Below are 57,334 nucleotides of genomic sequence, written 5' to 3' on the forward strand. Positions count from 1 at the left end.
CCGTGGTCACCGTGGTCACCGTGGTCACCGTGGTCATGATGGTCGTGATCCATCTCGGACGGGTCATGCTCGAGCGCGTCGGTTTCGAGATAGCCCTCGTCACCCGGCGCCCCGCCCGGCAGCTCGCCGGCCACCGTAAAGGCCAGATCCACCCGGGCCCGCCAGTAGTCACCCAGCGCGGCCACGGCTCGCTGCCAGTCGGCCAGCTCTTCCTGCTTGGTCACCAGCAGGTCGAAGACATCGTCGAACATGAAGTTGACGCGTTCCTGCATGCGCTCCAGCTCGATTTCGCGGGCCGGGAGCAGTTCGTAGCGCTTGGTGCTGAACTTGTCCCGGTTATGGGCCAGCCGGACGAAGTGCTGGTGGACATCGGCGGTCACCGCCTGTTCCAGTTTGGCCTTCCGGGCCTCGCCGTCCTCCAGCCGCGCCTCGGCCCGGGCGATGCCGGCCTGGTTCTGGTTGAAGATCGGCAGGGTGAAGGAGATGCCACCACCCCAAAGGCGGGTGCCATCGGTCTCGCGCTCGAACTCGATACCGGGCTCGATGTCACCCAGCCACCGATAGCGCCGCACCAGGGCCACGCCCTCGGTGAGCCCCTCCAGGGCGTGATCCAGGGCCCGCAGGTCCAGCCGCTGTTCCAGGGCCTGTTCGACCAGGGCGTCGCGGTCATCCACAGCGGCCAGCGGCAGCGGCAGCTTGCCGGGAACCTCCCAGTCATCGACCTCGCCGGGCAGCCCCATCAGGTGGGCCAGTCGCAGACGTGTCTCGCGTTCACGCTGACGCGCATCCTCGAGCTTCAGTCGGGCCTCTGCCGCGCGGATGCGCAGCTGTGCCCGCTTCAGGTCGGTGATATTGCCGGCGTCATAAAAGCGCTCGCCCAGCAGCGAACCGAGATCCGCTGCACGGGTCTCCAGTGCCTGCACCTGAGCCCGCTGGCGCGCAGCCACCGCGTCATACCAGGCACGTTCAGTGTCCGAGGCCAGGGCCACCATCCCCTCGGCCAACTGCAGACGGGTGGACTCCCAGTGGGATTCGGCTATGTCCTGTCGCGCACTGCGCATCAGCAGGCCGGAAATGCCCCAGGCCAGGCCAACCCCGACTTCGTTGCCGCCACCGCCCTCGGGGCGCATCACCGACAGTGACAGGGTGGGATTGGAAAACTGGGAGGCCTCGACCACGTCGGCGGCGGTAAGATCCAGTTTGGCGTAGGCCTGCTGCATGCGCGGGTTGCGCCACAGGGCCTGATGAATGGCCTCTTCGAGCGTCAGCTCGCCGGAGGGTCGGGGCATCTCCGACTCGGGCAGGTCGATCCCCTGTACCGAGATGTCCTCCGCCAGCTCGGAGCGGTCCAGCTCGGGCGCGGTGACCGCGCAACCGGCGAGGAACAGCACCGATACAACGGGGAGCAGCAATCGGGTTGCTCTCATCGTGAAAATCTCCTTGATCGGACTTCGACTCCGCATCCCGCGCGAACGCGCGACACGGCCTTGCCATCCGCCAAACCCGGGTGGAACCGGACGTGCGGACAGCCCCGGCGCTCGGGCCGGTACAGTCAGATCAGGAGAGGATCGGGGGTCGGTATAACGCGGCCGCGGGCGGACCGCTCTGGAAGGAATACAGGCTCAGGGCCTGCGTGACCGGGGCCAGCAGATGCATGCCGGTGATGGACGGCATGCCCTGGCAGTGGCTACAGGCCGAGCAACTCGCCATACAGGCGGCGTCCACGCAATCCACGTGCACGATCACCCCGCTGGCGTCAGAGGAATCCGAAGTCTCGTGGGCGTGGTCGCCGCCATATCGGGTATCGGCATGATCGTCATGCGCATGGTGATCATGGTCGTCGCCGTGCGCATGATCATGTGAGTGGTCATGGGCCGCGTGTTCCGCAGGCTTGTCGCCCTTCGATTGGGCCCCGTGCATCGCATGCTCGGCGTGACCGCCTTCCACGCTCGCGACGGCCGCGAGCGCCGGCAGGCCGGCAATCGCCAGCACCAGCATCCAACACAGCAGTCGATGGAAGACCCTTTTCACGTCGGCCAAATCTCGTTTGGGGGCATCTTGGCCCAGCAATCGGCGGTCAACATACCACACCCCACACCCTTGGGCGCCATCCCTGCAGGAGGCCAGCCCTCTGGCCGATTACGACCCGACCAGCACCCCATCGGCCAGAGGGCTGGCCTCCTACGCGAGCGCGCGCTCGATCACGTCGCGCAGGTCGCGTGACAGTTCGAGCGCGGCGAGGCGCTCGAGTTCCGCCCGCATCTGTTCGCCGCGGGCGCTGTCCACCTTTTGCCAGCGGGTCAGCGGCTGGGCCAGGCGGGCGGCTGTCTGCGGGTTCATCGCGTCCAGCTTCTCGACGAAGCCGCCCATACGGCGGTAGCCCGCGCCGTCCTCCTGGTGGAAGTGGCGTTCGTTGCGCGCCATGAACGGCCCGAGCACCGCACGCACCCGGTTCGGGTTGGTCCAGCGAAAGCCTGGATGCTCCAGCAGCGCCTCCAGGCGCTCGAAGCCGCCCGGGACCTGACTGCCAGCCTGCAGGCCGAAGTACTTGTCCAGCACCAGCGGGTCGTCCCGGTAGCGCTGCTCGAAGTCCGTCAGCAGCACCTCGCGGGCCTCGTGATCGAGCTCGTTCACCGCGTTCAGCGCGCCCATGCGCATGGTCATGCTGCGCGCCTTCTGGTACTGCGCCAGGGCCTCGGGCACCGCGGCCTGGTCGCCAGCGGCCACACGCAGCGCCAGCAGGCGGTTGCGTAGCTGGCGTAGACCCATTGCCTCGGCGGTGAAGGCGCCGTTGTCGACGTCGTCCAGCTTCGGCTGGATCTGCTGCATCGCACCCGCCAGCGGGGCATAGAGACGCTTCTCCAGGTCGTCGCGCTCCATGCGCAGCCGCACCGGGTCGACGCGCTCGAACAGCTCGGCCAGCTCGCGCGTGGGCGGCAGCTGCAGGATGGTCGCCAGCAGCACCGGCTCGATCGCCGGGTCCTCGATCAGGGCATGCAGGGCGCGCTCAGTGGCAGCCTCCAGCGCGGAGTCGGCAGCGTCATGTTCGATACGGGCGCGGATCGCGCGGCGGAACAGGGTCTGCGCGGCCTCCCAGCGGGAGAAGGCATCGTCGTCATGCGCGAGCAGGTGGGCCAGTTCATCCACGCCCTGGTTAGCGTTCAGGATCACCGGCGCTGAGAAGCCGCGCAGCCAGGAGATCGCGACCGGCTCGGCGGACAGATTCTCAAAGCAGAAGGTGTGCTCGGCGGCATCCAGCTCCAGCACCCATTCGTCGCACTCGGCGGCGTCGCCCTCGCGGAGGGCCTGGATCCGCCGCCCCTGGGCATCGAGAAAGGCCATGCGCACCGGGATCACGAGCGGATCCTTGTGGTCCTGCCCGGGCGTTGGCGGGGTCTCCTGCGCGAGCGTGATGCGGGCCGGGCCACCGGGGCCGTCAAAGGCGGTACTCGCAGTCACGTGCGGGGTGCCCGCCTGGGTGTACCAGCGCTTGAAGCGGGAGAGATCGCGCCCGCTGGCCTCGGCCATTACCGCGACAAAGTCGTCCGTCGTCACGGCCTGGCCGTCGAAGCGCTCGAAGTAGAGATCCAGCCCCCGGCGGAAGGTCTCGCGACCGATCAGGGTGCGCAGCATGCGGATCAGCTCCGCGCCCTTCTCGTACACCGTCAGCGTGTAGAAGTTGTTGATCTCGGCATAGTGATCCGGGCGCACCGGGTGCGCGAGCGGCCCCGCGTCCTCCGGGAACTGGAAGGCGCGCAGCATGGCGACATCGTCGATGCGCTTGACGCCGAACAGGGTGCAGTCGGTAGTGAACTCCTGGTCGCGGAAGACCGTGAGCCCTTCCTTGAGTGACAGCTGGAACCAGTCGCGACAGGTCACGCGGTTGCCGGACCAGTTGTGGAAATACTCGTGGGCGATCACCGACTCGATGGCGACAAAGTCGCTGTCGGTGGCGGTGTCGGGGCTGGCCAGCACGTACTTGGCGTTGAACAGGTTCAGCCCCTTGTTCTCCATCGCCCCCATGTTGAAGTCGTCCACCGCGACGATCATGTACACGTCCAGATCGTATTCGCGGCCGAAGGCCTCCTCGTCATAGCGCATCGCGCGCTTCAGCGAGGCCAGCGCGTGGTCGCAGCGATCCGCGTTGTGCGCCTCCACAAACAGCTCCAGCGCGACCTCGCGCCCGGATATTGTGGTGAAGGTATCGCGCTGGCAGGCCAGATCTCCGGCAACCAGCGCAAACAGGTACGACGGCTTGGGGAACGGATCCTCCCACACCGCATAGTGGCGCCCGCCATCCAGCTCGCCGGCCTCCACGCGATTGCCATTGGCCAGCAGCACCGGGTACTGCGCCCGGTCCGCCTCCAGCCGCACGCGATAGGTGGTCAGCACATCCGGGCGGTCGGGGAAGAAGGTGATGCGGCGAAAGCCCTCCGGCTCGCACTGCGTGCACAGATTGCCGCTGGAGGCATACAGGCCTTCCAGCGCGGTGTTCTGCTCCGGGTGGCAGCGACTGACGATCTCCAGCCGCGCCAACTCCGGCAGGCCGTGCAGCAGCAGGCCCTCGTCGTCCTGCTCTAGCATGCCCTCGCCCGGCTCCGCGCCATCCACGGCCAGCGACACCAGCTCCACGCCATCGCCGTAGAGCCGCAGCGCCCCGTTCGGCTCCGCCGCCTGCAGATTGCGCCGCACCGCCATGCGCGTGGTCACCTCGGTGGTCGCCGCCGCCAGGTCAAAGTCCAGCTCCAGGCTCTCCACCACAAACGCCGGCGGCTGGTAATCGCTCAGATAAACCGCCTGGGGACTCGCATCACGCATTCCGAACTCCAAATCAAAGGCACTGCAAAAGGTTTAACACGCTGCCGCGGTGCCGACGTCAAACCCGGACCATGGCCCTGTCATTGCCACCGCAGCTCCGGCCCCTCGCCGTGATGACGGCCCGGGAACTGGCACCACACCAACAATCCGTTAGCATACCGCGCATGGAATGGATCGATATCTGCTTCAACCTCACCCACGAATCCTTCAACAAGGAACGCGCCGAGGTCCTCGAGCGCGCCCGCGAGGCCGGCGTCTCCTGGATGCTGATCACCGGCGCCGACGCCCACCAGAGCGAGAAGTGCCTGGAGATCGCCGACCAGTACCCGGACTGCTGCCGCGCGACCCTGGGCGTGCACCCGCACCTGGCCAGACAGTGGACCGATGCGATCGCCGCGCGGTTCAGTGACCTCGCCCGCGCGGACGAAAACGTCGTCGCCATGGGCGAGATGGGGCTGGACTACAACCGCGACCACTCGCCGCGCCCGCAGCAGCGCATCGCCTTCGAGGCCCAGCTGGAGCTGGCAGCCGATCTCGGCCTGCCGGTGTTCCTGCACGAGCGCGACGCCCACCACGACTTCGCCCAGATCCTGCGCCGCTGGCGTGACAAGCTGCCGGCCGCCGTGGTGCATTGCTTTACCGGCGAGGCCGATGCCCTGGCCGAATACCTCGACCTCGACTGCCACATCGGCATCACCGGCTGGGTCTGCGACGAGCGCCGCGGCAAGCACCTGCACCCGCTGGTGCCGACCATCCCCCGCGGGCGTCTAATGATCGAGACCGACGCCCCGTACCTGCTGCCGCGCACCCTGCCCAAGGGGAGTGGCAAGAAAATCGGCAATGGCCGGCGCAATGAACCCGCGTTCCTCCCCCACATCGGCGAGTACCTGGCCCAACTGCGTGACGAGACCCCCGAAGACCTCGCCGCCCACACCACCGCCACCGCCCGCGCCTTCTACAACCTGCCCGAAACCGCCGACGCCTGAGGCCCCCGCCAGCACCCCCGGCCAACAACCAAGGGGTCTGGCCTTGCGTCTTGTCTCCTCAGCCAGGAAGGGCAAAGGCAAGGCCTGACCCCATGCCACGCCCCGGCTCCGAGCCCGACGCCTGAGAACGGCTGCGTCGTGAGCAAAATCCAGCGCATTGTCATGGCCTGCAAGGGCGCGCAGGATGGTTGACCCGATAGCGGCTCGCGTGAGGAAGTGCGTATGAAGACTTCGTTGATTCTGACACTGGTGGGGCCGGACCGGCCGGGGCTGGTGAGCGCGGTGGCGGCGCGGGCTCGGTCGGCGGGCGGCAACTGGCTGGAAAGCCGGATGACGCAGCTGGCCGGGCAGTTTGCCGGGGTGGTACTGCTGGAGGTGGATGCCGAGAACGCCGACGCGCTGGAGGCCGCGCTGCGCGAGCTGGCAGGCGACGGGCTGCAGGTGCATATCCAGCGTGGCAGCGAGCTGCCCCCGGCGGCGCGGCATCCGGTGGTGCTGGACCTGATCGGACACGACCGGCCGGGGATCGTGCAGGATATTACCGCCGTGCTCTCGCGCCACGGCGTGAGCGTCGAGACGCTGGAGACCGCCTGCGAACCGGGCTCGATGACCGGCGAGCCGATGTTCCGCGCAATGGCCCGCCTGGGCGTGCCGGAAGGCCTGGACCTGCACACCCTGCAGGACGACCTGGAGGCTCTGGCCAACGAACTGATGGTCGACCTCGAACTCCACGACCCGCTGCAGGAACCACCCGAGGCCGTGGCCTGACCGCCTGCCGACACAGGCAGGCAACATCCTGATTCTACAACCTTAGGGTGCCGTTGAGCGCAGCGAAACGCACCACTCCCCGCTCGGTGCGGCCCCCGATGCGATTCGCTTCGCTCATCACATCCTACGACGCGGCGACTGGTGGACTCTCGTTGCCAATCAGGGCGCGGCTCGGTGGCGGCGGGCGGCGTCGAGGCGGCGGACGAAGTCCTGCATCAGGGTGGTGTAGAGCGTTTCACCGAGGACCTTGTCCTCGATGCCGGCGTCGAGGTTGGGGTTGTCGTTGACCTCGATGACCATCACGCCGCGCGGGGTCTGTTTGAGATCGACGCCGTAGAGGCCATTGCCGATCAGGTTGGCGGCCTTGACGGCCGTCTTGACCACGGCGGCGGGCACGTCCGCCAGTGTCAGTGTGCGGAAGCCGCCCTCGCGCGGGCCACCCTTGGCGTCGTGGTTGACGATCTGCCAGTGCTTGCGCGACATCAGGTACTGCGAGGCGTACAGCGGCTGGCGGTTGAGCACGCCGATGCGCCAGTCGAACTCGGTGTAGACGAACTCCTGGGCGAGGATCAGATCGCTCTCCTTCAGCAGACGCCGGGCGATGGATTCCAGCTCGGCGCGGTCGTTCGCCTTGAATACCCCGCGCGAGAAGCTGCCATCCGGGATCTTGAGCACCACGGGATAGCCGATCTGTTCCTCCGCACGCAGGATGGTCTCGCGGTTGAGGATCACGGTCATTGGCGTCGGCACACGATGGGCGGCCAGGCGCTCAGCCAGATAGACCTTGTTGGTGCAGCGCAGGATGGAGTCGGCGTCGTCGATCACCACCATGCCCTCGGCCTCGGCCTTGCGCGCGAAGCGATAGGTGTAGTGGTCGATGGCGGTGGTCTCGCGGATGAACAGGGCGTCGAACTCCGCCAGCCGTGGCAGATCGCGTGCCTGGATCAGCTCGACATCCATCCCCTGCTCCTGCCCGGCGCGGGCGAAGCGCTTGAGCGTGGCCGGCGTGGACGGGGCCATCGCCTCGTCCGGGTTGTGCAGGATGGCCAACTCGTAGCGCGCGCTACGCGCCCCGCGGCGGCGGCGCCAGGGCTTGGAGAGGTAGCGCTCCAGCGCGGCGAAGAAGGCTGGTTCCTGCTCGGGTTCCAGCGTGTTCAGCGCGAACGGGCGCAGGGCGTGAATCTGCCAGCGCCCCTGCAACCGGAACTCCACCCGGAACATCGGCGCGGGGAACAGGGCAAACAGCTGCGCGGCAATCTCCTGCAGCGCCGGCTCGTCGCACTGGCCGAACAGCACGGTCAGCTCCAGGCGCTCGGGCTGCGCGCCCTGGCGACTGCGGCCCAGAACGCGCGCCACGCGCTCGTCCAGCTCCTCGGTATCCAGGCTGTAGATGGACTTGCGCGACAGGTCCTGCAGGGTGCGCACGCTGGGGATCACCCGGTGCCCACGCGCCTCCGCCAGTAGCGAGCCATAGTAGCCGGCGGACAGGTAGCGCTGGCTGCGGCACAGGTTGATCACACGCAGGGTAGCCGGGTCGTCGGCGGCCGGTCCGCGCAGGTAGTCGTCGATGGCTATCACCGGCAGGTCGGGGAAGTGCGGCTTCCAGTCCGCCCGCCGCTCGACCAGGATGCGGTGCTCAGGCATGCGCACCCTCCGCCAGACGGCGCGGGCCGACGATCACCGCCGCCTGCAACCCGGCGCGACCGTAGCGCGCCATGCGCTCGAAATCGGCACGCGCGATCGGCATGTTCACCGAGTCCACCGCGCGCTCGCCTTGCTCCACATCCACGAACGGGTCGTGCACGTAGACAAAGCGTTCGTCGAAACCGGTCACCGTGACCCAGTGCGGGAAGCGCTCGGCATATAGCCGCACGCTGCTGATCAGCACCACCGGCACCCCGCCCTCGGCAAAGCGCGCCTCCAGCTGGGACGCGTTCACCGGGCCGTGCACCACCGGCACCCCGAGCTGTTTCAGTTCCTCGATCATGTCCTCCTGCACCAGCTGCATGACCTCCTTCTTCTCCGCACTGCGTACCGAGTCGGCAAACGCCACACCGCGATCGCGCACCAGAAGCTCCACCTCGAACCCGCGATGAGCGGCCGCCAGCGCGAGCCCGTACGGCCCGCAGCCGCCGTGGCCCGAGGTCATGAAGATCGTGGTGGCGTCGCGCCACAGGCGCAGTTCGAGGCGCCGGTCCAGCTTCAGCGCCGGGTCCACCGCGCGCATCGCCATCATCAGCGCGGCCGGGCCGCAGGTGAACTCCAGCGTCTGCGCGTAGTAGGGCGCGCGCACCAGCGCCGGATCGGGCCCGGGCGCCAGCGACTTCTGCAGCCGCAGGGCATCCATGTGGTCCTCGTAGTAGTCGTCGATGGTGCCAAAGTCGCGATACCCGAGCCTGCGGAACAGGGCCAGGCTGGCGGCGTTGTCGCGCCGCACCTCCAGGCGCAGATCGGTCCGCCCGTGCTGGCGCGCCGCGTCCTCCGCCGCCTCGACCAGGTGCCGCCCCAGCCCCTGGCCGCGCGCCCGCGCGCTGACCGCAATCGAGTACAGCCGCGCCAGCGACGTACCGCGGCTGAACAACAGCATCACGTAGCCGAGCAGGCCCTCCCCGCCGGGATCTTCCGCGACCAGCGTGGCCGCATGCCCGCGCGTCAGCAGGTAGCGAAACTGCCGCCGCGAGATCCGATCGATCTCGAACGCCGCATCCTCCAGCGCCACCAGCGCCTCCAGATCCTCCAGCGCGGCCGGACGGATCAAGGGCGATTGTGCGGCGGGCGCAACCCGCTGCTTGACCTGCTGGCTCACGCTCCTCTCCTGGCGGCTGCCCGGTCTCCATCGTAGCGCAACCACCGGGCACCCATGGCCCGTTCCAGCAGGAATATTTGCCGGGGGCGAGACCCCAACTAACGCAGTGCCCCGGCCAGTTCGTCCAGGCCGCCGATGGTGGCCGTGGGCTTCCCGCCCCAAGGGTCGAAAAGGCCCTCCCCTGCCCGGTCGAGCCAGGCCGTGTTGATGCCCGCAGCCTGCGCGCCGATCACGTCGAAGGCGTTGCCTGAAACCAGCCACGCCTGCTGGGGCAGCACATTCGCCCGCTGCAGAAAATGCCGGTACACCCGCGGGTCCGGCTTGAAGCAGCCGATCTCGTCCACGCTGACAAGATCCTCGAAGCGATCCTCCAGCCCGGCGTTCCGCAGCAGCCCACTGACCGTCTCGGCCGTCCCGTTGGAGAACGCAAATAGGCGGTGCCCGTCCGCGCGCAGTCCGTCCAGCGCCGGCCCCGCATCAGCGAAGGCCGGGAGCTCTCGATAGCGCCGCAACAGCTCCGCCTTCTGCTCCGATTCGAGCACGATACCCAGCGCCTCGCAACAGTACTGAAACGCTTGCTCGGTGCAGGCATCGAAGTCCGCGTACGCCCCCATCAGCCCGCGCCGAAAGGTGTACTCCAGCTGCTTCTCGCGCCAGGCACGCGCCAGCACCGGCGCCCGCTCGCCAATCCATCCCTCGAGTGTGGCCGCAATTCCCTGCGTATCAATCAGCGTCCCGTAAACATCAAACGCCAGCGTCTGCCGCATAGCTCCTCCCGGATGTCACCACCAAACCGCCATCTCGCACTACCGGCCGCAAGATGCCAGTATGACCACAGTCCTTGCGTTCCTCACCGCACATGGTGATGTCACGGGAAAAATCATGAAGATCAAAGATCTCATCGACAAAGCCAATTCCCTTCCTGTGGAGGAACGCGGACTGGTGGCCGAATCGCTACTGCGCAGCCTTAACCCGCCCGATGCGGGCGTGGACCGGAAATGGGCGGAGGTCTCCCGAAAACGCCTGGAAGATGTCCGTTCGGGTTCGGTAGACACCGTACCGGGCGACGAGGTCTTCCGGAGAATCTTCAGACATAAAGACTGATCCGCGACTCGATCTCCTGTCCGTCGAAAACGGTCAGCCATGCCGTCCGCGAAGGATCTGGACATGCGGGTACGACACGGCACACTGAGTGCGATGTCCCGTCAATCGAAGCACTGGAGTCGTCGATGAGCATGCAGGAGACCATTACCCGGAAGCTGGAGGAGCACTTTGCGCCCGAGCATCTTGAGGTGGTGAACGAGAGCCACATGCACAACGTGCCACCGGGTTCGGAGTCGCATTTCAAGGTGACGGTGGTGTCCGAGGCCTTTCGTGACCAGAAGCTGATCGCGCGGCACCGGCTGGTGAACCAGGCCCTGGCCGACGAACTGGCCGGAGGCATCCACGCCCTGGCGCTGCACACGCTGGACCCGGACCAGTGGTTCGAGCGTGCCGGCAAGGTCGCCGACTCCCCGCCCTGCATGGGTGGCGACGGCGGCAAGGCCTGATCGCTTGTCGATGACGGCTAACGCCGCGGCCGACCCGGCCGTGGATGCCATCCTGCGCGCCCGGCTGGAAGCGCCCGGGCTGATGGACCTGCTCGGCCAGATCGAGGCCAACCTGAACCCGGCGGCCAGCCACCCGCCGCTGGCGGGCGTGTCCGAGCACCTGGGGCCGGACTGCCACATCGTGCTGTGGCTGATCGACGGCTTTGCCACCCGCTACCGCCGCCACACGCCGCTACTGGGCGCGGACTACGTAACCGACCTCGAGACCGTGTTCCCCAGCACCACGGCCACGGCGATCAGCAGCATCCTGACCGGGCGCACGCCCGCGCAGCACGGCCTGCTCGGCTGGCACACCCGCCTGCCGTCCGCCGAGCGCACGCTGACGGTGCTGATGGGGCAGGAGCGCGACGCCGAGGATCGTCCGGCCACGCTCGGCTACCGCGAGCTGACCGGCCGCGTACAGCCGGACCGACTGGTCGACCGGCTCGGCTGCCACACCACCATGATCGGCCCGGACTGGATCGGCGGCACACCGTACAACCGCATGATGAACGGCTCCGCCGCGTTCATCGGCTTCGAGGACCTGTCCGAGCTGCCGGCGCGGGTGGCCACGCATGTGAACGCAACGCCGGGGCCACATTTCACCTACGTCTACTGGTCGGAGCTGGACCACCTGGGCCACGCCTACGGCCCGGAAAGCCCGGAGGTGGAGCGCCACCTGAAGCAGCTGGACCTGGCCTACACCGCAACCTGCGCGCAGATCCAGCGCCCCGAGAGCATCTTCCTGACCACCGCCGACCACGGCATGCGCACCATGGAACGCCGGCTGGACCTGCGCGAGCACCCGGCGGTGCAGGCCTGCCTGCGCCACCGCCTGACCGGCGAGCCACGTGCCGCCATCGCCCATGTGCGCGAAGGACGCGACACGGACTTCCTGACGGTCCTGGACGCCGCCTTCGGCGCGGACGTAGCCGCAGTCCCCGCCGCTGACTGGCTGGGGCCCGGGACCCTGGGCCTGCCCCCGGGACATGACCGGGAGCACCCCGAACTACGGGCACGCGCCGGCGACTACCTGCTGCTGCCTGCGGAGGACGCCTACCTGGTGGACCCGCCGGACGACGACGAGGGGCCATTCTTCCGCGGTGCCCACGGCGGCCTGTCGCCGGAAGAGCGGCATATTCCCCTGTTTCTTCGGAATATCGGCCAGTAGCGGTAAACTGTCAGGTTCTGTGCCGGCCAAACGGGCGGGCGCTGGCTGAAACAAGACTGTCCCGAGATCCCATGAACGACACCGCCGACCAGACCTACAACAACGCCGCCCAGCACCTGATCGAGCTGGCGAACCGGCTCGCCGATGACGGCCAGGCCGCCGAGACCGGCGACGTCGCCGACGGCCTGCTGGCCGGTGCCGTGCACTTCTGGCTCTACAGCCGCCAGCCCTGCGGCGATCCGTTGTGCGAGGACTGCGCGCCGTTCGCGGACGCCGAGAGCCGTCTGGCCATGCTGCACGAGCTGATCGACGAGCTGGCACGCGACAGCGACTACTTCCACGCCACCACCGACACCACCGTCGGCCACGCCTGACCCGCTACGCCCGAGCCGATGCCGGTCACGCCCTTTCGCCCCGCGACCGACACCTGGTTCGGCGAGGCCTTCGGGCAGGCGACCACGATCCAGTCGCGCGGCTGGCCCGCGATCCGGGCCGGCCGTCACTGCCTGCTGATCGCCCCCACCGGCAGCGGCAAGACCCTCGCCGCGTTCCTCAGCGCCATTGACCGCCTGACCGGCGAGCCCGCACCGGATGCCCGTCGCGGTTACTCGGTGCTCTACATCTCGCCACTGAAGGCGCTGGCCACCGACATCGAGCGCAACCTGCGCGCCCCGCTGACCGGGATCGCGCAGACCGCCGCGCGCCTGGGCCAGACCGTGGGCCAAACCGTAGGCGAGACCGCAAGCGAGCCGGTGGTACACATCCGCACCGGCGACACCCCGCAGGCCGAGCGCCGCGCGCAAGCGCGCGAACCCGGCGACATCCTGGTGACCACGCCGGAGTCGCTGTACCTGCTGTTGGGCTCGAAGGCCGCCGAAAACCTCGAGTCCATCCACACGGTCATCATCGACGAGGTGCACGCGCTGGCCGGCAACAAGCGCGGAGCGCACCTCGCCCTGTCACTGGAACGGCTGGCCGAACGCTGTGGCGAGGACCCGCAGCGCATCGGGTTGTCCGCCACCGTGCACCCGGTGGAGGTGGCGCGCGGCTTCCTTGGCGGCGACCGCGAGGTGGAGGTGATCGACGCCGCCGAGCCCCCGCGCCTCGACTTGGAGATCCTCGCCCCCGAGGAACCGCCCGCCGAGCACGCAGCCCCGACCGTCGAGGGTTCGGAAACGACGAGCCCCTCATCCGGCCCGATCCCGTCCGGCTCCATCCTCGGCGCGGTCTACGGCCAGGGCACCGGGCAACTCCCCACCACCCGCGGCGACCGTGCCGCACGCCTGGAGCCGCGCCTGCTGGCCGCGATCCTCGAGCACCGCTCCACCATCGTGTTCGTGAACAGCCGCGGGCTGTGCGAACGCCTGGTCCAGCGCATCAACGAGGCCTGGCGGGAGCAGCAGCCGGAGGATGCCGAACCGGTGGAGGACCTGGTCGCCGCCCACCACGGCAGCGTGTCCCACGAGCGCCGCGCCGAGATCGAGGGCCGGCTGAAGACCGGGCGCCTGCGCGGCATCGTCGCGACCAGCTCGCTGGAGCTGGGCATCGACATGGGCGCGGTGAACCTGGTGATCATGGTCGAATCCCCCGGCGCGGTCGCGCGCGGGCTGCAACGCGCCGGGCGTGCCGGGCACGGCGTGGGCCAGGTCTCGCGCTCGCTGCTACTGCCGCGCTTTCGCGGCGACCTGCTCGAATGCGCGGTGATCGGCGAGCGCATGCAGGCCGGCGCGCTGGAGCCGATCCACGCCCCGCACAACCCGCTGGATGTGCTGGCCCAGCAGCTCGTCGCGATGGTCTGCGAACGCCCGCGCACGGTAGACGAACTGCACGCGCTGGTGCGCCGCGCCGCGCCCTGGCGCGAGCTGTCGCGCCCGCTGCTCGAGGCCACGCTGGACATGCTATCCGGCCATTACCCCAGCACCGACTTCGCCGACCTGCGCCCCTGGCTAGCCTGGGACCGCGCCCGCGACGAACTGACCCCGCGCCGGGGCGCAGCACTGGCCGCGCGCCTGAACGCCGGGACCATCCCCGACCGCGGGCTGTACGGCGTGCATGTCGGCGAGGGCGGGCCACGCATCGGCGAGCTGGACGAAGAGATGGTGTTCGAGCTGAAGACCGGCGAGAACGTGACCCTGGGTGCCAGCACCTGGCATGTGGAGGCGATCACCCGCGACCGCGTGCTCGTCTCTCCCGCCCCGGGCGAGGTCGGCAAGCTGCCGTTCTGGCATGGCGACGGCCCCGGCCGCCCGATCCAGCTCGGCCAGGCCATCGGCGCCGCCAACGAGCGGCTGGCCCGCATGAACCGCGCCGAACGCACGACCTGGCTCAGGGAACACGCGCCACTGTCGGAAGCGGCGGTCGAGACCCTCTGCGATTACATCGACGAGCAGCGCGAGGCCACCGGGCAGCTGCCCTCGGACCAGCGCATCGTGGTCGAGCGCTTTCGCGACGAGGTCGGCGACTGGCGCGTCTGCATCCTGACGCCGTTCGGCGCGCGCGTGCACGCCCCCTGGGCGCTGGCCCTGCAGGGCGCGCTGGCCAGCCACTCCGGCTTCGAGGTGCAGGTGATGTATACCGACGACGGCATTGTGCTGCGCCTGGCCGACAGCGAGGACCTGCCCGAGTTGGACGCCTTGTTCCCGGACCCGGAGGAGCTGGAGGAGGCGGTCACCCGCGAGCTGGGCCCCTCCACCCTGTTCGCCAGCGCCTTTCGCGAGAACGCGGCACGCGCCCTGCTGCTGGTGCGCAACCGCCCCGGCCAGCGCACCCCGCTGTGGGCGCAGCGGCTGAAGTCGCAGCAGCTGCTGGCCTCGGTGCGCGAGTACGCGAGCTTCCCGGTGGTGCTGGAGACCTACCGCCAAGTGCTGGCCGACGTGTTCGATCTGGACGCGCTTCGGCAGATCCTGCGCGGCGTGCAGGAACGCCGCATCCGCGTGCACGAGGTGGAGACGCCACAGGCCTCGCCGTTCGCCCGCAGCCTGGTGTTCGCCTATGTCGCGGCCTACATCTACGAGCAGGACGCGCCGATGGCCGAGCGCAAGGCCCAGGCGCTGACGCTGGACCGCGGAATGCTGGCCGAACTGCTGGGCCAGGCCGAGCTGCGCGAACTGATCGACCCCGAGGCCCTCGCCGAGCTGGAGGCCGAGCTGGCGCACGCCACCGAGGCGACCCGGGTGCAGGACGCCGACGCCCTGCACGACCTGCTGCGCCGGCGCGGCGACCTGACCCGGGACGAGGTCGCAGCCGCCTGCGCCGAGACGCCGGGGCCGTGGCTGGAACAACTCGCCCAGTCCCTGCGCGCGGTGGAGGTGCGCATCGCCGGCGAGCCGCGCTGGATCGCGGCCGAGGACGCCGCACTGTACCGCGATGCCCTCGGTGTGGTGCCCCCGCCCGGCCTGCCCGCCGCCTTCCTGGAACCGCCGCAGCGCCCGCTGGAACAACTGCTGCGCCGCTACGCCCGCACCCACGGCCCGTTCCGCAGCGAAGACCTGGGCGCACGCTACGGCCTCGCACCGGGCGCGCTGCTGCCGGCGCTCGAGAGCCTGGAGCGCGCCGGTGTGCTGCTGCGCGGCGAGATCCGACCGCAGGGCACGGGCGAGGACTGGTGCGAACTGGACATCCTGCGGCGGCTGAAGCGCCGCACCCTGGCGCGGCTGCGCGACGAGGCGGCCGCGGTCGGTGCCCGTGCGCTGGGCCGCTTCCTGCCCGCCTGGCAAGGCCTGACCGAGCCCGGCCGTGGGGCCGGCGCCCTGCGCGACACGCTGACGCAACTGGAGGGCATCGCCCTGCCCTGGTCCGCCTGGACCGCCCATGTGCTGCCGATGCGGGTGCGCGACTTCTCGCTGGATGCGCTGGACCGCATCACCGCCTCCGGGGAGTTCGTCTGGGTGGGCAGTGGTGCGCTGGGCCAGCGCGACGGACGCATCCGCTTCCTGCGCCGCGAACAGGCGATGGTGCTGCTGGAGCCGGAGGCCGATGCCGCGGATACCCCCGCCAGCGACGACCCGCTGGCGCTGGCGATCCTCGAGGCCCTGGACCGGCGCGGCGCCTGCTTCTACCTGGAGCTGGAACGCGCGGCCCGGACGGCGCAGCCGGACGCCCGCCAGGACGCGATCGAGGCCGCGATCTGGGACCTGGTCTGGGCCGGGCAGATCACCAACGACACCTTCGCGCCGCTGCGCAGCCTCGGCCAGCGCAGGACGTCCACGCGCGGCCGACGGCGACCAGGACAGGGTCTGGCGGGCGGGCGCTGGTCACGGGTCACCGAGCTGATCGACCCCGGCGTGTCGCTGACCGAGCGCGCCCGCGAACAGGCCGAAAACCTGCTGGCCCGCTACGGCGTGGTCAGCCGCGAGATGGCCCGTGCCGAGGGCCTGCCGGGTGGCTTCGGGCGCGTGTATCCCGTCTACCGCGCGATGGAGGACTCCGGCAAGCTGCGCCGCGGCCACTTCGTCGAAGGACTGACCGGCGCGCAGTTCGCCCGCGCAGGCGCGGTGGACCGCCTGCGCGCCCTGGAACGCGCGGCCGACGACACCCCCGAACCGCAGTGGCTGACAAGCGTCGACCCGGCCAGCCCCTGGGGCCTGCTCCTGCCCTGGCCGCAGCCGCCGGAAGCCGCCGAGGGCCGCCTGCGCCGGGTCGCCGGGGCGCTGGTAGCCCTGGCCGGTGGCCAGCCGCTGCTGTACCTGACCGCCTCCGGCCGCCAGCTGTTCCTCTGGGAGACGATACCCAGCATCGACACCGCGGAGGAACACGCGGCCCTCGTCACCGAGGCCATCCGCCAGCTCGCCGGGAGCCGCTGGCTGCCCAAGCGCCGCGGCGTCACCATCGAAACCATCAACGGCGAACCGGCGCGCCAGTCTCCGTTCGCGGCTGCGCTGCGCGCCGGCGGTGCCATGGGCGAGGTCCGTGGCCTGCGCCTGGAACCACCCACCGGCCGCCGTTGATGCAATTCGCCGCGTTCTTCGCATCCTACGGGGCACGATTGCAGATCGGGGCAGTGTCGTAGGGTGCGTTGAGCCCTGCGAAACGTACCGTTCGCCCGGAATCTCGCGAGGCTCGAACGGCGGCCCCAGCTCATCGGCATATCGCAGTCGCCCATCACCCGAGCTCGGGCAAAAAACGCCTGTCTGGCTGGACACTCGCACCGCCGGTACGGCAGAATCCCGTTCATTCGATGCACCTTCCATTTTTGGTGTAATCGCGTCCATTCACGACAGGATCGCTGCCGATTCCGCCCATCATGCCTTCTATCCTGCTGCTCAACGGCCCCAACCTGAACCTGCTGGGACAGCGGGAGCCGGAGCGGTACGGGCACCATACGCTGGCGGATATCGAGGCCGACCTGACCGCGCACGCCCAGGCCGCCGGGGAGACCCTGGCCTGCTTTCAGAGCAACCATGAAGGCGAGCTGATCGACCGCATCCATGCGGCACGCAGCGAGGGCGTACGCCGCATCCTGATCAACCCGGGCGGCCTGACGCACACCAGCGTAAGCCTGCGCGATGCCCTGCTGGGCGTCGACATCCCGTTTTACGAGATTCACATCAGCAACATCCACGCGCGCGAGGCGTTTCGCCACACCTCGCGCCTGGCCGATGTCGCCGCCGGCACCCTGAGCGGGTTCGGCGTGATCGGCTACCGGATGGCGCTGGACGCGGCAATCGCGGCCCTCAAGGAGTCATAGACACCCCATGGATATTCGCAAGGTCAAGAAACTGATCGATCTGCTCGACGAGAGCGGCATACACGAAATCGAGATCCACGAAGGCGAGGAGTCGGTGCGCATCACCCGCTCGCCGAGTGGCTCCGCCGTGGCCGCCGCCCCGGCAGCGATGCCCGCCCCGGCACCAGCCGCCCCAGCGGCCGCCCCGGCGGGCGAGGCCGCGGCACCGGCGGCGCCGGAAGTGGATGGCCACCCGGTCACCGCGCCGATGGTCGGCACCTTCTACCGCGCCCCGAGCCCCGGCGCGAAGCCCTTTGTCGAGGTCGGCCAGACGGTAGAGGTCGGCGAGACACTGTGCATCATCGAGGCGATGAAGATGCTCAACCCCATCGAGGCGGACCAGGCCGGCACCATCCGCGACATCCTGGTCGAAAACGGCAACCCGGTGGAATACGGCCAGCCCCTATTCATCATCGGCTGACCCCTTCCGACTTCGCTGCCTACAGGTCCGAGCATGTTTGAAAAGATTCTGATCGCCAACCGCGGCGAGATCGCCCTGCGGGTTCTGCGCACCTGCCGCGAGATGGGCATTGCGACGGTTGCGGTGCACTCCAGCGCCGACCGCGACCTGAAGCACGTGCGCCTGGCCGACGAGTCGGTCTGCATCGGTCCGGCCGCCTCCGGCGAGAGCTACCTGAACATCCCCGCGCTGATCGCCGCGGCCGAGGTCACCGATGCCGGTGCGATCCACCCCGGCTACGGCTTCCTGTCGGAGAACGCGGACTTCGCCGAGCGCGTGGAGTCCTCGGGCTTTGCCTTTATCGGCCCGCGCGCCGATACGATTCGCCTGATGGGCGACAAGGTTTCGGCCAAGCAGGCGATGCTGGATGCCGGCGTACCCTGCGTGCCGGGTTCCGGCGGCGCGCTGACCGATGACGCCGACACCAACATGGCGCTGGCCCACGAGATCGGTTACCCGGTCATCATCAAGGCCGCCGCGGGCGGCGGTGGCCGCGGCATGCGCGTGGTGCACACCGAGGGTGCGCTGCTGCATTCGATCTCGCTGACCCGCAACGAGGCCCAGCAGGGGTTCGGCAACGACACCCTGTACATGGAGAAGTATCTCGAGCACCCGCGCCACGTGGAATTCCAGATCCTCTCCGACAGCCATGGCAACGCCGTCTGCCTGGGCGAGCGCGACTGTTCGATGCAGCGCCGCCACCAGAAGGTGATCGAGGAGGCCCCCGCGCCCGGCATCACCGACGAGCAGCGGCAGGCCATGAGCGAGCGGCTGGTGCGGGCCTGTCAGGAGATCGGCTACCGCGGTGCCGGGACCTTCGAGTTCCTCTACGAGAACGGGGAGTTCTACTTCATCGAGATGAACACCCGGCTGCAGGTCGAGCATACGGTGACCGAGCAGGTCACCGGCATCGACCTGGTGCGCGAGCAGATTCTCATCGCGGCGGGCGAGCCGCTTTCCCTGAACCAGGATCAGGTCGAGATCCGCGGGCACGCGATCGAGTGCCGAATCAACGCCGAGAACCCGGCCACATTCATTCCCAGCCCGGGCACTATCCAGCAGTATCACGCCCCGGGCGGGCTTGGCATCCGCATGGATACCCACATCTACAACGGCTATGCGGTGCCGCCCTACTACGACTCGATGATCGGCAAGCTGATCGCCCACGGTCATAACCGCAGCATTGCAATCGCACGCATGCGGGGCGCGCTCGGCGAGATCGTGATCGATGGCATCGAGACCAACATCGCGCTGCACAGCGAACTGATGAACGACGCTAACTTCCAGAACGGTGGGACCGATATCCACTACCTGGAGAAGAAGCTGAAGTCGCTGACCTGATGAGCCTCGCCGAACTGCAGTGCCAGATCGCCCCGGAACAGGCCGAGCCCCTGGAGGATGCCCTGTTCGAGCTCGGCGCGGTCAGCGTGGAGCTGCACGACGGCGCCGACGAGCCGCTGTTCGAGCCCCCGATTGGTACCCATCCGCTGTGGTCCAGTGTGTGCCTGAAGGCCGTGTTCGCCGACGCCACCCATGCCGAACTGGCCGCCGCCTCGCTGGAGCGATATCAGCCGGCACCGGAGTCGGTCGCGGTGGTCGCGATCGAGGACCAGGACTGGGTGCGCGCGGGGCTCGACGGCCTGGGCGCCATCCACTGCGGGGGCCCGCTTTGGATCGTGCCCTCCTGGGAAAACCCGCCCGACGTCGAGGATGGCGTATTCGTCCATCTCGACCCGGGCCTGGCCTTTGGCACCGGCAACCACCCGACAACCGCGATGTGCCTGAAATCGCTGGCAGCAAACCCGCCGCGCGATCAGGAGGTGCTCGACTACGGCTGCGGCTCCGGCATCCTTGCGATCGCCGCGCTGAAGCTGGGGGCACGGCATGCGGTAGGCACCGACATCGACCGCCAGGCCGTCCAAGCCGCCTACAGCAATGCGGCGGCGAACGACATCCCCGAGAACCAGATCGAGGTCGGACTGACCGATCACCCGGTACCGGATGCGGGCTTTGACCTAGTGATCGCCAACATCCTGGCCAAGCCCCTGATCGACCTCGCCCCGGAACTCGCGCGCGCGGCCCGCCCGGGCGCGCGCCTGCTGCTGGCCGGCCTGCTGGAGCGCCAGGCCGACGAGGTCATGGCGGCCTACACGGACGCCTTCGACATCGGGATCGAGGACACCCGCGAGGGCTGGGCCCTGCTCAGCGGGCGCCGGCGCTAGCGTATGCGCACGCGCCCGGTCCGCGAGTGTGTGAATTGGTCAATGTTTCCCTGGCACGGCTGACCGGAGCCCTCCCGCGATGCTCGCCCGCTGTCCCCATTGCGGTGTCGCCCACACCCTGACCCGTGGCGAGGAACTGCGACTGGACCAGGCTCACTGCGATGCCTGTGGTACGGACTTTGCACTGTTTCCCGCACTCGAAATCGGTGGCGCCGGCGAACGGACGACCGGCCCCGGCATCTCTTCGGTACACCACGCGGCCCCCCTGGACATCGAGCGCAGCCCCAGACAGCAAACGCTGGAACTCGATATCGACACCCGACCGTCACGCTCGACGGAACCGCCCGCACACCGCTCAGGGCGCGGGGCCGCCATGGCCAGCCTCGCACTCCTGTTGCTCACGGCCTTCACGCTGCAATTCCTGCTGGTGCCACCCGTGGCCCCGGGCACCTGGAGCGTACTGGATCAGACTCGGGAGAGCCTTTGCACCACGCCTCGTGTCGAGGGTCTCTGCCCGCGGTGGCAAGCACCACGGGAGCCTCGGCTCATCCGCGTCTCGTCCCCCGACTTGGGTCTCGCCAACGCGGGCGACCTGTCCATTCGCTTCGAGTTGACGAGCCCACTGGAACAGGCATGGCCGGTAATGGACGTCCAGATTTCGGACCGCCTGGGCACCCGTCGCGGTGGCTGGCGCCTCCACCCCGAAGATGGCCATGCCAACCTGCAATCCCCGATGAGCGCGGATCAACGCTATGCGATCGAGATCGAATTACCCGATACCGGCCCCCACATCACAGGGGCCCAGATCACATTGCACTGAGTTCGGCTTCCACAGCAGCTGCTAGAATCGCCTGTTTTACGCCGTCGACCCAGCCCCCTATGCAGCTCGGCCCCTACCATTTTCCCGACCCGCCGGTATTCCTGGCCCCCATGGCGGGAGTCAGTGACCGCCCTCTGCGCCTGATCGCGCGGCGCCTGGGTGCCAGCGCGGCCGTCTCGGAGATGGTCACCTCGGACACGCGCCTGTGGGACAGCGAAAAGAGCCGGCACCGTCTGGACCACCGACAGGAGCCCCGCCCACGCATCGTGCAGCTGCTCGGCAACGAACCCGAACCGCTGGCCGAGGCCGCGCGCGAGAACGTGCGCCGCGGAGCGGACGTGATCGACCTGAACCTCGGCTGCCCGGCCAAGAAAGTCTGCAGCAGGGCCGCGGGATCGGCCCTGCTGGGCGAACCGGAGCGGGTACGCGAACTGCTGACCGCACTGGTGGAGAGCGTTGAGGTGCCGGTCACCCTCAAGATGCGCCTGGGACTGGATCGCGAGCGGATCAACGCCGAGACCATCGCGAGCATCGCTCAGGATTGCGGGGTCGCGATGCTGAGCGTACACGGGCGCACCCGCGCCGACGCCTATCGTGGTACGGCCGATTACGAGACCATCGCGGGCGTGGTCCGCGCAGTGTCCATCCCGGTTTTGGCCAACGGTGACGTCGTCAACATCGACAGTGCGCGCCGGGCGCTCGCGGTGACCGGCGCGACCGGGTTGATGATCGGTCGCGGGGCACAGGGGCGCCCCTGGCTACCGGGCCAGATCCGCGCCGCCCTTGCCGGCGAGCCGGTGCCGGCCGACCCGGCCTGGGATGCGCGTCTTGCGCTGATCGAGGAGCACTTGCTCGAACTGCATGCGCAATACGGAGAAACGCAGGGCGTACGTATCGCGCGCAAGCATCTGGGCTGGTATCTTCAACATATGGGCCTGGGGGAGGACCCAACTCGGGCGGCACGGGCGTCCCTTCTTGCCGCCACAACCGCTAATGAACAGCTTCGGCGCCTGCGCGCCATCCTGACGGGAACCGCAAGCGAGGCTGCATGAGGATGGACGTACCCACTTTCGAACAAGAACAAAGCGGGGAACCGGCATCATCGGACAACCTCGCATCGGGCTGTGTACTCGCCGAGTCGGTGCGCAATGCGCTGGACCAGTACTTCGAGACGCTGGACGGGCAGAGCAGCCACGACCTCTACGCCCTGGTAATGAACGAGGTCGAACGCCCGCTACTGGCCTGCGTGCTGGAACGCTGCAACGGCAACCAGAGCCGGGCGGCAGCGCTTTTGGGACTTAACCGCGCCACACTGCGCAAGAAGCTGCGCGCCCATGGCCTGATCTGCGAGAACGGCCACGGGAACGGGAACGGCGCCCAGCGCTAACCCACCCAGCCAGACCCGGGACACGCCCGCCGCCTGACGGGCGTGTGCGCAATCATCGACCGACCTATCCCTTCCAGCCGAGGCGCTGCAGCGCCGTGCGGTGCAGTTCCGGTGTCGCGGCCGCCAGCACGTTGGTGGTCTGCAGGTCCAGCTCGCCGCCGGACAGATTGGTGAAGGTCCCGCCCGCCTCGCGCACGATTACGGCAAGCGCCGCGATGTCGAGGATGTTCACGTCCGACTCGATGATCAGATCGATACTGCCGCGCGCCAGCAGGTGGTAGTGGTAGAAGTCGCCATAGCCGCGCGTGCGATTGACCTCGGCCATAATCCCGCCCAGCGCCTTCCAGCCTTCGGCATGCTGCGCGAGGGTCTTCAGGTTCCCCGTGGACAGCGAGGCGCGGCCCAGCTCGGTGGTCGGGGCGACGGCGATCTTTTCGCCGTTGAGGAAGGCGCCCTGGCCCTTTTCCGCCCAGGCACGCTCCCCGAACTGCATGCCGTTGGACAGCCCGAGGATCAACTCGCCCTTGTACATCAGCGCGATCTGGGTGGAGAAGAACGGATAGCGGCGTACGAAGCTCTTGGTGCCGTCGATCGGGTCGATCAGCCAGACATAGTCGGAGTCCATGTCCGACTGCCCGGTTTCCTCGCCGTAGAAGCCGTGATCCGGGAAGCGCTCGCGGATCACCTGGCGGATCGCCTGTTCGCTTTCCACGTCGGCGCGCGTCACGGGCGTGTCGTCGGGCTTGGTCTCGACGTCGACGCCGGCGGCGTAGTAATGACGGATGACCTTGTCCGCGGCATCGGCGGCGGCCTGGGCGGCCTCCATGAACGCGCTTTGCTGCATGCTGCTACCCCTTCAAAAAAAGGAGCTATCTTAGCATGCCGCCCCGAGCGGCTCGGACCAGGAAGCGGCCGGCGGTTGTCCCGACTCCGGCATGCCCCGATAATGCCGCCATCTTTTCGAGGAGTCCGACATGCCCAAGAACCTGCCCGACGTCAGCAATCTCGAACGCCTGGAACTGTTCGGCGAGGACTACAACCCGAGCGCGACCATCGAGAACGTGGACGGCCAGACCCTGTCGCTGCAGATCTACTACCAGCTGGCGCTGGACTACGGTGGCATCGGCCCGAAGGCCGCCAACTCCGGTTTGCTGATGTACGGCAGCCATGCCGACGATGCCCGTGCCAACCCGGGCAAGCACCCGAACATCGACCGCCTGTTCGAGATCCTCGACCAGGGCTACTACCTGTCGGTGAAGGCCGTACCCAAGCGCAAGAGCCGCGCCGGATAGTTTTTCGCAGAGACGTCCTCCCGTTCCGGCGCACGCGCAAACCGGAACCGCCTGGTTCGTATCACGGCAGGCGGTTGGTATGGATCACGCGCCAGCCGCGCGTCGGATGTCGGTGCAGCCGGGTCCGGCTCGCATACTCGCATTCCAGCTGGAACAACCGCTCGTCCGGCACGCCCATCACCCAGCCGACCAGCGCGCGTATGACCCCGGCGTGCACGATCACCAGCACGCGTTCCGCCGACTGGCCGTCGACCGTGGTCTCGAAGGCCATCTCCACCCGCCGGCGAAAGGCCCCCAGTGGCTCCGCCCCGGCTGGGCGCGCGTGCACGGGATCGGCATAAAACGCGCGGTACTCCTCCGACCGTTCGCGCTGCAGCTCGACCCGCGTGCGCCCCTCCCACTCGCCAAAGCCGACCTCGCGCAGATCCGGCTCCAGATGCAGGGACAGGTCACGTTCGTCCGCCAGGCGCTCGGCGAATTCGCAGCAACGACGCATTGGCGAGCTGACCACCGCCTGCCAGCCATCATCGTCGCGCACCGCGTGCTCCATCTGCGTCCATCCCTGCGCGCTGAGCGGGTCGTCGCAGCCATGTCCACGGTAGCGTTGCCCGCCTTCTGGCTCGCCGTGTCGCAACAGATCCACAATCATGCCGTGTCCTCGCGCAGGCAGGTCTCCAGGTACGCCCAGTCGAAATGCGGGCCCGGGTCGGTCTTGCGCCCGGGGGCGATGTCGCAGTGACCCGCCAGCGCATCCGGGGTAATGGCGGGAAAGCGTTCGCGCAGCCAGCCGATCAGACGAGCCAGCTCGGCGTACTGTACCGGCGTGAACGGGTCGTCGTCGGTGCCCTCGAGTTCGATGCCAATGGAAAAATCGTTGCAGCGCGCGCGGCCACGCCATTGCGAGGCGCCGGCATGCCAGGCACGCCGGGAGAATGGCACGAACTGGGTCGCCGCCCCCCCGCGATCGATCAGCACATGCGCGGACACGCGCAAATCGGCGATCTGCTCAAAGTACGGGTGGGCATCGGGGTCCAGCCGGTTCTGGAACAGTTCGGCCACGTGCGGCCCGCCGAACGTGCCCGGCGGCAGACTGATGGCATGCACAACGATTAGTTCGGGCTGCATCCCCGCAGGGCGCGCGTCCTGGTTCGGGCTTTCGAGCACGCGGGCCGGCGGCCACCAGTTGTGATCGACGGTCATGGCTTCGGTCACGGGGCCTCCTCGGGCGGGCGTTGCAGACAAGCCGTAAGGGCCTTGCGGAGCAACGGTAGACGCGGCGGGGCCTCAAGGCGCCCGTGGTAGGCGCCGGCGTTGAAGACGAACAGGGCCGGGAGGTGGAAGACCTCGAACTCGCGCACCAGCGCGGTATCGGTCTCCGCATCGACGACAAACAGGGCGGGCGCTTCGGACTCGGTCTGCCACTGCTCCAGCACCCGGCTCATCACCTTGCAGGCACCGCAGCCCCGACGAGTGAACAGGATCACCGCGGGGCCTGGAACCTCCAGGAGGTGTTGATGGAAATCGAACTGCGTCAGACGGGACAGGCCCGTCTGACGCGGGGATGAGTCAGTTGGAGTTATCCTCGGCCTGTCGCTCAATGGATTCACCGGCATCCTGCACGTCTTCGCCAAACCCCTCCATAGTGGCGCAACCGGCGACGCCAAGCGAGCCCACCGCCACCAGAAGAATCAGCAAGGCGGCGGAGATACGGAAAGAAAAATGCATACGGCCTCCGCTCTCTTTCGTGATTCGGTCCGTGATACCGACCCTCAAAGGACGTTCCCGGGACGGTCACACTTTATGAGGCGCACGCACTGGGGTAGTTTACGCGCCGCCCTCTTTTCGTGAAGGAAGTCGCAACCCGGTGTCCAAGCCAGGGAAACACTGATCAATGTACACACTCGCGTTGGTACCCCAGGTTTTCCGAGACAAGGCGCGTCGTGCGGCGGGTAGTGGTTCTACCCGCCCGTTCTTGATGGATTCGGGGCGCAACGCCGGATCGGGGAACCTGGGGTACCAACCCCACAGCTTAATAAACGAAGGGGCTCGGCCGCCCGTTGTTATCAAAAACGGGCGCGGGAACTGCGTTGCGGCTCCCTTGTGCAGAATGACTGCACGGCAGTCACCGCGCCTTGTTCCCACGCAAAAGCGACTCGAGCGCGAGGGTGTCCATTGATCAGTATTTCCCTAAATCCGCAACAACAGGCGGCCGTGACCACCACGGACCGCCCCCTGCTGGTGCTGGCCGGAGCGGGCTCGGGCAAGACCCGCGTGATCACCGAGAAGATCGCGCACCTGATCGAACAGCGCGGAGTCGAGGCGCGCCGGATTGTCGCAATCACCTTTACCAACAAGGCTGCGCGCGAGATGCGTGAACGTGTCCAGGGACGGCTCTCGAACGAACAGGCACGCGGGCTGAATGTTTCGACCTTCCACACCTTCGGGCTGAATTTCCTGCGCCGCGAACTGGCCGCGGCCGGGCTGCGTCCCGGCTTCTCCATCCTCGACCCGGGCGACTGCCGCTCACTGCTGCGCGAGATCACCTACCGTGACGATACCAGCTCCGAGGTCGACGCCCTGATTGGCCACATCAGCCGTTGGAAGAACGACCTGATGACGCCGGAAGCGGCGCTGCACGAGGCCAGTCAGATGAGCGACGCGCCGGAGGCGCTCGCCGCGGCCAACCTCTACCCGCGCTACGAGGACGCCCTGCGCGCCTACAACGCGGTGGACTTCGACGACCTGATCAAGCGCCCGGTGGACTGCCTGCGCGAGGACCCGGAACTGCGCAACCGCTGGCAGGACCGCATCCGACACCTGCTGGTGGACGAGTACCAGGACACCAACTCCGCGCAGTACCAACTGGTGCGCCTGCTGGTCGGCATCAGCGACGGCCTGACGGTGGTTGGCGACGACGATCAGTCGATCTATGCATGGCGCGGCGCCCGCCCGGAGAACCTCGCACGTCTGCAGCAGGACTTCCCGCGCCTGGAGGTGATCAAGCTGGAGCAGAACTACCGCTCCACCAACCGCATCCTGCACACCGCGAACGCACTGATCGCCAACAACCCCCACGTGTTCGAGAAACGCCTGTGGAGTGCACTCGGCGAGGGCGAGAAGATCGAGGTGATCGGCTGCTCCGACGCCGACACCGAGGCCGCGCGAGTGGTCTCCGAACTGATGCGCCGGCGCTTTCGCCTGAATGCGGGCTGGGGCGAGTTCGCGATCCTCTACCGCAGTAACCACCAGTCCAGGCTGTTCGAGAAGCTCCTGCGCGAGCAGGGCATCCCCTACCGCCTGAGTGGCGGCCAGTCGTTCTTCGAGAAGGCCGAGATCAAGGACCTGGTCGCCTACCTGCGCCTGCTCGCCAACCCCGACGACAACACCGCCTTCCTGCGCGTGGTCAATGTGCCGCGCCGCGAGATCGGTCCGGCCACACTGGAGAAGCTGGGCCACTACGCCAACCAGCGCGGGACTTCGCTATTGCAGGCCGCACGGGGGGCCGGCCTGTCCGAGTACATGGACGCCCGTGCGCAGGCACGTCTGGAGCGCTTTACCGACTGGGTCGACGGCTTCCAGCGCCGCGGCGAAGACGAGGCCCCGGACGCACTGCTGCGCGCCCTGATTGAGGACATCGACTACGAATCGTGGCTACTGGAGAACAGTCCCAACCCGCGTGCCGCGACCCGGCGCATGGAGAACGTGCGCGAGTTCATCGACTGGGTCGGGCGCATGGGTGGTGGCAACACCACGGCCGAGTACGGCGACGACGAGGCGGACGACGACCAAACGATGGATCTGGCCGACATCGTCAACCGCATCAGCCTGATGGACATACTCGACCGCAACCGCGAAGCCCAGGACGGCGACGAATCGGTGCAACTGCTGACCCTGCACACCGCCAAGGGCCTGGAGTTCCCGCATGTCTGCCTGGTGGGTTTCGAGGAAGAGCTGCTGCCGCACCGGGTCAGCGTGGAGGACGACTCCATCGAGGAAGAGCGGCGTCTCGCCTATGTCGGGCTGACCCGCGCCCAGCAGACCCTGCTGATCACCTACGCCCAGAACCGGAGCCGCTACGGCGAGACCATCGACTGCGAACCCTCGCGTTTTCTCGACGAGCTACCCGAAGAACACCTCGAATGGCCGGACGCCAGACCACCGGACCCCGAGACGCAGAAACTCACCGCCCAGGCCCACCTGGCTGGCCTGAAGGCCATGCTCGGCAAGTAGGTGGCCGAAGGAGGCGCAATCCGCTCACGAATAGGGGCGCCCGGCCCATTCCGGGCGCCCCGGCCCGCTCCCCCCTTGTCTTTTTGGCCTGCGCGCCGTGCGCTGTACCGTTTCCGGCACCCGGAAGGTGACGGGCATACTGCGTGCGCCAAGTTGCAGCATGCGGCTCGCTCGCCCCAAGCTTCCGGCCCGTCTGGAAAGTATGAAGTTCGTCACACTCTCCTTTGTTTTCTTATAGCAAAGGCTCCACTTCAATTGAATCGGCAAATGCTCTCTATGCTGATTCACCAAGGCGCAACCCTTATCCAGCATCCAGCGCCAGAGGCCTCAGTGTCGGAGTTTCAGGCCGACCTTGGTGATACGGGCGCCGTCCATCTCGCGGATGACCAGGCGCATCGGGCCGAGGTTGACGGCGTCGCCGACGACCGGCTCGGCCTGGAGTTCGCGGCGCAGGTAGGCCTCCAGGGTGTCACCCTGGCGCTCGGGCGGAACCGGGGCGCCGTAGGCCATGCCGACCGCGCCGAGCTGGGCGTCGCCATTGAGGGCGAATTCCCCGAACACGCTGCGCTCGGTCAGGCGCTCCGGCACCTCGTCCTGCGGGACGAACAGGCGGTCGAGGTCATGCAGATCGGCCGGGGCGACCATAATGTAGAGGTGGTCGCCAGCATGCAGATCCAGCAGCTCCAGGGTGTCCAGCAGTTTGCCCTTGCGCAGGTGGGCCACGACCCGCGCGCTGCCCGGCAGACGGAAATTCGACCACGCCTCGCGCACGACCGGTGTGGTTTCGGCCAGGCGATAACCAACCAGCTCCATCTCCTGCTGCCCGGGGATATCCAGCTCGGTGCGCTGTACCCGTGCGGTGGTCGGCGGCAGCTCCAGCCCCAGCCAGCGCGCCGAGGGCGCGACGGTCCAGCCCTGCACCAGCAGCGAGATCAGCACCACGAAGAACACGACGTGGAAGAAATAGCCGGCCAACTCCAACCCGGCGAGCAGCGGGAACAGCGCCAGGATGATCGGTACCGCGCCGCGTAGACCGACCCAGGCAATGAAAACCTGTTCGCGCCAGGGGAAGCGGAACGGGAACAGGCACAGCCATACGGCCAGGGGACGGGCGATCAGGATCAGGACCGCGGCGACCAGCCCGGCGTCCAGGGCCACCGGCGGCAGGCCCGAGGGGGTCACCAGCATGCCGAGCATCAGGAACATCCCGATCTGTGCGAGCGAGGCGATCCCGTCATGGAAGCGCTTGATGTTCTGCGAGGCCTCCAGCGGACGGTTGCCGATCAGCAGCCCCGCCAGGTACACGGCCAGAAAGCCCGAGCCGCCCACCAGACCGGTCAGGCCGAAGATGGCCAGCGCCCCGGCCATCGCGAACAGCGGATACAGCCCGCCCGCCATCGGCACCCGATTGATCAGCGCCAGCAGGGCGAAACCTCCGGCCACACCGAACAGGGCCCCCAGCCCCATCTGCTGGACGAACTCGATGGCAACGACAGCGCCGAACTGCTGATCGGGCATCAACAGCAACTCGATCAGCACGATGGTCAGGAAGATCGCCATCGGATCGTTGGAGCCGGACTCGATCTCGAGCGTGGCACCGACACGGCTTTTCAGCTCGAGCCCGCGCGAGCGCAACAGCGAGAACACCGCAGCCGCGTCGGTGGAACCCACGATGGCCCCCAGCAACAGGCCCTCCAGCCAGGACAGGCCCAGCCACCAGACCGCAAAGACCCCGGTCAGCCCGGAGGTGACGAGCACCCCGAGCGTGGCCAGCCCCAGGGCTGGTTTCAGCCCGATACGGAAATTGCGGGCCGGAGTGCGCATCCCGCCGTCGAAAAGGATAATCGCGAGCGCGGCCGAGCCGACCAGATAGGCCAGGGTGATATTCTCCACCTCGAGACCGCCCGGGCCCTCCGGCCCGAGCAGCATGCCGATCACCAGGAACACCAGCAGCAGGGGCACGCCCAGGCGCGAGGTGATCACGCTCGAAAGGATGCTGCCCAGCAGCACAATGGCCGCCAGGAAGATGATCTGGTTGGAGAGGTCCATGCGTCGATCATACCGGAAGCTCCCGACAACCCGCCCGGCCGGCACGGTGCGCGTTATGGCCTGCGGGCTGGTTGCCGCGCTGGGTCTCGCGGCGGCACCGGCCGCCGCTGAACGCGGCGTCGACGCACTGCACTTCGAGTTCGAGAACGACCTGTTCGCTGGTGAGGACCGCTACTACACCAATGGCTTCCGCATCGGCTGGACGCGCAGCGAAGAGCGCGTACCCCCCTGGCTGCAGCGGGTCGCGGACGCACTGCCGTACTTCGTCGATCGCGAGGAACGCGGCCGCCTGAAATCGGCTATCCACCTGGGCCAGAACATGTACACCCCAGAGGACATCGAGCGGTCGCCCGCAGACCCGGACGACCGCCCCTACGCCGGCTGGCTATACCTGAACTTCAGCCTGGCCGAGGATCATGGCGACCGTCTGGACCGCCTGCAGGTCACCGTGGGCACCGTCGGGCCCGCCTCGCTGGCCGACCGCACACAAAAGGAAGTCCACAGCTGGTCCAGCGCACCGCAACCGCAGGGGTGGGACGACCAGATCGGCAACGAGGCGACCCTGATGGTGGGTTACGAGCGCCAGCTGCGCGGGCGCTCGCATCGCGCCGAGGGCGGCTGGGGCTGGGACCTGACCCCACACTGGGGCGCGACCGTGGGCAGCCCGTTCACGTTCGCCAACGCTGGCGCGATCGTGCGCGCCGGACGGAACCTGCCGCGCGACTACGGCCCGCCCCGGATCAACCCGGCGCTATCAGGTTCGCATACCTTCGAGACGGTCGGCTCCGCGGGCGGCTACCTGTTCGCGGGGGTGGATACCCGGCTGATGGCCTACGACCTGTTTCTGGACGGCCCGCTGTTTCGCGACGGGCCCTCGGTGGACAAGCACCCGGCGGTGGGGGAGTTTACGGCCGGATTCGTGTTCCACGTGGGTGGGGTGCGCCTGGGATACACCCATGTCTGGCGTTCGCGCGAGTTCAGTGGCCAGGCCAAGCGCGCAGCGGAGTTCGGCTCGCTGCACGCCACCTGGCAGTTCTGACGCCGGCCGCGCGCTTCAGAACACGGCAGCCTCCACATCGGGGTAGGTCGTGGCGACCGAGCGGTCGATCTTGTCCTCGAAGCCCGGGTAGTCATCAATGATGTCCGCCATGCGCTCGCGCACGAGCGGCACGGTCTCGAAGTCGGCCAGCCCCTGCTCCACACCCTCCTCGATCGCGCCCCAGAGGGTGACCAGGTAGTTCTGCAGGCGCGGCAGGGTCTCCGCCCCCTCGAGCCGGCCATGGCCGGGCACGACCACATCGGGCTCCAGCGCGATCAGTTCGTCCAGCAGCTCGATCCACTGCACGACGTCGCCATCCCAGACCGAGGGCGCGCGATCGCTGTACACCACATCCCCAGCCAGCAGGACTTTCGTCTGCGGCAACCAGACGATCAGGTCACCCGGGGAGTGGGCGCCGCCGGAGGGCAGGATGACCACCTCCTTTCCGCCGAGATCGCGCGTGATGCGCTCGTCCACGGGCGTGTTCGGCAGCAGTGGCGTGGTGTCACCGGTCGCCCCCTCGGTCATCTCGCGAAAATTATCGACCCAGGTCTCGGCTTCGGCCTTCATGCGCTCGATGGCCTCGGGGCCGGCCATGATCTCCGGCTTGTCCTCTGCGAAGGCATGATTGCCCAGCCAGTGGTCGCCATGACTGTGGCTGTTCACGATCCAACGCACGGGCTGATCGGTCACCTCGCGGATTGCTTCGCGCAGGGCAACGCCCATGGTCTCGGACGACCCCGTATCGAACACGAGCACGCCGTCGCCGGTCACCACGAACGCCATGTTCGCATTCCAGCCGAGATTCTCTCGGCTGGGGAAATCGCGCGCCGGAGTCATCACTGCATAGACCCCCGGGGCCACGACCTCGGGCTGCATTTCGTAATCTTCAGGCGCCGCCGGCTCGCCGGCCGGCGACGATGTCACGAAGACCGATCCCATCGCTACAACCGCCAGTACCATCCCCCATGGCTTCCATCCCTGCATCGCAATAATCCCCGGATATTCTCGATTGTGAAGAATAGACCCGCCAGCCCCCACAAAGTGCGCCACGCCGCCCGCGCGCCCGAAACTGGTAGCATCGGGGCCTCCCCCAGGGAAACACTGATCAATGTACACGCTCGCGTTGGTACCCCAGGTTTTCCGAGACAAGGCGCGTCGTGCAGCGGGTAGTGGTTCTACCCGCAAGCGGCGCAACGCAGGATCGGGGAACCTGGGGTGCCAACCCCACAAACCATTGAACAGCAGGGGCTCGGCCGCTTTTGCGTGCGTACGGCGTTGCGGCTCGCTTATGTAGCTCGGCTACACTGCGCTCACCGCGCCTTGTTCGCACGCAAAAGCGACTCGAGCGCGAGCGTGTACATTGATCAGTGTTTCCCTAGGATGGAGACTGCAAGTGCGCAAGATTTCCCGGACCTTCCTGACCGGCCTGGCGGCCATCCTGCCCCTGGTCATCACCCTGGCCCTGCTCTGGTGGCTGGGCACCACAGCGGAAACTGTCCTGGGCGGGCTGTTGCGCGCGATCCTGCCCGATGCCCTGTATTTCCCGGGCCTGGGCATCCTCGCCGGGCTGGTGCTCGTGTTCGCACTGGGCGTACTGCTGCAGGCCTATGTGGTACGCGGCCTGTTCGACTGGATGGAATCGCTGATGCAGCGCATCCCGGTGGTCAAGACCATCCACGGGACCGTGCGCGACGTAACGAATCTCCTTTCCGGCGACATCCACCAGCGCTTCGGGCAGGCCGTGCTGGTCACCTTCCCGGGCAGCGACTTCAAGCTGGTCGGGTTTGTCACCCGCGAGGATTTCGAGGGACTACCGGACAACCTGGGCGGCCCGGAAACCATCGCCGTATACACACCGATGAGCTACCAGATCGGCGGCTACACGCTGATGCTGCCGCGCAGCCGCGTGGAACCGCTCGATATGTCGCTGGAAGACGCGATGCGCTACGCCCTGACCGCCGGCGTCTCCGCGCGCCAGGAAAAGACCTGAACGGGTAGAATCCGCCGCATGACGGACCATCAAAGCCAACCTAGGATCCTGATCGGCGTCAGTGGCGGCATCGCCGCCTACAAGGCCTGCGAGCTGGTGCGCGAGCTAAAGCGCGCCGGCTGCGAAGTGCGCGTAGTGATGACGGCCGGCGCCCGCGCCTTCGTAACCCCGCTGACCTTCCAGGCCCTGTCCGGCGCGCCGGTGCGTACCGAGCTGCTGGATGCCGAAGCGGAATCCGGCATGGATCACATCGCCCTGGCACGATGGGCGGACCGCATCGTGGTCGCCCCGGCCAGCGCCAGCCTGATCGCCCGCTACGCCCAGGGCCTGGCGGACGATCTGCTGAGTACGCTGCTGCTGGCCACCACCGCGCCGGTCGCCCTGGCACCGGCGATGAACCATCGCATGTGGGCCCACCCGGCCACGCAGGCCAATATTGCAACCCTGAGCGAGCGCGGCGTAACCCTGATCGGGCCGGACAGTGGCGATCAGGCCTGTGGCGAGCAGGGCGAGGGCCGCATGCGCGAGCCCGCCGCGATTGCGCGGGAGCTGCTGCAGCCGGTACACGCCCCGCTGGCCGGACGTCACGTACTGATCACCGCCGGCCCCACCTTCGAGCCGATCGACCCCGTGCGCTTTATCGGCAACCGCAGCTCCGGGCGCATGGGCTTTGCCCTGGCCGCGGCGGCGCGCGATGCGGGCGCACACGTGACCCTGGTGCATGGGCCGACGGCCGAGGCCGTGCCCGCGGGCGTCGCAGGCATCGCCACGGAAACGGCGGCCGCCATGCACGCCGCGGTGATGGAGCGACTGCCCGAGACCGACATCCTGATCGCGGCCGCGGCCGTAGCCGACTACCGCCCGGCCGAACCGCAGGCACAGAAGATCAAGAAATCCGACCCGGTGATGCACCTGGCACTGGAGCGCACCCGGGACATCCTGGCCGAGGCGGCAACACAGGCGGCCTCCCTCCCCCGACGCCCGTTCCTGGTCGGCTTCGCGGCCGAGACCGAGCACCTGCGCGAACACGCCGAGGCCAAGCGCCGCGCCAAGGGACTCGACCTGATCGCCGCCAACCGGGTCGGCGAGGGCCGCGCCTTTGGCACACCCGACAACGAACTGCTGTGCCTTTGGGAGGGCGGCGAGCACCGGCTTCCCAGCCAGCCGAAAACCCAGCTGGCCCGGGCGCTGATCGACCTGATCGTCGAGCGCCTGGCCGAATGCGAAACGGATCAAGGAACCCCGAATGCCCGCCCCCGAGATTGACCTGAAGATCCTGGACCCGCGCATGGGCGCGGACTTCCCGCTGCCCGCCCCGGCCACCAACGGCTCGGCCGGCGTCGACCTGCGCGCGATGATCGAGGCGCCGCTGACGCTGGAGCCGGGCGCCGCCGAACTGATCCCGACCGGGCTCTCGATCCATATCGAGGACCCGGGCTATGCCGGGATGATCCTGCCCCGCTCCGGGCTAGGTCACAAGCACGGCCTGGTGCTGGGGAACCTGGTCGGACTGATCGACGCCGACTACCAGGGGCCGCTGATGGTCTCCTGCTGGAACCGGGGCGCGTACGCCTACACCCTGGAGGTCGGCGAACGCCTGGCGCAGCTGGTCATCGTCCCGGTCGTCCAGCCGCGCTTTCGCGTGGTCGAGGACTTCGAGGAGAGCGCCCGTGGCGCCGGCGGCTTCGGCTCTTCCGGCCGCGGATAGCAGACGGAAGAACCCTCAGCCCGAGGGATAGGGCACGCCCACCCCACCCAGACCGCAGTAGCCGTTAGGCACCTTGGCCAGGTACTGCTGGTGGTAGTCCTCGGCAAAGTACCAGACGTCCAGTGGCTGGATCTCCGTGGTGATGGCGCCACGCCCTGCGGCATCCAGCGCCGCCTGGTAGCGCTCGCGGCTGACCTCGGCCGCCGCCTGCTGTTCGGCCGATTCCACATAGATCGCGGAGCGGTACTGCGTGCCGACATCATTGCCCTGGCGCATGCCCTGGGTCGGGTCGTGTCCCTCCCAGAACACCCGCAACAGCGTATCGATCGACACTCGGGCCGGGTCGAACACGACACGCACCAACTCGGTGTGCCCGGTCTGCCCGGAACAGACCTCGCGGTAGGTCGGGTTGCGGGTATAGCCGCCGCCATAACCCACACTGGTCGAATACACGCCGTCGATCTGCCAGAACAGCCGCTCCGCACCCCAGAAGCAGCCCATACCCACATGCAGCACCTGCGCGCCCTCCGGATAGGGCGGCACCAGCGGTGTGCCCAGCACCATGTGCCGTGGCGGGACCGGCAGCGGCTCTTCGCGCCCGGGCAAGGCCTCCTCGGGCGCGGGCATGCGCGGCTCGGAAAACGCAAACATCAAAAGGGCTCCTTCCGGAAACGTGGATTCATCAGCCGGGGTCGGCCGGGGTCAGCCGGATCAGCTCGCCCGGGTTGTGGTCGGTCAGCACCCAGATCGCCCCATCGTGCACACGGACATCACGGATGCGGCGGCCGAGGTCGGGCAGCAGATCTTCCTCGTTGACCAGCTCGCGACCGTCGAAGGTCAGCTTGCGCAGGGTCTGGCCCCGCAGCCCGCCGACCAGCAGATCACCATTCCAGTCGGCAAAGGCGGGGTCGCGCAGGATCGCCATACCGGACGGCGCGATCGCCGGAGTCCAGTAGTGCAGAGGCGACTCCATCCCTTCCTTTTCCGTAAGACCGTCGCCTACCGGCCCGCCGGAATACTCGCGGCCCTGGCTGATCACTGGCCAACCGTAATTCAGACCGCGCTCGATGATATTCACCTCGTCGCCACCGCGCGGACCGTGCTCGTTCTGCCAGAAGGTGCCGGTCTCGGGGTCGATCACCATGCCCTGCGGGTTGCGCACTCCCCAGGCCCACAGTTCCGGTTTGGCCTCGCCTTCACCCACCAGCGGGTTGTCTTCGGGCACCGAGCCATCGTCATGCAGGCGGACAATACTGCCGATGTGGGTGGACGTGTCTTGCGAATGGTCACGCTCTCCCCGGTCCCCGATGCTGATATAGACGTAGTGGTCCGCGTCGAACACGATCCGCGAACCGAAGTGGCGCCCGCCGCGCACCCCCGGCTCCACCGAGAACAGCACCTCGACATCCTGCAGCGCACCATCGGCGAACTGCCCGCGGGCCAGGCGGGTCGTCTGGCCACCATCCACCTGCGCGGAGTAGGTAAAGTACAGCCAGCCGTTGTCCTCGTAATCCGGATGCAGAGCCAGATCGAGCAGCCCGCCCTGGTTCTGAGCGATCAGATCGCCCGGAAGACCGGAAACCATCTCGCCGCGCCCCTCGACGTTCTCCGCGTCGGGGATATAGCGAAGCTGCCCGGGCCGTTCGCTGATCAGCATCCCGCCATCCGGCAGAAAGGCCATCGCCCAGGGATGATTAAGCTCCGAGCTCAGGACCTCGCCGCGCAACTCACCGTCAGCGGCATAGAACTCCTCGGCCGCGATCCCGGCCGCTCCCCCGCAGGCCATCAGGAGCCCGCCCAGCAATGGGGCCGCCAGTAACCGCCCCGGGTATCGCTTGTCCATAATCCCTGCCCTCGCCTAGGTCCGTACCCGTTGGTGGCCCCTACCCGCCTCGGGGTTCCCCAGGGAACCACTGATCAATGTTTCCCTGGCTGACAGGACGGGCACCAGTAGGTGGAACGCAGGTGCTCGCCCGCGAGCGCACGCTCCACCGCTGTCCCGCACGTGCGGCAGGCCTGCCCGCCGCGCCCGTACACGAGTAGATACTCGTCCGTCTCGGCCCGTTCGCGCGTGATGCGTGGACCGGGCTTGAGGTTGCGCCGCAACAGGCGCGCCGCTTCGCGGTAGAGCGCCAGGAGCTCGTCATCCGCAATCACACCGACCGGGTCGAGTGGATATCGCCCGAGCAGGAACAGCACCTCCGACTTGTAGATGTTCCCGATGCCGGACGCCAGCGACTGATCCAGCAGCACGTCCAGGACGGGTCGCGCGGGGTCGCTGCGGGTGCGCACACGTCGTACGACGGCGGTCAGGTCGACCTCCGGGTCCAGCAGATCCGGCCCCACGCGTGCATCCAGTCGCTCCGGGTCGCCGCGCCCCTCCGGCTGTGGCTGCCAGGCGAGTTCGCGCGGATGGAAACAGACCAGCACCCGGTCCGCCAGTCGCAGCACGGCCCAGGCCTGGTGCTCCGGCTTGTGCCAGGCGGCCCCGGGCGCATACTGGTGCCACGTCCCGTACATCCCCAGGTGCGTGCGCAGCTGCCAGGCGCGGCCCGAGGCGTCATTGAGCTCGATCAGCAGGTGCTTGCCGCGCGCACTCACGTTACGCGCAGCCATGGCCCCATGCTCCACCAGTGCCTCACCACACCGCGACCGGGTCAACACAGACTCCAGCGCAGCACCGGTCAGCACCGGACCCAGCGCCCGGGCCAGCTTGTGGATGGTATCGCCTTCGGGCATCGCGGCCGGACGATCAGCGCTTGCGGCTGGGGTAGAGCGGGGGCTCGCCCTCGGGGCGGGTGCGGAACAGACGCATGGACCACAGGTACTGGGCCGGGGCCTGCGTGACCCCGCGCTCGATGGCCTGGTTCATCTGCCGGGTGTCGGCATGGTCATCGCCGCTGGGGAAGCCCTCGAGCGGCGGCCACAGGCGCATCACGTACTGGTCCGCCACCGAGTCGTACCAGACGAAGCTGGGCAGCACGGCCGCCTTCGACATGCGCGCCAGGCGGCCCAGCGCGGTGAGCGTCGCCTTGGGGACCCCGAAGAAGTCGACGAACACCGCCCCCTCGGCCCCCAGATCCTCGTCCGGCAGGTAATAGAAAAAGCGGCCGCGGCGGAGCTGGCGAATGGCCGGGCGCAGGCCCTGCTCGCGGGCGAAGATGTCGCCCGAATAGCGCGTGCGGCTGCGATGGTTGATCCACTCCAGCACCGGGTTCTTCATCGGCTTGGCGAACGACACGCCGTCGTACATCTGGCTCATGCGCACGCCGCCGTAGTCCAGCGCCAGGGAGTGCGGGGCGAGGATAATCACCGGCGTGCCGGCCGCCTGCAGGCGCTCGTAGTGTTCCAGCCCCTCGACTCGGATGCGCGCGGCGTGCTGGCCGGGCTTGCCGAACCAAAGCAGGCCGTAGTCCAGCACGGTCTGCGCCTGGTAGCGGTAATAGGCCTCCATGCGCTTCTCGCGCTCGGCCGGGGTCATCTCGGGGAAACACAGCTCGAGGTTGCGCTCCACCACCGCGCGGCTGCGCCCGGCGCCCTTGCGGATCAGCCGCCCGAGTCCCCGGGCCAACGCATGCACGGCCGGGCGCGGCATCTCCTGCAGCACCCAGACCACGCCCAGCAACAGCCAGCTGCCCCAGTAGCGCGGGGCGAAATGACGGGCGGTCAGCGGGGCCCGATAGGCGCCTGCCTCATGGCCCGAGCGGGTCTCCCCGGCCGGTTCGCTCATGCGCCCCCGCCCGCGTCGAGCTGCTTGCGTGCGCGCTTCGCATAGACCTCCATCTCTTTCACCGCCTGCAGGTCGCCCTTCTCGGTAGCGATGGCAATGCCGCGCTCGCAGGTAGAGAGCGCGGCCTGTGGCCGCTCCAGGTCGACGAGGGTCTTGGCCAGCAGCTTCCAGGCGGCGGAATAGCCACCATCCAGCTCCAGCGCGCGTTCCAGGTGCGGGATCGCGGCCTCCTTCTGGCCGTCGGTCGCCAGGGCATTGCCCAGCGAAAAACGCAGCATCGCGGAGTCCTGTCCGCCATCCAGCATGTTCTGGAAGCGTTCGATCATGTCACTCATAGGGCTCCTCCTTCTGGATATCTTCAGGCTAACGCCGCCAGAAGGCGGGCGACAGAAGCACCAGCACGGTAAAGATTTCCAGCCGGCCCATCAGCATCGCCAGCACCAGCACCCACTTGCTGAAGTCGTTGATCGAGGCGTAGTTGGCCCCAACCTCGCCCAGCCCGGGGCCGAGGTTGTTCAGAGTCGCGGCCACCGCGGAAAACGAGGTGACCTGATCCAGCCCGGAGGCCATGATCAGCAGCATCATTACCACGAAGACCATCACGTAGGCGGCGAGGAAGCCCCAGACCGCCTGGACCACGCGGTCGGGCGCTTCCTTGCCGTTCACCTTCACCGCGATCCGGGCATGGGGATGGATCAGGCGCTTGATCTCGCGCAGTCCCTGCTTGACCAGCAGCAGTACGCGCACCACCTTCATCCCGCCACCAGTGGATCCGGTGCAGGCCCCGATGAACGACAGGAAGATCAGCAGCACCGGCAGGAAGCCCGGCCACAGATAGAAGGCATCGGTGGTAAAGCCCGAGGTAGTCGCCACCGACACCACGTGGAAGACCCCGCGCCGCAGCGCGTCGTTCGTGTCGGTGGCAAAGCCGCTCCACAGCATGTAGCCGACCACGATCACGGCGGCGGAGACGAGCAGGATCAGATAGGTGCGTAGTTCCTCGTCACGCTGATACGGCTTCCAGGTCGCGCGGTGCAGCACCAGAAAGTGCAGCGCGAAATTCATCCCGCCGAGGATCATGAACGCGATCGCGACCGTCTCGATTGCCACCGAATCGAAGTGCCCGATGCTGGCATCGTAGGTGGAGAACCCCCCGATCGCGATGGTCGAAAACGCATGCCCGACCGCGTCGAAGGCCTCCATCCCGGCGGCCCAGTAGGCCAGCGCACAGGCCACGGTCAGACCCAGGTAGATATACCAGAGGTTGCGCGCGGTCTCGGCGATGCGCGGGGTCAGCTTGTTGTCGCGGATCGGGCCGGGGGTTTCGGCCTTGAACAGCTGCATACCGCCCACGCCCAGCAGCGGCAGGATCGCCACCGCCAGCACGATGATCCCCATGCCGCCCAGCCACTGCAGCTGCTGGCGGTACCACAGGATCGCGCGCGGCAGGTCGTCCAGCCCGGTGAGCACCGTCGCGCCGGTGGTTGTGAGCCCGGACATCGACTCGAACACCGCGTCGGTGAACGACACCGGCAGGTTCGGGTCCAGCACCAGCGGTGCCGCCCCGGCAATGCCCAGCCCCAGCCAGAACAGTACGACCAGGATGAAACCGTCGCGCACCTGCAGATCGCAGCGCGCCTTGTACAGCGAGCCCCACAGGATCCCGCCGATCAGCAGCAACAACGCAAACGCCTGCAGAAACACCCAGGCGGTGGATTCGCCATAGAGAAAGCCGATGGCTGCCGGCGGCAGCATCGTCAGGCTGAACAGGGTCAGCAGGACCCCAAGCAGGCGGGCAGTGGATGCGAAATGGAGCATCGGCCAGGACGACCTAGAAAAACAGCGCGGAGGGCTGGAACAGGCGCTGCACCTGCTTGACCTTGCGCCGGTCGGTCAGGAACAGGATCACGTGGTCGCCGGCCTCGATTACCGTATCGTGGTGCGGGATGATCACGTCCTCGCCACGCACCACCGCACCCACACTCGTGCCCTCGGGGAAATCGATCTCCTCGATCCGCCGGCCCACCACCTGCGAGGTGCGGGCATCGCCGTTCACCACCGTCTCGATCGCCTCGGCGGCCCCGCGGCGCAGGGTATGCACGGTGGCCGTTCCGCCCTCGCGCACACGCGCCAAAAGCGCGCTGATGGTCGCCTGCTGCGGCGAGATCGCGACATCGATCGTGCCGCTTTGCAGCAGGTCCACGTAGCTCGGGCGATTGATCAGCGACATCACCTTGCGCACACCCCAGCGCTTGGCCAGCATGCCGGCAAAGATGTTCGCCTGATCGTCGTTGGTTACGGCGCAGAAGACATCGTTGTTCTCGATGCCGATCGATTCGAGGAAGCGGTCGTCCGCGCTGTCGCCATGCAGGACCAGCACATTGCCGGGCAGCGAACGCGCCAGGTGGTCGGCGCGGTCCGGATCGCGCTCGATCACCTTGACTCGGTAGCGCTTGCTCAGCGTCTCCGCCAGGCGCTCGCCGATATTGCCACCTCCGGCGATCATGATGCGCTTGTACGGCTTCTCCATCTTGCGCAGCTCCGAGGTCACCGCGCGGATGTTCTTCTTCGCGGCAACAAAGAAGACCTCGTCGTCGACCTCGATTACGGTATCGCCATCCGGCTGGATGGAGCGGTTCTTGCGAAAAATCGCCGCGACCCGCGTATGGATGCCGGGCATATCGCTTTTGAGGTTCTTCAGCTCGTGTCCGACCAGCGGGCCACCGTAGTAGGCCCGCACGCCGACCAGCGACACCAGTCCTTCGGCGAACTCCAGCACCTGCAGCGAGCCTGGGTGCTCGATCAGGCGATGGATGTGGCGGGTGACGATCGCCTCCGGCGAGATCAGCATATCCACCGGCATCGCATCCTGGGCGAACAGCTCCGGGGTCTCGTGGTAGTCCCGCGAGCGCACACGGGCGATCTTGGTTTCGACATTGAACAGGGTGGAGGCGACCTGACAGGCGATCATGTTCACCTCGTCGGAGTCGGTCACCGCAATGACCATCGAAGCATCCTGCGCGCCCGCGGCCTCCAACACGCTCGGGTGCGAGGCGAAGCCATTCACCGTCTTGATGTCGAACTGATCCTCCAGCTCGGCCAGGCGCTCAGCGCGGGAGTCGACGATGGTGATGTCGATGCCGTCGGCGCTCAGGGCCTCGGCCAGTGACTGGCCCACCTGCCCCGCGCCGAGGATAATGATGTGCTTCATGCGTCTCCCGTCCCGGAGATGTCAGGGCGCCGTGCCAGGAAAACGACCAGAGCCTCAGCCGTCGGCCTTCACCCGTTTTGGATCGATGCCCAGTGCCTTGAACTTGCGATAGAGGTGGGTACGCTCCAGTCCCACCCGCTCGGCCAGCCGTGTCATGTTGCCTTCCGAGCGCTCCAGCTGCTGAATCAGATACTCGCGCTCGAACTGCTCGCGCGCCTCGCGCAGCGGCAGATCCGGGATCGCCAGCACCCCCTCTTCGAACTCCTCGCCGCGCTGCGGCTGCCCGGTCAGGGTGCGTTCGACCTCGTCGCGCGTAATCTCGTCACCGGAGCCGAGGATCATCAGCCGTTGCACCAGATTGCGCAGTTCGCGCACATTGCCGGGCCAATGATACTGCTGCATCCGCTCCAGCGCCGGGCGCTGAAACGCCCGCATCGGCAGGCCTTCCTGCTGGTGCAGATGGCGCATATGGTAGTCGAGCAGCTCCGGGATGTCCTCCGCGTGCTCGCGCAGTGGCGGGATCGCCAGGGGCAGGACATTCAGCCGGTAGTACAGATCCTCGCGAAACCGGCCCTGTTCCACCGCCTCGCCGAGATCGTGCTGGCTGGCGGCAATCACCCGTACATTGACGCTGATCGGCTGATCGCCCCCGATGCGGGTAATGCGCTGGGTGTCCAGGGCATGCAGTAGCCGGCCCTGTGTCTGCATGTCCATCTCGGCGACCTCGTCGAGAAACAGCACACCACCTGCGGCCTGCTCCAGCAAGCCATAGCGCACGCGGTCGCCCTGCTCGCTGCCGAACAACTCGGCCACGGCCTCGTCGCCGGACAGCGAACCGACCGAGACGACAATGAACGGACTGTCCCGGCGCGCACTGCGCGCATGCAGCAGGCGGGCGAAGGTCTGCTTGCCCACCCCGGGCTCTCCGGTGATCAGCACCCAGGTGTCGTGCTGCGCCATGCGCTGCACCTGATCGCGCAGGTTCACCATGACCGCACTGCCGCCCACCGGGTCGGCGACGGTACCGGCGTGGCGTTTCAGGCCCACGTTCTCGCGCTGCAGGCGGGCGGCCTCCAGGGCGTTGTTCAGCGTGATCAGCAGCTTGTCGATCGACAGCGGCTTTTCGATGAAGTCGTAGGCGCCCAGGCGCGTGGCATCGACCGCAGTCTCCACGTTCCCATGCCCGGAGATCATCACCACCGGACAGGGCAGGCCCTCGTCGTCGCCCCACTCCTTGAGCAGCGAAATCCCGTCGCCGTCCGGCATCCAGACATCGAGCAGGATCAGATCCGGCCGCCGACTCCGTCGCTGGGCCTTGGCCTCGGCGACCGAGCCGGCCAGCGCCACCTGGTAGCCCTCGTCCTCAAGGACATCCTGCAGCAACATCCGGATATCCGGTTCGTCGTCGACGACCAGTACGTACGGTTCGCTCATTCCCGTTCCTCGTGGGCCAGGGCATGCGGGGTATGTTCCACCGGGATGCGGATGCGAAAGACGGCCCCGCCTTCGCCCGCCGGTGCATTATGGCACTCAATCATGCCGCCATGTTCCTCGACGATCTTCTGTGCAACCGCCAAACCGAGACCGGTTCCACGTGGCTTGTCCGTCGTGTAGGGCTCGAAGATGCGTTCCAGGAGCTCGGGCTTGATCCCCGGGCCGGTATCGGTCACGCACAGTTCGATGTGCGGCCCGGCCGGGTCGTCGAGATAGGCGGTCGCGATATGCACCGCGAACGTGTCCTGGCCCTTGCCGGCCTCCAGCGCGTTCTTGATCAGGTTGTGCAGCAACTGACGCAGGCGCCCGGCGTCACCACGAATCCCGGGCAAATCCGGCTCCAGTTCGGTTTCCACCAGGGAATGGCCGTCGGAGTCGACATACAGCTCGCAGACATCCTGAATCAGCTGGTTCAGGTCCACCGACCCCAGCTCCAGTCGCGGGGCCTGGGCGTAATCACGGAAGGCATTGACCAGTGTCTTCATCGCCTCCACCTGCTGAATGATGGTACTGGTCGCACGATCCAGGACCTCGCGGTCGGCGCCGTCCAGGACCTTGCCCAGTCGGCGCGACAGGCGTTCGGCGGAGAGCTGGATGGGGGTCAGCGGATTCTTGATCTCGTGTGCCAGACGCCGGGCCACCTCGCCCCAGGCAGCGTCGCGCTGCGCCTTCAGGAACTCGGTCATGTCATCGAACACGATCGCGTGAAGGCCGCGGCTGGAGCCCGAGGTCGGCAGCCAGACGGCGCGCGTCATCAGCACCTTGCGCCCGGAGCGGGTGAAGACAACGACCTGCCGTGACCACTCGTCTTCCTGGCGCGCCAGGGCATCGTTGATCGCCTCGAAGAACTGCCCTACCAGCGGGCATTCGATGCCCAGCTCGGAGATCGACCGGGTGCGCGCACCCTGCAGGTTGCACTCCAGGATCTGGCCGGCGGCTTCATTGGCGGTGCGCAGGCGCAGACTGCCGTCCAGCGCCAGCACGCCGGAACGAAGATGCTGCAGGACACTCTCCAGATACGCGCGCTCGGCGTCCAGCAGACGACGGTTGCGTTCGGCCTCGTCACGCGCCTCGTTCAGCGTTCGGGTCATGGCGTTGAACGACTGCACGAGAAAGCCCAGCTCGTCCGCCCGCTGCACGGCCAGGCGGGTGGAATAGTCCCCGGCCGCCACCAGTCGTGTCCCCTGCACCAGATCGGAGATCGGACGCACCATGCGCCGCGCGACCAGCAGGCCGGCCCACAGGGCCGCCATCAGCGAGATCGCCAGGGCCAGCGACAGGGTAAAGATAAACCCCTGAATGATCGGACCGCGCAGGTAGGCGAACTCGCGGTAACCGGCGAAGGCATCCTCCACCCGCTGCGACAGGGCCGACATGCGCGGGTCCACCGGATAGATCCCCTGCAGGATGCGGTTCTCCGCCCCCGGGCGCCGACTGCTGGTAGTGGCCACCACGCGAATCACGAGCGAGCCATCGGGCTGCGGTTCCAGCCGCGAATACGGCTGCTCCGGGCGCACCCGCATCAGGATATCGGCCCCCGGAGGACTCGGCAGGCGGCGGATCGGGCTGTCGGTGGAGGAGGCAATGATGCGGTTGTTGGAGCCGACCAGGGTCAGTTCCTGGGCTCCAACTTGGCGGCGGTAGTCATTCAGCGCCAGCGGGACCAGGCCCTCGGAGACCCCTTCCAGCTCGCTCATCATCTCCTGCGTCTCGGTGGCCAGCTGGCGCACGCGCAGATCCAGCGACGAGCGCGACAGTTCCAGGGCGTCTTCCAGCGCGGAGTCCACGCGTACGTCAAACCAGGAGTCCACACCCTCGTTCAGAAACTCGAAGGAAAAGTAATAGACCACCGATACCGGCAACACCGCGACGAGCATGAACCCCCCGACCAGCCGCAGTGTCAGGCGGCTGCCGGGCACACCCTGGCGATACTGGGCGACCATACGCACGAACTGGTGGATGATCAGGCCACCCAGCACAAGGAGGATCGCGGCATGGAATACCAGCAGCCACAGGAACAACTGCTCGAAGCGGGCCTGATCCTGCGCCGCCCCGCCCATGACCACCAGCGAGGTCAGCAGCAGCAGAAACAGCAGGCCCATGCCCAGAAGGCCCCAAGGGAAGCGTCTTAGGGAAACGCTGATCAATGTAAACACCCGCGTTGGCACCCCAGGTTGTCCGCGACAAGGCACGGTCCGCAGCCCGTAGTAATTCTACCGGCCCGTTTTTGATTGATTCGGGCCGCAACGCCGGATCGGGGAACCTGGGGTACCCATTCCACGAACCATTGAGAGCAAGGGCCCGGCCTCCCTTTGTTGACAAAAACGGGCGCGGCGTTGCGATTCCCTTGCGCAGAATGACTGCACGGCAGTCGCCGCGCCTTGTTTGCACGCAAAAGCGACTCGAACGCGAGCGTGTTCATTGACCAGCATTTCCCTAATCCAAGGACCATCGGTGCCATTCCCGCCGGGTGGTCAGGTCACCGCGCAGGCCGGCATCCAGCTGCAGCGGCAGGGGCAACGCCGAATACACCAGCAACAGGCGCGCCGCCAAGTTGTAGTCTTCCGGCTGCTCGCGCACCGCCTCCGGCACGCCATGCATCGGCAGGCGCCCCAGCCGTCGGGCCACATGCTCCAGGGCATCGCCCAGGGTCGGTTTGAGCTCCATCCGGTCGTCGTTCACGTCGGTTACCAGGTAATATCGGTTCAGCGCAAAGTATTGCAGCTTGACCCGGCGTGTCTCGCGCTGCACGTCTTCCCGGCCCAGCCAGCGATCGCGCTCGATCCGGGCCTCGGCCTCGAACTCCAGCGTGACTCCGTTGGCCAGCGCATCCTCCAGCACCTGCGGCAGCCGCATGTCGAGCATCAAGCGCACGAGCAGAGTGTCATCGCCCATCCACAGGTGGCGAGCGTCGCGTATCTCCAGCGCCTGCGCCGTACCCGGAACGAGCGCCAGGACAAGCGACCACGCCAGCAGGAATCCGATCGGCGACCGACGACCCGCGCCCATGCCCTAGTCCTTTTTCAGCAGTGCGTAGTAGAAACCATCGCCGCCCTCCAGGCCCAGTGGCAGCGCCCAACCTGCTGAACGCGCATGCGCCCCGGCGATCGGCGGGCCACCCTCGGGCTCCGGCGCGCGCGCATCCGGCATCCGCTGGAGAAAGCCCGCAACGACCGCGTCGCTTTCCTCCGCCAGGAGCGAACAGGTCGCATACAGCAGGCGCCCGCCAGGTCGCAGCAGGCCCCAGGCGGCCTCCAGAATACGCGCCTGCTCCGCCGCCAGGCGCGGGATGTCGTCGGCACGGCGCAGGGTCTTGATGTCCGGGTGGCGCCGGATCACCCCGGTCGCCGAGCAGGGGACATCCAGCAAGATCGCGTCGAAGGGGTGACCATCCCACCAGGCAGCGGGATCGGCGACATCGGCTGCGGTCAACTGCGCCGCGAAGCCGAGGCGATCGAGGTTCTCGCGCACCTGCACCAGGCGCTCGGCGTCGCTGTCCAGCGCGGTCAGCTGGAGATCACCACGGGCCCGCTCCAGCAAGTGCCCGGTCTTGCCTCCCGGGGCCGCGCAGGCATCCAGGACGCGCTCGCCCGGCTGCGGATCGAGCAACACCGCCGCCCATTGCGCGGAGGCGTCCTGCACCGAGAGCCGGCCCTCGGCAAAACCGGGCAGCCGGGTCACGTCTGCGGGTTCCTCCAGCGTCAGGGCCATATCCAGCTGAGGATGTGCTTGTGCCGGGTGTCCCGCCGCAACGAGCGCCTGGAGGGCGTCCTCACGCGATGTGCGAGACAGGTTCACGCGCAGGGTCATGGGCGCGGGTCGGGTAGCCGCCTCCAGCAGCGTCTCCCAATCGTCGGGCCAGGAGGCGCGAATCGCCTCCAGCAGCCATTCCGGAACGGCATAACGCAGCGCCGGGTCTTCCCGGACCGCCGCCTCCAGCGCATCCTGCTCGCGCTGCGCGCGCCGCAGTACCGCATTGATCAGCCCCACCGCACCGGGGCGATGGATCGCCCGCGCCAGTTCCGCGGTCTCGCGCACGGCCGCGTGGTCCCGGGTAGAGAAATGCATCAGCTCGACCAGCCCCTGCGCCAGCAGCACACCGATCACCGCGTCTTTCTTGCGCAGCGGGCGATCCAGAAATCCGTTCACCAGCGCCGACAGCTGCGGATACCAGCGCAGCGTGGTGTAAGCCAGCGCCTGCACCCAGGCCGCGTCGCGGGTGTTCAGTCCCTCGACAGCCTGCTCCACCGCGCGCGTCAGGGAATGCCCCTGCAGGACGACCCCCTCGGTCGCCTCCAGCGCCCGCTGGCGCGGGGAGCGCGAGTCCACCCGCGAGGGGACGATGCGTCCGGAGCGCTTGGCTGCCATCGCCTAGGGCCCCGAGAGGCGCTGTCCCACCAGCGCCGTGGTGTTGGCCCAGTCCGCGGCCGCGACTGGCCGCTTGCCTGGCAACTGCACAATTTCCAGACGTAGTCGGCCCTCCCCGGTGCCAACCTCCACCCCGTCGCGGTCCGCGGCACGGATGGTACCGGGCTCCGGGTCCGCCGGCCCGGGCAACGGGCGCGCGGCATGCACGCGGATCACCTGCTCTCCCCAGCGCGCCTGGGCAACCGGCCAGGGGTTGAAGGCCCGCACCTGGCGATCCAGCTCCACCGCCGGGCGGGCAAAGTCCAGCCAGGCCTCGTCCTTCTCCAGCTTGCGCGCGTAGGTCGCGCCGGCATCGTCCTGTGGTTCCGGCTGCGAACGCCCCGCGAGGATCGCGGGCAGCCGTTCAAGCAACAGCTCGGCGCCCAGCGCGGCCAGCGTGTCGTGCAGCTCGCCGGTGGTCGTCGCCGCAGTGATCGGGGTCGAGCGACAGGCGTGCACCGGCCCCGTGTCCAGGCCGGGCGCCATCTGCATCAGGCAGACCCCGGTCTCGGTATCACCGGCGAGGATCGCGCGGTGGATCGGCGCCGCGCCGCGCCAGCGGGGCAACAGCGAGGCGTGGATATTCAGCCCGCCCCGACGGGGGATCTCCAGCACCGCGCGCGGCAGGATCAGCCCGTAGGCCGCGACGATCAGGATATCGGGGTGCCAGGCAGTCAGTTCGGCCTGCGCCTCGGGCGATTTCAGGGATTCCGGCTGCAGCACCGGGATGCCGGCCGCTTCGGCGGCGACCTTGACCGGGCTCGGGCGCAACTGACGCCCACGCCCCGCCGGGCGATCCGGCTGGGTGTACACGGCCACGGGCCGCGGGCCGCGCTCGATCAGGGCCTCCAGCGCGGGGACCGCGAAGTCCGGCGTGCCGGCATAGACAATGCGCAGGGACTCGACGTCCGTGTCCGCCACTCCCATCAGACGGCGGGCGCCGCGGCCTTGTCTCCCGCGCCGCTCCGTGCGCCCTGCTTCTCCAGCTTCTTGCGGATGCGATTGCGCTTCAGGCTGGACAGGTAGTCCACGAACAGCTTGCCGTCGAGGTGGTCGATCTCGTGTTGAATGCAGACGGCCAGAAGGCCGTCGATATCGAGCTCGTAGGGCTGGCCGTCACGCCCGAGGGCCCGCACGCGGATGCGATCGGCGCGCTGCACGCGTTCGTAGAAACCGGGCACCGAAAGGCAACCCTCGTCCATCTCCTCCTCGCCGGAGGTCTCGAGGATCTCGGGGTTGATCAGCACGTGCGGCTCGCTCTGGTCGTCGGAGACGTCCGTCACCAGCACCCGCTTTTGCACGTTGATCTGGGTAGCCGCCAGACCAATGCCCGGGGCGTCGTACATCGTTTCGAGCATGTCGTCGACCAGGGTGCGGATCTCGTCGTCCACCGTCTCGACCGGCTCCGCCTTCAGGCGTAGCCGCGGATCCGGGAAATGCAGTATTTCGCGCTTGGCCATGAAAAACCTCAAACTTTGTACTGTACAGACGTCACAATTCTGCTAACGTTGGACCGCAATATCCGCGGAATTGCGTCATCCGCATGGGGCCGGGCTAGGGCAAAAGGAAGGCTCGGGGAGCGCGCGGACCTGACAGGGGACAGTAATGTACAAGACCAGGGCGACCACGACCTTCGTTCTGCCGGGCATTCTATTTAGTGTAACGCTGTTACTCGGCGCCTGCGCAGCCACCCAGACCGAAGAAGGGGCTGCCACTCCTGCGGACAGCGAAGCCACTCAAACGGCTCGCACCGAGGGCACCTCCCGCGACAACGACCGCGCCTCCGAAACTTCCGGCACCTCCGAGCCGGAACCCGAAATCCGCGAGTCCGCACCCGAACGCTACGTGGTCCGCGAAGGTGACACCCTGTGGGACATCGCCGCGATGTTCCTGCGTGATCCCTGGTACTGGCCGGAGATCTGGCTGGTGAATCCGGAGATCGAGAATCCGCACCTGATCTATCCGGGTGATGTCCTCAGTATCTACTACGTAGATGGTGAACCGCGCATCACCGTGGATGGTGGCCCGCGCGTGCGTCCAACCAAGCGCCTGTCGCCCGAAGTTCGCGTGGTGGATCGCGAAGAGGACGTCACCCCGATCTCCACCCTGCAGTCGTTCATGTTCCGCCCGCAGGTGCTGGACGACGAGACGCTGGACAACGCCCCCTACATCCTGGCCTCGCAGGACGAACGCGTGATTTTCGGCCCGGGCGACCGTGTCTACGTGCGCAACGCCGAAGACACGCAGCAATACGACCTCTATCACATCGTTCGCCGTGACGGCGAGCTGGTGGACCCGGACACGGGCGAGAACCTGGGCATTGCGACTCTGCCAATTGGCGAGGCGGAGATCGTCGAACCCGGCAACGTGGCACGCGCCAACATTCGCAAGGGCGAACGCGAGGCGATCCGTGGCGATCGTCTCGTTCCCTTTGCCGACGAACAGGACATGCTGTTCGAGATCGGACGCCCCCCGGAGGACATGGAGGGCACGATCATCTCCCTGTTCGATGCAATTAGCCAGATCGGCCAGCTGCAGGCCGCGATCATCAATCGCGGCGAGCGCGACGGAATCGAGAACGGCCAGGTCATGACCGCCTACACCGCCGGTCGCCAGGTACGCGACCCAGTCAGCGACCGGCCGAACGAGGTCGTGACCCTGCCCGAGGAATCGGTCGGCACGGTGATGGTGTTCCAGACCTTCGAGAAGGTCTCCTACATCCTGGTTACAGAGTCCGACCGTACCCTGCGCGAGGGCGACAAGGTCCGCCATCCGTCGCGCTGACCCGGCTGCACGGGCGTGATCACCTCCGATGGCAGATGATCGGGAGCGGGCAACACGTCACCGCGACTGGCTGGAACTGATCAATACCCCGGGGCTTGGCCACCAGCGCCTCCTGCATCTAGTCGAGGTCTTTGGCGGTCCCGGCGCTGCCCTGGCCGCACCCCTCAGCGAATGGCGGCGTCACGGCGTCGAGCTGGATATCGACCTGGAGGCCCGCACAGCGGGGGCCGAAACCGACCAGGCGTGGCTCGACCAGGACGAACGGCACCATCTGCTGTGCCGGGATGACCCCGACTACCCGCCGCTACTGGCCGAACTCCCCGATCCGCCCCCCGTCCTGTACCTGAACGGCGACCCGAGCCTGCTACATCGGCCGCAGATCGCGGTCATCGGCGCCCGCGAGTGCACGCCGCAGGGCGAACGGCTGGCCGGGGAGTTCGCGCGCGAGCTCGCCGGTGCCGGCGTGGTGGTGACCAGCGGCCTGGCGCGCGGCATCGACGGCGCCGCCCACGAGGGGGCCCTGGCTGCCCCCGGCGGCCACACGATCGCGGTCGTCGCGACCGGCCCGGACCGCCTCTACCCGGCCCAGCATCGTCGCCTCGCCCACCGCATCGCGGATCACGGCCTGGTCGTCTCGCTGTGGCCGACCGGCACACGCCCGCTGGCGCGCAACTTTCCGCAGCGCAACCGGGTGATCAGCGGCATGGCCCTGGGCACGGTCGTCGTCGAAGCCGCGCTGAAAAGCGGTTCGCTGATCACCGCCCGGCTGGCTGCGGAACAGGGCCGACAGGTCTACGCGGTGCCGGGCTCGGTACTGAGCTCGGTCAGCCGCGGCTGCCATCGCCTGATCCGCGACGGGGCGCAACTCGTGGAGTCGGCCGACGACGTGCTGGAGGATCTGGCGGACTGGATCGGTGTCGCCCCCGGGGAGACGCCCGAAACGTCGCCGGAGCCGGCTCGGGAACCACTGGACCCGGAGCAGGAACGCGTGCTGAACGCGATGGGTTTTGACCCGATCCCGCTGGAAACCCTGCGGGATCGCACCAAATTGACCATCGAGCGCCTTTCATCCATGCTGGTTTTGCTGGAACTCAACGGCCGTGTGGCCGCCCTCGACCACGGGCGCTACCAGCGCCTCGACGCAGGATCCCCTGAATCATGAACGAAAGCGTGCTGGATGTGCTCATGTACCTGTTCGAGCACACCATGGACGAGGAATCCGAAGAGGAGCCGGATCGCGCGGAACTGGAACGCCACCTAGTGGAAGCCGGTTTCGCCCGCCCCGAGATCGACCGCGCCCTGGGCTGGCTGGATCGCCTGATGAGCGAGGCCCCGCTCACCGGCCGCGGTGGCGACAGCGCGGCCCAGCGCATCTACGCCCCGGAAGAGCGCAAGCGCCTGGATACCGAGGCGCACGGCTTCCTGTTGCACCTGGAACAAAACGGCCTGCTGACCGCCGGCACGCGCGAGCTGGTGCTGGACCGCGTGATGGAGCTGGATGCCGAGGAGATCGACCTCGACCAGCTGCGCTGGGTGGTCCTGATGGTGCTGTTCAACCAGCCCGACGACGCGATCGCCTACTCCCGACTGGAAGAGGTGATGCGCGACGATTCTGGCCCCGCGGCCGTGGATTATCTGCACTGATTTCTCCGTCTCCCGCAGACAGCACGGTAGCCAACCGGCATTTCCTCCTCTAGTCTTTAGCGCCCGTGAACCCGGTCGCTGCCATGCGACCGCGATCGCCCCTAAACGGAACCCGCTGCCACGGAGACGGTCCCGAGCGACATGAGCAAGCACCTCGTCATCGTAGAGTCGCCCGCCAAGGGCAAGACCATCGAAAAATATCTCGGCCCGGACTACCAGGTCATGGCCTCCTATGGCCATGTGCGCGACCTGGTCCCCAAGGAAGGCGCGGTGGACCCGGAAAACGGGTTCCGTATGAAGTACGACGTGATCGAGCGCAGCGAAAAACAGATCGACGCGATCGCCAAGGCGCTGAAGAAATCCGACGACCTGATCCTAGCGACTGACCCCGACCGCGAAGGCGAGGCGATCTCCTGGCACCTCTACGAAGTGCTGCGCGACCGCGGCCTGCTGGACGATCGCGGCGTGCATCGGGTCGTTTTCCACGAGATCACCAGAAAGGCGATCCAGCAGGCGATCGAGGAGCCACGTGACCTGGCCAAGCCGCTGATCGATGCCCAGCAGGCGCGCCGCGCGCTGGACTACCTGGTCGGCTTCAACCTCTCGCCGCTGCTGTGGCGCAAGATCAAGCGCGGCCTGTCCGCCGGACGCGTGCAAAGCCCGGCGCTGCGCATGATCTGCGAGCGCGAGGACGCGATCGAGGCCTTCGTCCCGCGCGAATACTGGACCCTGGATGCGAAGGCCGAGCGCCAGGAGCAGCCGTTCACCGCGCGCCTGACCTACCTGGACGGCAACAAGCTGGACCAGTTCGACCTGAACAGCGCCGAACTCGCACATGACGCCCAGAAGCGCCTGACCGAGGCCGCGAACGGCGAGCTGCGTGTCGCCAAGGTCGAGAAGAAGCAGCGCCGCCGCAACCCGGCCGCGCCGTTCACCACCTCGACCCTGCAGCAGGAGGCCTCGCGCAAGCTGGGCTTTACCGCGTCCCGCACCATGCGCACCGCGCAGCAGTTGTACGAGGGGATCGACCTGGGCTCCGGTGCGATCGGCCTGATCACCTACATGCGTACCGACTCGGTGGCGCTGGCCGGCGAGTCGATCGCCGAGATCCGCGGCCTGATCGGGGAGCGCTACGGCGGCAACAACGTCCCCGACAGCCCGCGCCAGTACAAGACCAAGTCGAAGAACGCGCAGGAGGCCCACGAGGCCATCCGCCCGACCTCCGTGCGCCGCCTGCCGAACGAAATCCGCGCCCGGCTGACCAGCGACCAGGCGCGACTGTACGACCTGATCTGGAAGCGCACCGTCGCCTGCCAGATGATCCACGCGACCTTCGACACCGTCGCCGCCGACCTGGTCCCGGGCGACAGCCGGCATCAGTTCCGCGCCACCGGCTCCACCCTGGTCGACCCCGGCTTCATCGCGGTCTATCAGGAGGGCCGCGACGACGCGCAAGACGATGACGAGGACAAGCGCCTGCCGGAGATGGCCGAGGGCGACACGGTCCAACTCGAAGAAGTCACCGCCGACCAGCACTTCACCGAACCGCCGCCACGCTACACCGAGGCCAGCCTGGTGAAGACGCTGGAGGAATACGGCATCGGCCGTCCGTCGACCTACGCCAGCATCATCTCCACCCTGCAGTCGCGCGAATACGTGGAGATGGACGGCAAGCGCTTCATCCCGACCGATACCGGCCGGATCGTGAACAGCTTCCTGACCCAGCATTTCGACCGCTACGTGGACTACGACTTCACCGCAAAGCTCGAGGACGAGCTGGACGCGATCTCGCGCGGCGAGAAGGACTGGGTCCCGGTGCTGGAGGATTTCTGGGGCGACTTCCGCGACCAGGTAAAGGAAAAGGAAGAGAACGTCACCCGTGCCGAGGCCGTGCAGTCACGCGAGCTGGGCACCGATCCGCAGAGCGGGCGCCCGGTCAGCGTGCGCCTGGGCCGCTTCGGGCCGATCGTGCAGATCGGCACCAAGGACGACGAGGAGAAGCCGCGCTTCGCCGGCCTGCTGCCCGGGCAGAAGATGGACAAGATCACGCTCGACGAGGCACTGGAGCTGTTCAAACTGCCGCGTGACCTCGGCGAGACCCCCGAGGGCGAGCCGGTGATGGTCAACATCGGCCGCTTCGGCCCGTACGTGAAGTACGGCTCCAAGTACGCCTCCCTCGGGCCGGACGACGACGTCTGGACCATCGAGCTGCCACGTGCGCTGGAGATCGTCGCCGAGAAGAAGAAAAAGGACGCCGAACGCTTCATCAAGAGCTTCGACGAAGAGGGTATCCAGGTCCTCAACGGCCGCTACGGGCCGTATGTGACCGATGGCAAGAAAAACGCCAAGATCCCCAAGGAGACCGATCCCAAGTCCCTGACGCTTGAGCAGTGCCAGGAACTGATCGCCGCCGCGCCGGAACGCAAGGGCCGCGGACGCAAGGGGGCGGCCAAGTCGACCGCCAAGTCGTCGACCGCGAAGAAGACGGCCACGAAAAAGGCGGCCACCAAGAAGGCCGCCAGCAAGACGGGCACGAAAAAGACCGCCGCCAAGAAGAGCACGTCGAAGAAAGCCCCGGCGAAGAAGGCTTCGACCGCCAAGTCTGGTAGCGCGAAGTCCGGCAGCGGCGACAACGCCGGCGACAGCCGCCTGAGTGCCCAGCCCTCCGGCGACCGTGGATCCGAATAACGCCCCGTTGCTAACCCCCGAGATCGACCCCGTCGCGCAGTGCGTGCGCGACGGCGGCGTGATCGCCTACCCCACCGAGGCGGTCTTCGGCCTTGGCTGCCGCCCGGATAACGCCCAGGCAATCGATCGCATCCTCGAGATCAAGGGCCGCCCGGCCGCCAAGGGCCTGATCGTGGTCACCGACCGGCTGGATCGCCTTGTGCCCTGGCTGGCGCCGCTGCCGCCCGGACGCCGGGCCGAGATCGACGCCAGTTGGCCGGGGCCGACCACCTGGCTGCTGCCCGTCACCGATGCCTGCCCACCACTGCTGCGCGGCGAACACGACAGCCTCGCGGTACGCGTCACCGCCCACCCGGAGACGCGCGCGCTGTGCGCGGCCGCCGACAACGCCCTGGTCTCCACCAGCGCCAACCGTGCAGGGGCGGAGCCCTGCCGTAGCTGGGATTGCGTTGCCTCACAACTCGGCGCGGGCATCGATGCGATCCTGCAGGCAGAATGTGGCGGGCGCACCGCACCCAGCGCGATCCGCGACGCCCGCACCGGGGCCTGGCTCCGGGGCGCGCCGGACCCCGACACCAACACCGACAACTGATCAACCGGGACGCAGCATGAGCCAGGACCACGTCTCCATCGACCGTGTCATCGAATACCTGCAGGGCCTGCAGGACCGCATCTGCCAGGGCCTCGAGCGCCTGGACGGCCAGGCCCGCTTCCAGGAGGACGCCTGGGAACGCCCGGCCGGCGGCGGCGGCCGCACCCGCGTGCTGCACGAGGGGCGGGTCTTCGAGCAGGCCGGGGTCAACTTCTCCCATGTGATGGGCGACAACCTTCCGGCCTCGGCCACCGCGCACCGCCCGGAGTTGGCCGGGCGTTCGTTCCAGGCCACCGGGGTGTCGCTGGTGATCCACCCGCACAACCCGTATGTACCGACCTCGCACGCAAACGTACGCTTCTTCATCGCCGAGAAGCCCGGCGAGGAGCCGATCTGGTGGTTCGGCGGCGGCTTCGACCTGACCCCGTACTACGGCTTCGACGAGGACTGCATCCACTGGCACCGCACGGCCGAGGCCGCCTGTCGCCCGTTTGGCGAGCACCTTTATCCGGCGCACAAGAAGTGGTGCGACGAGTACTTCCACCTCAAGCACCGCGACGAGCCGCGCGGCGTCGGCGGGCTGTTCTTCGACGACTTCAGCGAGGGCGGCTTCGAGCACGCCTTCGGTTACATGCAGAGCGTCGGCAATGCCTATCTGGATGCCTATGGCCCGATCGTCGACCGGCGCCACGCGACCGAATACGGCGAGCGCGAGCGCCAGTTCCAGCTCTACCGGCGTGGGCGCTATGTCGAGTTCAACCTGGTCTACGACCGCGGTACCCTGTTCGGCCTGCAGTCGGGCGGGCGCACCGAATCGATCCTGATGTCGCTTCCGCCGCTGGTGCGCTGGGAATACAACTACCAGCCGGAGGCCGGCACGCCCGAGGCCGAACTGTACGAACGTTACCTGAAGCCGCGCGACTGGCTGGCCGAGGCCGCTGGCTGACTACGCCAACAAGGATGACCCGCATGACCGCACCGATCGCCCCCTATCCCGCCGGCCGCCCGCGCCGCATGCGTCGCGACGCCTTCTCCCGCCGCCTGATGCGCGAGCACCACCTGCGCACGGACGACCTGATCCTGCCGATATTCGTCACCGAAGGAGAGGGGGTGCGCGAGGCGGTGCCGTCGATGCCCGGCGTGGACCGCGTCACCATTGACCTGCTGCTGGAGGAGGCGGCCGCGGCCGTGCGCCTCGGCATCCCGGCACTGGCCCTGTTCCCGGTGGTCCCGGGCGAAAAGAAGAGCCTGGATGCCGCCGAGGCCTGGAACCCCGAGGGCCTGGCCCAGCGCGCGGTACGCGCACTGAAGCAGGCCCACCCCGAGCTCGGCGTGATCACCGACGTCGCCCTGGACCCGTTCACCACCCACGGCCAGGACGGCATTATCGACGACGACGGCTTTGTTGTGAACGACATCACCGTCGAGGCCCTGGTGAGGCAGGCACTGTCGCATGCCGCGGCCGGGGCCGACGTGGTCGCCCCCTCCGACATGATGGACGGGCGCATCGGCGCGATCCGCACCGCGCTGGAGGATGGCGGGCATGTGCACACGCGCATCCTCGCCTACTCCGCCAAGTACGCCTCGGCCTTCTACGGGCCGTTCCGCGACGCGGTGGGCTCGGCCGGCAATCTGGGCAAGGGTGGCAAGGAGACCTACCAGATGGACCCGGCCAACGGCGACGAGGCCCTGCACGAGGTCGCGCTCGACCTGGCCGAAGG

The 57,334-nt window shown here is 67.7% G+C and carries 53 protein-coding genes (1 of these 53 running past the window's edge); 27 read left to right on the forward strand and 26 right to left on the reverse strand.

What is annotated here, in order from left to right:
• The 3 genes from F623_RS12925 to pepN form a co-directional block, all read right to left on the reverse strand.
• On the reverse strand, positions 1–1,412 hold a 1,412-nt coding region (locus tag F623_RS12925; protein ID WP_019572182.1), incomplete at its 3' end, for a TolC family protein.
• Positions 1,413–1,557: 145 nt separating this feature from the next.
• Entirely contained in the window at positions 1,558–1,998 is a 441-nt protein-coding gene (locus tag F623_RS0111505; RefSeq protein WP_018862576.1) for a hypothetical protein, read from the reverse strand.
• A gap of 183 nt (positions 1,999–2,181) precedes the next feature.
• Positions 2,182–4,818, reverse strand: a complete 2,637-nt coding sequence (gene pepN / locus F623_RS0111510; RefSeq protein WP_018868649.1) for an aminopeptidase N — start codon at positions 4,816–4,818, stop codon at positions 2,182–2,184.
• Positions 4,819–4,982: 164 nt separating this feature from the next.
• Here pepN and F623_RS0111515 point away from each other — a divergent pair, with 164 nt between their 5' ends.
• Both F623_RS0111515 and F623_RS0111520 read left to right on the forward strand, forming a co-directional pair.
• Positions 4,983–5,804, forward strand: coding sequence for a TatD family hydrolase (locus F623_RS0111515; RefSeq protein ID WP_018868648.1), 822 nt, complete (start codon positions 4,983–4,985; stop codon positions 5,802–5,804).
• Positions 5,805–6,026: 222 nt separating this feature from the next.
• Positions 6,027–6,572 (forward strand): glycine cleavage system protein R, encoded by a 546-nt coding sequence (locus tag F623_RS0111520; RefSeq protein ID WP_018862573.1) that lies wholly within the window; start codon positions 6,027–6,029, stop codon positions 6,570–6,572.
• Between the two features lie 159 nt (positions 6,573–6,731).
• Here F623_RS0111520 and F623_RS0111525 read toward each other — a convergent pair whose 3' ends face one another.
• The 3 genes from F623_RS0111525 to F623_RS0111535 form a co-directional block, all read right to left on the reverse strand.
• A complete protein-coding gene (locus tag F623_RS0111525; protein ID WP_018862572.1) occupies positions 6,732–8,216 on the reverse strand; it encodes a RimK family protein in 1,485 nt (494 codons plus the stop codon).
• Positions 8,209–9,378 carry a GNAT family N-acetyltransferase/peptidase C39 family protein gene (locus F623_RS0111530; protein WP_018862571.1) on the reverse strand — a complete coding sequence of 390 codons (1,170 nt, stop codon included), beginning with the start codon at positions 9,376–9,378 and terminating at the stop codon, positions 8,209–8,211. Before F623_RS0111530 ends, F623_RS0111525 begins: the two co-directional genes overlap by 8 nt.
• A 98-nt stretch (positions 9,379–9,476) precedes the next feature.
• Positions 9,477–10,145 carry a haloacid dehalogenase type II gene (locus F623_RS0111535; RefSeq protein WP_018868647.1) on the reverse strand — a complete coding sequence of 223 codons (669 nt, stop codon included), beginning with the start codon at positions 10,143–10,145 and terminating at the stop codon, positions 9,477–9,479.
• Between the two features lie 115 nt (positions 10,146–10,260).
• Between F623_RS0111535 and F623_RS0111540 the strand changes: the two genes are divergently transcribed.
• The 12 genes from F623_RS0111540 (at position 10,261) to F623_RS0111595 (ending at position 22,752) form a co-directional block, all read left to right on the forward strand.
• Entirely contained in the window at positions 10,261–10,482 is a 222-nt protein-coding gene (locus tag F623_RS0111540; RefSeq protein ID WP_018862569.1) for an addiction module protein, read from the forward strand.
• A gap of 125 nt (positions 10,483–10,607) precedes the next feature.
• Complete coding sequence (locus tag F623_RS0111545) at positions 10,608–10,928, forward strand: BolA family transcriptional regulator (RefSeq protein ID WP_018862568.1); 321 nt, start codon at positions 10,608–10,610, stop codon at positions 10,926–10,928.
• Positions 10,929–10,938: 10 nt separating this feature from the next.
• A complete protein-coding gene (locus F623_RS0111550) occupies positions 10,939–12,138 on the forward strand; it encodes an alkaline phosphatase family protein (protein ID WP_018868646.1) in 1,200 nt (399 codons plus the stop codon).
• Positions 12,139–12,209: 71 nt separating this feature from the next.
• Positions 12,210–12,512: a hypothetical protein gene (locus F623_RS0111555; protein ID WP_018862566.1), complete on the forward strand. Its 303-nt coding sequence runs from the start codon at positions 12,210–12,212 to the stop codon at positions 12,510–12,512.
• A gap of 18 nt (positions 12,513–12,530) precedes the next feature.
• Positions 12,531–17,084 (forward strand): DEAD/DEAH box helicase, encoded by a 4,554-nt coding sequence (locus tag F623_RS0111560; RefSeq protein ID WP_018868645.1) that lies wholly within the window; start codon positions 12,531–12,533, stop codon positions 17,082–17,084.
• A 296-nt stretch (positions 17,085–17,380) separates the two neighbouring features.
• Positions 17,381–17,824: a type II 3-dehydroquinate dehydratase gene (gene aroQ, locus F623_RS0111565; protein ID WP_012983603.1), complete on the forward strand. Its 444-nt coding sequence runs from the start codon at positions 17,381–17,383 to the stop codon at positions 17,822–17,824.
• A gap of 7 nt (positions 17,825–17,831) precedes the next feature.
• Positions 17,832–18,284 (forward strand): acetyl-CoA carboxylase biotin carboxyl carrier protein, encoded by a 453-nt coding sequence (accB, locus tag F623_RS0111570; RefSeq protein ID WP_018862564.1) that lies wholly within the window; start codon positions 17,832–17,834, stop codon positions 18,282–18,284.
• Between the two features lie 33 nt (positions 18,285–18,317).
• Positions 18,318–19,664, forward strand: coding sequence for an acetyl-CoA carboxylase biotin carboxylase subunit (accC, locus tag F623_RS0111575; RefSeq protein WP_018862563.1), 1,347 nt, complete (start codon positions 18,318–18,320; stop codon positions 19,662–19,664).
• Entirely contained in the window at positions 19,664–20,545 is an 882-nt protein-coding gene (gene prmA / locus F623_RS0111580; protein ID WP_018862562.1) for a 50S ribosomal protein L11 methyltransferase, read from the forward strand. Before accC ends, prmA begins: the two co-directional genes overlap by 1 nt.
• Before the next feature lie 79 nt (positions 20,546–20,624).
• Entirely contained in the window at positions 20,625–21,365 is a 741-nt protein-coding gene (locus tag F623_RS0111585; RefSeq protein ID WP_018862561.1) for a hypothetical protein, read from the forward strand.
• A gap of 59 nt (positions 21,366–21,424) precedes the next feature.
• Positions 21,425–22,417: a tRNA dihydrouridine synthase DusB gene (gene dusB / locus F623_RS0111590; protein WP_018868644.1), complete on the forward strand. Its 993-nt coding sequence runs from the start codon at positions 21,425–21,427 to the stop codon at positions 22,415–22,417.
• A 2-nt stretch (positions 22,418–22,419) separates the two neighbouring features.
• Positions 22,420–22,752, forward strand: a complete 333-nt coding sequence (locus F623_RS0111595) for a helix-turn-helix domain-containing protein (RefSeq protein ID WP_018868643.1) — start codon at positions 22,420–22,422, stop codon at positions 22,750–22,752.
• Positions 22,753–22,816: 64 nt separating this feature from the next.
• On the opposite strand, the gene F623_RS0111600 is transcribed toward F623_RS0111595, so the two are convergent.
• The gene (locus F623_RS0111600) at positions 22,817–23,596 is read right to left on the reverse strand and encodes an inositol monophosphatase family protein (RefSeq protein ID WP_018862558.1); all 780 of its coding nucleotides are present in this window, start codon (positions 23,594–23,596) and stop codon (positions 22,817–22,819) included.
• 130 nt (positions 23,597–23,726) lie between these two features.
• Here F623_RS0111600 and F623_RS0111605 point away from each other — a divergent pair, with 130 nt between their 5' ends.
• Positions 23,727–24,044, forward strand: coding sequence for a DUF2322 family protein (locus tag F623_RS0111605; protein WP_018862557.1), 318 nt, complete (start codon positions 23,727–23,729; stop codon positions 24,042–24,044).
• Between the two features lie 61 nt (positions 24,045–24,105).
• Here F623_RS0111605 and F623_RS0111610 read toward each other — a convergent pair whose 3' ends face one another.
• The 4 genes from F623_RS0111610 to F623_RS0111625 are packed head-to-tail and all read right to left on the reverse strand — an operon-like array spanning position 24,106 to position 25,769.
• A complete protein-coding gene (locus F623_RS0111610; protein WP_018868642.1) occupies positions 24,106–24,693 on the reverse strand; it encodes a histidine phosphatase family protein in 588 nt (195 codons plus the stop codon).
• Positions 24,690–25,256, reverse strand: coding sequence for a 1,6-anhydro-N-acetylmuramyl-L-alanine amidase AmpD (gene ampD / locus F623_RS0111615; RefSeq protein ID WP_018868641.1), 567 nt, complete (start codon positions 25,254–25,256; stop codon positions 24,690–24,692). Before ampD ends, F623_RS0111610 begins: the two co-directional genes overlap by 4 nt.
• Positions 25,253–25,579, reverse strand: coding sequence for a co-chaperone YbbN (locus tag F623_RS0111620; RefSeq protein WP_081618334.1), 327 nt, complete (start codon positions 25,577–25,579; stop codon positions 25,253–25,255). The genes ampD and F623_RS0111620 overlap by 4 nt, the downstream gene beginning before the upstream one ends.
• 31 nt (positions 25,580–25,610) lie before the next feature.
• Positions 25,611–25,769 (reverse strand): entericidin A/B family lipoprotein, encoded by a 159-nt coding sequence (locus tag F623_RS0111625; RefSeq protein ID WP_018862553.1) that lies wholly within the window; start codon positions 25,767–25,769, stop codon positions 25,611–25,613.
• Positions 25,770–26,219: 450 nt separating this feature from the next.
• Between F623_RS0111625 and F623_RS0111630 the strand changes: the two genes are divergently transcribed.
• Positions 26,220–28,274 (forward strand): UvrD-helicase domain-containing protein, encoded by a 2,055-nt coding sequence (locus F623_RS0111630; protein ID WP_196799773.1) that lies wholly within the window; start codon positions 26,220–26,222, stop codon positions 28,272–28,274.
• Positions 28,275–28,601: 327 nt separating this feature from the next.
• Here F623_RS0111630 and F623_RS0111635 read toward each other — a convergent pair whose 3' ends face one another.
• Positions 28,602–30,323: a potassium/proton antiporter gene (locus tag F623_RS0111635; RefSeq protein ID WP_018862551.1), complete on the reverse strand. Its 1,722-nt coding sequence runs from the start codon at positions 30,321–30,323 to the stop codon at positions 28,602–28,604.
• Here F623_RS0111635 and F623_RS0111640 point away from each other — a divergent pair.
• Positions 30,322–31,362, forward strand: coding sequence for a lipid A deacylase LpxR family protein (locus F623_RS0111640; RefSeq protein WP_038040612.1), 1,041 nt, complete (start codon positions 30,322–30,324; stop codon positions 31,360–31,362). The genes F623_RS0111635 and F623_RS0111640 overlap by 2 nt on opposite strands.
• Positions 31,363–31,377: 15 nt before the next feature.
• On the opposite strand, the gene F623_RS0111645 is transcribed toward F623_RS0111640, so the two are convergent.
• On the reverse strand, positions 31,378–32,325 hold the full coding sequence (locus F623_RS0111645) for an MBL fold metallo-hydrolase (protein ID WP_018868638.1): 948 nt from the start codon (positions 32,323–32,325) through the stop codon (positions 31,378–31,380).
• A gap of 433 nt (positions 32,326–32,758) precedes the next feature.
• Here F623_RS0111645 and F623_RS0111650 point away from each other — a divergent pair, with 433 nt between their 5' ends.
• Genes F623_RS0111650 through dut form a run of 3 tightly spaced genes read left to right on the forward strand, consistent with a single transcriptional unit; the run spans position 32,759 to position 35,063 of the window.
• Positions 32,759–33,355, forward strand: a complete 597-nt coding sequence (locus tag F623_RS0111650; RefSeq protein ID WP_018862548.1) for a DUF502 domain-containing protein — start codon at positions 32,759–32,761, stop codon at positions 33,353–33,355.
• A gap of 18 nt (positions 33,356–33,373) precedes the next feature.
• Complete coding sequence (gene coaBC, locus F623_RS0111655) at positions 33,374–34,621, forward strand: bifunctional phosphopantothenoylcysteine decarboxylase/phosphopantothenate--cysteine ligase CoaBC (RefSeq protein ID WP_018862547.1); 1,248 nt, start codon at positions 33,374–33,376, stop codon at positions 34,619–34,621.
• Positions 34,602–35,063, forward strand: a complete 462-nt coding sequence (gene dut, locus F623_RS0111660) for a dUTP diphosphatase (protein ID WP_018868637.1) — start codon at positions 34,602–34,604, stop codon at positions 35,061–35,063. Before coaBC ends, dut begins: the two co-directional genes overlap by 20 nt.
• Positions 35,064–35,078: 15 nt before the next feature.
• On the opposite strand, the gene msrA is transcribed toward dut, so the two are convergent.
• From msrA to def, 13 genes are all read right to left on the reverse strand, one after another.
• Positions 35,079–35,714, reverse strand: a complete 636-nt coding sequence (gene msrA / locus F623_RS0111665) for a peptide-methionine (S)-S-oxide reductase MsrA (protein ID WP_018868636.1) — start codon at positions 35,712–35,714, stop codon at positions 35,079–35,081.
• Positions 35,715–35,745: 31 nt separating this feature from the next.
• Positions 35,746–36,906: a PQQ-dependent sugar dehydrogenase gene (locus F623_RS0111670; protein ID WP_018868635.1), complete on the reverse strand. Its 1,161-nt coding sequence runs from the start codon at positions 36,904–36,906 to the stop codon at positions 35,746–35,748.
• A gap of 74 nt (positions 36,907–36,980) precedes the next feature.
• On the reverse strand, positions 36,981–37,802 hold the full coding sequence (locus tag F623_RS0111675; protein ID WP_018862543.1) for a DNA-formamidopyrimidine glycosylase family protein: 822 nt from the start codon (positions 37,800–37,802) through the stop codon (positions 36,981–36,983).
• Positions 37,803–37,815: 13 nt separating this feature from the next.
• A complete protein-coding gene (locus F623_RS0111680; RefSeq protein WP_018862542.1) occupies positions 37,816–38,793 on the reverse strand; it encodes a lysophospholipid acyltransferase family protein in 978 nt (325 codons plus the stop codon).
• A complete protein-coding gene (locus F623_RS0111685) occupies positions 38,790–39,128 on the reverse strand; it encodes a tetratricopeptide repeat protein (protein WP_018862541.1) in 339 nt (112 codons plus the stop codon). The genes F623_RS0111680 and F623_RS0111685 overlap by 4 nt, the downstream gene beginning before the upstream one ends.
• A gap of 28 nt (positions 39,129–39,156) precedes the next feature.
• On the reverse strand, positions 39,157–40,611 hold the full coding sequence (locus tag F623_RS0111690; RefSeq protein ID WP_018868634.1) for a TrkH family potassium uptake protein: 1,455 nt from the start codon (positions 40,609–40,611) through the stop codon (positions 39,157–39,159).
• Positions 40,612–40,624: 13 nt separating this feature from the next.
• Positions 40,625–42,004, reverse strand: a complete 1,380-nt coding sequence (trkA, locus tag F623_RS0111695) for a Trk system potassium transporter TrkA (protein ID WP_018862539.1) — start codon at positions 42,002–42,004, stop codon at positions 40,625–40,627.
• A gap of 54 nt (positions 42,005–42,058) precedes the next feature.
• Positions 42,059–43,438 carry a sigma-54 dependent transcriptional regulator gene (locus F623_RS0111700; protein WP_018862538.1) on the reverse strand — a complete coding sequence of 460 codons (1,380 nt, stop codon included), beginning with the start codon at positions 43,436–43,438 and terminating at the stop codon, positions 42,059–42,061.
• Complete coding sequence (locus tag F623_RS0111705; RefSeq protein WP_038040615.1) at positions 43,435–45,645, reverse strand: ATP-binding protein; 2,211 nt, start codon at positions 45,643–45,645, stop codon at positions 43,435–43,437. The genes F623_RS0111700 and F623_RS0111705 overlap by 4 nt, the downstream gene beginning before the upstream one ends.
• A gap of 289 nt (positions 45,646–45,934) precedes the next feature.
• Positions 45,935–46,507 (reverse strand): DUF4390 domain-containing protein, encoded by a 573-nt coding sequence (locus F623_RS0111710; RefSeq protein WP_018862536.1) that lies wholly within the window; start codon positions 46,505–46,507, stop codon positions 45,935–45,937.
• A gap of 3 nt (positions 46,508–46,510) precedes the next feature.
• The gene (gene rsmB, locus F623_RS0111715) at positions 46,511–47,866 is read right to left on the reverse strand and encodes a 16S rRNA (cytosine(967)-C(5))-methyltransferase RsmB (RefSeq protein ID WP_018868632.1); all 1,356 of its coding nucleotides are present in this window, start codon (positions 47,864–47,866) and stop codon (positions 46,511–46,513) included.
• A 3-nt stretch (positions 47,867–47,869) separates the two neighbouring features.
• A complete protein-coding gene (gene fmt, locus F623_RS0111720; RefSeq protein ID WP_018862534.1) occupies positions 47,870–48,832 on the reverse strand; it encodes a methionyl-tRNA formyltransferase in 963 nt (320 codons plus the stop codon).
• Positions 48,832–49,365, reverse strand: a complete 534-nt coding sequence (def, locus tag F623_RS0111725; protein WP_018862533.1) for a peptide deformylase — start codon at positions 49,363–49,365, stop codon at positions 48,832–48,834. Before def ends, fmt begins: the two co-directional genes overlap by 1 nt.
• A 145-nt stretch (positions 49,366–49,510) precedes the next feature.
• On the opposite strand from def, the gene F623_RS0111730 reads away from it, so the two are divergent.
• The 7 genes from F623_RS0111730 to hemB form a co-directional block, all read left to right on the forward strand.
• Positions 49,511–50,689 (forward strand): LysM peptidoglycan-binding domain-containing protein, encoded by a 1,179-nt coding sequence (locus F623_RS0111730; RefSeq protein WP_018862532.1) that lies wholly within the window; start codon positions 49,511–49,513, stop codon positions 50,687–50,689.
• 28 nt (positions 50,690–50,717) lie between these two features.
• Positions 50,718–51,851, forward strand: a complete 1,134-nt coding sequence (dprA, locus tag F623_RS0111735; protein ID WP_018868631.1) for a DNA-processing protein DprA — start codon at positions 50,718–50,720, stop codon at positions 51,849–51,851.
• On the forward strand, positions 51,848–52,333 hold the full coding sequence (locus tag F623_RS0111740; RefSeq protein WP_018862530.1) for a DUF494 family protein: 486 nt from the start codon (positions 51,848–51,850) through the stop codon (positions 52,331–52,333). The genes dprA and F623_RS0111740 overlap by 4 nt, the downstream gene beginning before the upstream one ends.
• Before the next feature lie 141 nt (positions 52,334–52,474).
• On the forward strand, positions 52,475–55,021 hold the full coding sequence (locus tag F623_RS0111745) for a DNA topoisomerase I (protein WP_018868630.1): 2,547 nt from the start codon (positions 52,475–52,477) through the stop codon (positions 55,019–55,021).
• Positions 55,008–55,613 (forward strand): L-threonylcarbamoyladenylate synthase, encoded by a 606-nt coding sequence (locus F623_RS0111750; RefSeq protein ID WP_026279394.1) that lies wholly within the window; start codon positions 55,008–55,010, stop codon positions 55,611–55,613. Before F623_RS0111745 ends, F623_RS0111750 begins: the two co-directional genes overlap by 14 nt.
• Before the next feature lie 16 nt (positions 55,614–55,629).
• The gene (hemF, locus tag F623_RS0111755; RefSeq protein WP_018862527.1) at positions 55,630–56,559 is read left to right on the forward strand and encodes an oxygen-dependent coproporphyrinogen oxidase; all 930 of its coding nucleotides are present in this window, start codon (positions 55,630–55,632) and stop codon (positions 56,557–56,559) included.
• Between the two features lie 23 nt (positions 56,560–56,582).
• A protein-coding gene (gene hemB, locus F623_RS0111760) for a porphobilinogen synthase (protein ID WP_018868628.1) crosses the window boundary here: on the forward strand, positions 56,583–57,334 show its 5' portion. Its footprint extends 265 nt past the window's final position; 752 of the gene's 1,017 nt are visible here — the first part of the coding sequence; the start codon lies at positions 56,583–56,585; its stop codon lies off the right edge, out of view.

The organism is Thioalkalivibrio sp. ALD1 (genome assembly GCF_000381245.1).
Taxonomy (GTDB): Bacteria; Pseudomonadota; Gammaproteobacteria; order Ectothiorhodospirales; family Ectothiorhodospiraceae; genus Thioalkalivibrio.

Bases quoted from the DNA above. Each gene is read 5' to 3' on its own strand.
- F623_RS0111505 (WP_018862576.1), bottom strand. From the start codon at position 1,998: ATGCTGGTGCTGGCGATTGCCGGCCTGCCGGCGCTCGCGGCCGTCGCG.
- F623_RS0111515 (WP_018868648.1), top strand. From the start codon at position 4,983: ATGGAATGGATCGATATCTGCTTCAACCTCACCCACGAATCCTTCAAC.
- F623_RS0111550 (WP_018868646.1), top strand. From the start codon at position 10,939: ATGACGGCTAACGCCGCGGCCGACCCGGCCGTGGATGCCATCCTGCGC.
- F623_RS0111595 (WP_018868643.1), top strand. From the start codon at position 22,420: ATGGACGTACCCACTTTCGAACAAGAACAAAGCGGGGAACCGGCATCA.
- F623_RS0111525 (WP_018862572.1), bottom strand. From the start codon at position 8,216: ATGCCTGAGCACCGCATCCTGGTCGAGCGGCGGGCGGACTGGAAGCCG.
- coaBC (WP_018862547.1), top strand. From the start codon at position 33,374: ATGACGGACCATCAAAGCCAACCTAGGATCCTGATCGGCGTCAGTGGC.
- F623_RS0111535 (WP_018868647.1), bottom strand. From the start codon at position 10,145: ATGCGGCAGACGCTGGCGTTTGATGTTTACGGGACGCTGATTGATACG.
- F623_RS0111680 (WP_018862542.1), bottom strand. From the start codon at position 38,793: ATGAGCGAACCGGCCGGGGAGACCCGCTCGGGCCATGAGGCAGGCGCC.
- msrA (WP_018868636.1), bottom strand. From the start codon at position 35,714: ATGTTTGCGTTTTCCGAGCCGCGCATGCCCGCGCCCGAGGAGGCCTTG.
- fmt (WP_018862534.1), bottom strand. From the start codon at position 48,832: ATGGGAGTGGCGGACACGGACGTCGAGTCCCTGCGCATTGTCTATGCC.
- dusB (WP_018868644.1), top strand. From the start codon at position 21,425: ATGCAGCTCGGCCCCTACCATTTTCCCGACCCGCCGGTATTCCTGGCC.
- F623_RS0111740 (WP_018862530.1), top strand. From the start codon at position 51,848: ATGAACGAAAGCGTGCTGGATGTGCTCATGTACCTGTTCGAGCACACC.
- F623_RS0111585 (WP_018862561.1), top strand. From the start codon at position 20,625: ATGCTCGCCCGCTGTCCCCATTGCGGTGTCGCCCACACCCTGACCCGT.
- pepN (WP_018868649.1), bottom strand. From the start codon at position 4,818: ATGCGTGATGCGAGTCCCCAGGCGGTTTATCTGAGCGATTACCAGCCG.
- F623_RS0111685 (WP_018862541.1), bottom strand. From the start codon at position 39,128: ATGAGTGACATGATCGAACGCTTCCAGAACATGCTGGATGGCGGACAG.
- F623_RS0111560 (WP_018868645.1), top strand. From the start codon at position 12,531: ATGCCGGTCACGCCCTTTCGCCCCGCGACCGACACCTGGTTCGGCGAG.
- F623_RS0111670 (WP_018868635.1), bottom strand. From the start codon at position 36,906: ATGGACAAGCGATACCCGGGGCGGTTACTGGCGGCCCCATTGCTGGGC.
- F623_RS0111690 (WP_018868634.1), bottom strand. From the start codon at position 40,611: ATGCTCCATTTCGCATCCACTGCCCGCCTGCTTGGGGTCCTGCTGACC.
- F623_RS0111635 (WP_018862551.1), bottom strand. From the start codon at position 30,323: ATGGACCTCTCCAACCAGATCATCTTCCTGGCGGCCATTGTGCTGCTG.
- F623_RS0111545 (WP_018862568.1), top strand. From the start codon at position 10,608: ATGAGCATGCAGGAGACCATTACCCGGAAGCTGGAGGAGCACTTTGCG.
- F623_RS0111600 (WP_018862558.1), bottom strand. From the start codon at position 23,596: ATGCAGCAAAGCGCGTTCATGGAGGCCGCCCAGGCCGCCGCCGATGCC.
- accC (WP_018862563.1), top strand. From the start codon at position 18,318: ATGTTTGAAAAGATTCTGATCGCCAACCGCGGCGAGATCGCCCTGCGG.
- F623_RS0111610 (WP_018868642.1), bottom strand. From the start codon at position 24,693: ATGATTGTGGATCTGTTGCGACACGGCGAGCCAGAAGGCGGGCAACGC.
- prmA (WP_018862562.1), top strand. From the start codon at position 19,664: ATGAGCCTCGCCGAACTGCAGTGCCAGATCGCCCCGGAACAGGCCGAG.
- F623_RS0111700 (WP_018862538.1), bottom strand. From the start codon at position 43,438: ATGAGCGAACCGTACGTACTGGTCGTCGACGACGAACCGGATATCCGG.
- aroQ (WP_012983603.1), top strand. From the start codon at position 17,381: ATGCCTTCTATCCTGCTGCTCAACGGCCCCAACCTGAACCTGCTGGGA.
- dut (WP_018868637.1), top strand. From the start codon at position 34,602: ATGCCCGCCCCCGAGATTGACCTGAAGATCCTGGACCCGCGCATGGGC.
- trkA (WP_018862539.1), bottom strand. From the start codon at position 42,004: ATGAAGCACATCATTATCCTCGGCGCGGGGCAGGTGGGCCAGTCACTG.
- F623_RS0111675 (WP_018862543.1), bottom strand. From the start codon at position 37,802: ATGCCCGAAGGCGATACCATCCACAAGCTGGCCCGGGCGCTGGGTCCG.
- hemF (WP_018862527.1), top strand. From the start codon at position 55,630: ATGAGCCAGGACCACGTCTCCATCGACCGTGTCATCGAATACCTGCAG.
- F623_RS0111520 (WP_018862573.1), top strand. From the start codon at position 6,027: ATGAAGACTTCGTTGATTCTGACACTGGTGGGGCCGGACCGGCCGGGG.
- F623_RS0111540 (WP_018862569.1), top strand. From the start codon at position 10,261: ATGAAGATCAAAGATCTCATCGACAAAGCCAATTCCCTTCCTGTGGAG.
- rsmB (WP_018868632.1), bottom strand. From the start codon at position 47,866: ATGGCAGCCAAGCGCTCCGGACGCATCGTCCCCTCGCGGGTGGACTCG.
- F623_RS0111730 (WP_018862532.1), top strand. From the start codon at position 49,511: ATGTACAAGACCAGGGCGACCACGACCTTCGTTCTGCCGGGCATTCTA.
- F623_RS0111710 (WP_018862536.1), bottom strand. From the start codon at position 46,507: ATGGGCGCGGGTCGTCGGTCGCCGATCGGATTCCTGCTGGCGTGGTCG.
- F623_RS0111625 (WP_018862553.1), bottom strand. From the start codon at position 25,769: ATGCATTTTTCTTTCCGTATCTCCGCCGCCTTGCTGATTCTTCTGGTG.
- def (WP_018862533.1), bottom strand. From the start codon at position 49,365: ATGGCCAAGCGCGAAATACTGCATTTCCCGGATCCGCGGCTACGCCTG.
- accB (WP_018862564.1), top strand. From the start codon at position 17,832: ATGGATATTCGCAAGGTCAAGAAACTGATCGATCTGCTCGACGAGAGC.
- F623_RS0111645 (WP_018868638.1), bottom strand. From the start codon at position 32,325: ATGGTACTGGCGGTTGTAGCGATGGGATCGGTCTTCGTGACATCGTCG.
- dprA (WP_018868631.1), top strand. From the start codon at position 50,718: ATGGCAGATGATCGGGAGCGGGCAACACGTCACCGCGACTGGCTGGAA.
- F623_RS0111555 (WP_018862566.1), top strand. From the start codon at position 12,210: ATGAACGACACCGCCGACCAGACCTACAACAACGCCGCCCAGCACCTG.
- F623_RS0111605 (WP_018862557.1), top strand. From the start codon at position 23,727: ATGCCCAAGAACCTGCCCGACGTCAGCAATCTCGAACGCCTGGAACTG.
- F623_RS0111745 (WP_018868630.1), top strand. From the start codon at position 52,475: ATGAGCAAGCACCTCGTCATCGTAGAGTCGCCCGCCAAGGGCAAGACC.
- F623_RS0111640 (WP_038040612.1), top strand. From the start codon at position 30,322: ATGCGTCGATCATACCGGAAGCTCCCGACAACCCGCCCGGCCGGCACG.